This is a genomic window from Mesorhizobium sp. M0195 (genome assembly GCF_040322115.1).
Taxonomy (GTDB): Bacteria; Pseudomonadota; Alphaproteobacteria; order Rhizobiales; family Rhizobiaceae; genus Mesorhizobium.
This window is the reverse complement of sequence record NZ_JAMYSV010000026.1, coordinates 1-52528: the sequence shown is the minus strand read 5'-3', so window position 1 is coordinate 52528 and position 52528 is coordinate 1. Positions and strand designations below refer to the sequence as shown.

Annotated in this window: 44 protein-coding genes, 7 pseudogenes and 1 riboswitch; of the genes and pseudogenes, 29 read left to right on the top strand and 22 right to left on the bottom strand. The window is 59.4% G+C overall.

What is annotated here, in order from left to right; genetic code table 11:
- From NKJ12_RS28555 to NKJ12_RS28525, 7 genes and pseudogenes are all read left to right on the top strand, one after another.
- A pseudogene (locus NKJ12_RS28555) lies at positions 1-1201 on the top strand (fumarate hydratase); the annotation flags it as partial.
- 499 nt (positions 1202-1700) lie between these two features.
- The gene (locus tag NKJ12_RS28550; protein ID WP_352706692.1) at positions 1701-2198 is read left to right on the top strand and encodes an Lrp/AsnC family transcriptional regulator; all 498 of its coding nucleotides are present in this window, start codon (positions 1701-1703) and stop codon (positions 2196-2198) included.
- 163 nt (positions 2199-2361) lie between these two features.
- Complete coding sequence (locus NKJ12_RS28545; RefSeq protein WP_352706690.1) at positions 2362-3768, top strand: aminotransferase; 1407 nt, start codon at positions 2362-2364, stop codon at positions 3766-3768.
- Positions 3769-4406: 638 nt separating this feature from the next.
- Complete coding sequence (locus NKJ12_RS28540) at positions 4407-4988, top strand: LuxR family transcriptional regulator (RefSeq protein WP_352706688.1); 582 nt, start codon at positions 4407-4409, stop codon at positions 4986-4988.
- A 91-nt stretch (positions 4989-5079) separates the two neighbouring features.
- The gene (locus NKJ12_RS28535) at positions 5080-5706 is read left to right on the top strand and encodes an acyl-homoserine-lactone synthase (RefSeq protein ID WP_352706686.1); all 627 of its coding nucleotides are present in this window, start codon (positions 5080-5082) and stop codon (positions 5704-5706) included.
- 33 nt (positions 5707-5739) lie between these two features.
- Positions 5740-5997: a transcriptional regulator domain-containing protein gene (locus tag NKJ12_RS28530; protein WP_352706683.1), complete on the top strand. Its 258-nt coding sequence runs from the start codon at positions 5740-5742 to the stop codon at positions 5995-5997.
- Positions 5998-6055: 58 nt separating this feature from the next.
- Positions 6056-6550: a DUF2285 domain-containing protein gene (locus NKJ12_RS28525; RefSeq protein WP_352706681.1), complete on the top strand. Its 495-nt coding sequence runs from the start codon at positions 6056-6058 to the stop codon at positions 6548-6550.
- Between the two features lie 12 nt (positions 6551-6562).
- Here NKJ12_RS28525 and NKJ12_RS28520 read toward each other — a convergent pair whose 3' ends face one another.
- Positions 6563-6826: a DNA -binding domain-containing protein gene (locus NKJ12_RS28520; RefSeq protein WP_502905744.1), complete on the bottom strand. Its 264-nt coding sequence runs from the start codon at positions 6824-6826 to the stop codon at positions 6563-6565.
- 127 nt (positions 6827-6953) lie between these two features.
- Here NKJ12_RS28520 and NKJ12_RS28515 point away from each other — a divergent pair, with 127 nt between their 5' ends.
- The 3 genes from NKJ12_RS28515 (at position 6954) to NKJ12_RS28505 (ending at position 8253) form a co-directional block, all read left to right on the top strand.
- Positions 6954-7199 (top strand): helix-turn-helix domain-containing protein, encoded by a 246-nt coding sequence (locus NKJ12_RS28515; RefSeq protein WP_352694248.1) that lies wholly within the window; start codon positions 6954-6956, stop codon positions 7197-7199.
- A 246-nt stretch (positions 7200-7445) separates the two neighbouring features.
- Positions 7446-7649: a helix-turn-helix domain-containing protein gene (locus NKJ12_RS28510; RefSeq protein ID WP_502905747.1), complete on the top strand. Its 204-nt coding sequence runs from the start codon at positions 7446-7448 to the stop codon at positions 7647-7649.
- A 361-nt stretch (positions 7650-8010) separates the two neighbouring features.
- On the top strand, positions 8011-8253 hold the full coding sequence (locus NKJ12_RS28505) for an ArdC-like ssDNA-binding domain-containing protein (RefSeq protein ID WP_502905743.1): 243 nt from the start codon (positions 8011-8013) through the stop codon (positions 8251-8253).
- Positions 8254-8583: 330 nt separating this feature from the next.
- Here the strand turns inward: NKJ12_RS28505 and NKJ12_RS28500 are convergent, their stop codons facing one another.
- The 4 genes from NKJ12_RS28500 to NKJ12_RS28485 form a co-directional block, all read right to left on the bottom strand.
- Positions 8584-9279: an OmpW/AlkL family protein gene (locus tag NKJ12_RS28500; RefSeq protein WP_352706678.1), complete on the bottom strand. Its 696-nt coding sequence runs from the start codon at positions 9277-9279 to the stop codon at positions 8584-8586.
- Between the two features lie 174 nt (positions 9280-9453).
- A complete protein-coding gene (locus NKJ12_RS28495) occupies positions 9454-11544 on the bottom strand; it encodes a prolyl oligopeptidase family serine peptidase (protein WP_352706676.1) in 2091 nt (696 codons plus the stop codon).
- 1333 nt (positions 11545-12877) lie between these two features.
- Positions 12878-13396, bottom strand: a complete 519-nt coding sequence (locus NKJ12_RS28490; RefSeq protein ID WP_352706674.1) for a type II toxin-antitoxin system YhaV family toxin — start codon at positions 13394-13396, stop codon at positions 12878-12880.
- A complete protein-coding gene (locus tag NKJ12_RS28485; RefSeq protein WP_352706672.1) occupies positions 13393-13716 on the bottom strand; it encodes a type II toxin-antitoxin system PrlF family antitoxin in 324 nt (107 codons plus the stop codon). The genes NKJ12_RS28490 and NKJ12_RS28485 overlap by 4 nt, the downstream gene beginning before the upstream one ends.
- 173 nt (positions 13717-13889) lie before the next feature.
- On the opposite strand from NKJ12_RS28485, the gene NKJ12_RS28480 reads away from it, so the two are divergent.
- The gene (locus tag NKJ12_RS28480) at positions 13890-14042 is read left to right on the top strand and encodes a DNA -binding domain-containing protein (protein WP_352706670.1); all 153 of its coding nucleotides are present in this window, start codon (positions 13890-13892) and stop codon (positions 14040-14042) included.
- Positions 14043-14622: 580 nt separating this feature from the next.
- Here NKJ12_RS28480 and NKJ12_RS28475 read toward each other — a convergent pair.
- Positions 14623-14931: pseudogene (locus tag NKJ12_RS28475) on the bottom strand (IS110 family transposase); the annotation flags it as partial.
- An 858-nt stretch (positions 14932-15789) separates the two neighbouring features.
- Between NKJ12_RS28475 and NKJ12_RS28470 the strand changes: the two are divergent.
- The 3 genes and pseudogenes from NKJ12_RS28470 to NKJ12_RS32345 all read left to right on the top strand — a co-directional run.
- Positions 15790-16236, top strand: coding sequence for a hypothetical protein (locus NKJ12_RS28470; protein ID WP_352706668.1), 447 nt, complete (start codon positions 15790-15792; stop codon positions 16234-16236).
- 176 nt (positions 16237-16412) lie between these two features.
- A pseudogene (locus NKJ12_RS28465) lies at positions 16413-16538 on the top strand (IS3-like element ISMamg1 family transposase); the annotation flags it as partial.
- A gap of 824 nt (positions 16539-17362) precedes the next feature.
- A pseudogene (locus NKJ12_RS32345) lies at positions 17363-17480 on the top strand (ATP-binding cassette domain-containing protein); the annotation flags it as partial.
- Positions 17481-17502: 22 nt separating this feature from the next.
- Here the strand turns inward: NKJ12_RS32345 and NKJ12_RS28460 are convergent.
- Positions 17503-17805: a histidine phosphatase family protein gene (locus NKJ12_RS28460; RefSeq protein ID WP_352706666.1), complete on the bottom strand. Its 303-nt coding sequence runs from the start codon at positions 17803-17805 to the stop codon at positions 17503-17505.
- Between NKJ12_RS28460 and NKJ12_RS28455 the strand changes: the two genes are divergently transcribed.
- The 6 genes from NKJ12_RS28455 to NKJ12_RS28430 all read left to right on the top strand — a co-directional run bounded on the left by NKJ12_RS28455 (position 17780) and on the right by NKJ12_RS28430 (position 23947).
- Positions 17780-18160 carry a histidine phosphatase family protein gene (locus NKJ12_RS28455; protein WP_502905746.1) on the top strand — a complete coding sequence of 127 codons (381 nt, stop codon included), beginning with the start codon at positions 17780-17782 and terminating at the stop codon, positions 18158-18160. The two genes, NKJ12_RS28460 and NKJ12_RS28455, sit on opposite strands and share 26 nt — an antisense overlap.
- A gap of 7 nt (positions 18161-18167) precedes the next feature.
- Complete coding sequence (locus tag NKJ12_RS28450) at positions 18168-18359, top strand: hypothetical protein (RefSeq protein ID WP_352706663.1); 192 nt, start codon at positions 18168-18170, stop codon at positions 18357-18359.
- 203 nt (positions 18360-18562) lie between these two features.
- A complete protein-coding gene (locus tag NKJ12_RS28445) occupies positions 18563-19867 on the top strand; it encodes a lysine N(6)-hydroxylase/L-ornithine N(5)-oxygenase family protein (protein WP_352706660.1) in 1305 nt (434 codons plus the stop codon).
- A 505-nt stretch (positions 19868-20372) separates the two neighbouring features.
- Positions 20373-21152, top strand: a complete 780-nt coding sequence (locus NKJ12_RS28440; protein ID WP_352706659.1) for a phytanoyl-CoA dioxygenase family protein — start codon at positions 20373-20375, stop codon at positions 21150-21152.
- A gap of 161 nt (positions 21153-21313) precedes the next feature.
- Positions 21314-23491: a class I tRNA ligase family protein gene (locus tag NKJ12_RS28435; protein WP_352706657.1), complete on the top strand. Its 2178-nt coding sequence runs from the start codon at positions 21314-21316 to the stop codon at positions 23489-23491.
- A gap of 129 nt (positions 23492-23620) precedes the next feature.
- Positions 23621-23947 carry a hypothetical protein gene (locus NKJ12_RS28430; protein ID WP_352706655.1) on the top strand — a complete coding sequence of 109 codons (327 nt, stop codon included), beginning with the start codon at positions 23621-23623 and terminating at the stop codon, positions 23945-23947.
- Positions 23948-24318: 371 nt separating this feature from the next.
- Here NKJ12_RS28430 and NKJ12_RS28425 read toward each other — a convergent pair whose 3' ends face one another.
- From NKJ12_RS28425 to NKJ12_RS28415, 3 genes are all read right to left on the bottom strand, one after another.
- The gene (locus NKJ12_RS28425; protein ID WP_502905745.1) at positions 24319-25776 is read right to left on the bottom strand and encodes an NAD-dependent succinate-semialdehyde dehydrogenase; all 1458 of its coding nucleotides are present in this window, start codon (positions 25774-25776) and stop codon (positions 24319-24321) included.
- 553 nt (positions 25777-26329) lie between these two features.
- Complete coding sequence (locus NKJ12_RS28420; RefSeq protein WP_352706698.1) at positions 26330-27676, bottom strand: M16 family metallopeptidase; 1347 nt, start codon at positions 27674-27676, stop codon at positions 26330-26332.
- A gap of 1395 nt (positions 27677-29071) precedes the next feature.
- A complete protein-coding gene (locus NKJ12_RS28415; protein ID WP_352496304.1) occupies positions 29072-29320 on the bottom strand; it encodes a hypothetical protein in 249 nt (82 codons plus the stop codon).
- A 413-nt stretch (positions 29321-29733) separates the two neighbouring features.
- Here NKJ12_RS28415 and NKJ12_RS28410 point away from each other — a divergent pair, with 413 nt between their 5' ends.
- Entirely contained in the window at positions 29734-29946 is a 213-nt protein-coding gene (locus NKJ12_RS28410) for a cold-shock protein (RefSeq protein ID WP_023679670.1), read from the top strand.
- Positions 29947-30173: 227 nt separating this feature from the next.
- Here the strand turns inward: NKJ12_RS28410 and NKJ12_RS28405 are convergent, their stop codons facing one another.
- Positions 30174-30644, bottom strand: coding sequence for a Ros/MucR family transcriptional regulator (locus NKJ12_RS28405; RefSeq protein WP_023679671.1), 471 nt, complete (start codon positions 30642-30644; stop codon positions 30174-30176).
- Positions 30645-31199: 555 nt separating this feature from the next.
- On the opposite strand from NKJ12_RS28405, the gene NKJ12_RS28400 reads away from it, so the two are divergent.
- Together NKJ12_RS28400 and NKJ12_RS28395 are read left to right on the top strand one after the other, a co-directional pair.
- Complete coding sequence (locus NKJ12_RS28400; protein ID WP_352706652.1) at positions 31200-31502, top strand: DUF982 domain-containing protein; 303 nt, start codon at positions 31200-31202, stop codon at positions 31500-31502.
- Positions 31503-32310: 808 nt separating this feature from the next.
- Positions 32311-33366: a cytochrome-c peroxidase gene (locus NKJ12_RS28395; RefSeq protein ID WP_352706651.1), complete on the top strand. Its 1056-nt coding sequence runs from the start codon at positions 32311-32313 to the stop codon at positions 33364-33366.
- Between the two features lie 277 nt (positions 33367-33643).
- Here NKJ12_RS28395 and NKJ12_RS28390 read toward each other — a convergent pair whose 3' ends face one another.
- From NKJ12_RS28390 to pdxR, 3 genes and pseudogenes are all read right to left on the bottom strand, one after another.
- On the bottom strand, positions 33644-34165 hold the full coding sequence (locus tag NKJ12_RS28390) for a helix-turn-helix domain-containing protein (RefSeq protein ID WP_352706649.1): 522 nt from the start codon (positions 34163-34165) through the stop codon (positions 33644-33646).
- Positions 34166-35305: 1140 nt separating this feature from the next.
- Positions 35306-35383: pseudogene (locus NKJ12_RS28380) on the bottom strand (MOSC domain-containing protein); the annotation flags it as partial.
- A gap of 158 nt (positions 35384-35541) precedes the next feature.
- On the bottom strand, positions 35542-37047 hold the full coding sequence (gene pdxR / locus NKJ12_RS28375; RefSeq protein ID WP_352706697.1) for a MocR-like pyridoxine biosynthesis transcription factor PdxR: 1506 nt from the start codon (positions 37045-37047) through the stop codon (positions 35542-35544).
- Positions 37048-37121: 74 nt separating this feature from the next.
- Here pdxR and NKJ12_RS28370 point away from each other — a divergent pair, with 74 nt between their 5' ends.
- The 3 genes from NKJ12_RS28370 to NKJ12_RS28360 are packed head-to-tail and all read left to right on the top strand — an operon-like array spanning position 37122 to position 39513.
- Positions 37122-38354 carry a trans-sulfuration enzyme family protein gene (locus NKJ12_RS28370; RefSeq protein ID WP_352706648.1) on the top strand — a complete coding sequence of 411 codons (1233 nt, stop codon included), beginning with the start codon at positions 37122-37124 and terminating at the stop codon, positions 38352-38354.
- A 51-nt stretch (positions 38355-38405) separates the two neighbouring features.
- Complete coding sequence (locus NKJ12_RS28365; protein WP_352706645.1) at positions 38406-39308, top strand: dihydrodipicolinate synthase family protein; 903 nt, start codon at positions 38406-38408, stop codon at positions 39306-39308.
- Positions 39309-39342: 34 nt separating this feature from the next.
- Entirely contained in the window at positions 39343-39513 is a 171-nt protein-coding gene (locus tag NKJ12_RS28360; protein WP_352706644.1) for an FMN-binding negative transcriptional regulator, read from the top strand.
- A gap of 147 nt (positions 39514-39660) precedes the next feature.
- On the opposite strand, the gene metE is transcribed toward NKJ12_RS28360, so the two are convergent.
- Positions 39661-41997, bottom strand: a complete 2337-nt coding sequence (gene metE / locus NKJ12_RS28355; RefSeq protein WP_352706695.1) for a 5-methyltetrahydropteroyltriglutamate--homocysteine S-methyltransferase — start codon at positions 41995-41997, stop codon at positions 39661-39663.
- Between the two features lie 94 nt (positions 41998-42091).
- A riboswitch (cobalamin riboswitch) is annotated at positions 42092-42292 on the bottom strand.
- Between the two features lie 556 nt (positions 42293-42848).
- Here metE and NKJ12_RS28350 point away from each other — a divergent pair.
- Positions 42849-43103 (top strand): hypothetical protein, encoded by a 255-nt coding sequence (locus tag NKJ12_RS28350; protein ID WP_352468275.1) that lies wholly within the window; start codon positions 42849-42851, stop codon positions 43101-43103.
- Between the two features lie 317 nt (positions 43104-43420).
- Here NKJ12_RS28350 and NKJ12_RS28345 read toward each other — a convergent pair whose 3' ends face one another.
- Together NKJ12_RS28345 and NKJ12_RS28340 are read right to left on the bottom strand one after the other, a co-directional pair.
- Positions 43421-44254, bottom strand: a complete 834-nt coding sequence (locus NKJ12_RS28345; protein ID WP_352706643.1) for a helix-turn-helix transcriptional regulator — start codon at positions 44252-44254, stop codon at positions 43421-43423.
- Positions 44255-44338: 84 nt separating this feature from the next.
- Positions 44339-44569 (bottom strand): MFS transporter, encoded by a 231-nt coding sequence (locus tag NKJ12_RS28340; RefSeq protein WP_352706641.1) that lies wholly within the window; start codon positions 44567-44569, stop codon positions 44339-44341.
- Between the two features lie 290 nt (positions 44570-44859).
- On the opposite strand from NKJ12_RS28340, the gene NKJ12_RS28335 reads away from it, so the two are divergent.
- A complete protein-coding gene (locus NKJ12_RS28335) occupies positions 44860-45522 on the top strand; it encodes a transposase (RefSeq protein ID WP_352706639.1) in 663 nt (220 codons plus the stop codon).
- Positions 45523-45555: 33 nt separating this feature from the next.
- Here the strand turns inward: NKJ12_RS28335 and NKJ12_RS28330 are convergent, their stop codons facing one another.
- The 3 genes from NKJ12_RS28330 to glyA all read right to left on the bottom strand — a co-directional run bounded on the left by NKJ12_RS28330 (position 45556) and on the right by glyA (position 49225).
- Positions 45556-46548, bottom strand: coding sequence for an adenosine kinase (locus NKJ12_RS28330; RefSeq protein ID WP_352506999.1), 993 nt, complete (start codon positions 46546-46548; stop codon positions 45556-45558).
- 109 nt (positions 46549-46657) lie between these two features.
- Positions 46658-47833 carry a methionine adenosyltransferase gene (metK, locus tag NKJ12_RS28325; protein WP_352706637.1) on the bottom strand — a complete coding sequence of 392 codons (1176 nt, stop codon included), beginning with the start codon at positions 47831-47833 and terminating at the stop codon, positions 46658-46660.
- Positions 47834-47887: 54 nt separating this feature from the next.
- Positions 47888-49225 carry a serine hydroxymethyltransferase gene (glyA, locus tag NKJ12_RS28320; protein ID WP_352706634.1) on the bottom strand — a complete coding sequence of 446 codons (1338 nt, stop codon included), beginning with the start codon at positions 49223-49225 and terminating at the stop codon, positions 47888-47890.
- A gap of 1527 nt (positions 49226-50752) precedes the next feature.
- Here glyA and NKJ12_RS32340 point away from each other — a divergent pair.
- Positions 50753-50937: pseudogene (locus tag NKJ12_RS32340) on the top strand (winged helix DNA-binding protein); the annotation flags it as partial.
- Between the two features lie 15 nt (positions 50938-50952).
- Here NKJ12_RS32340 and tdh read toward each other — a convergent pair.
- Both tdh and NKJ12_RS28310 read right to left on the bottom strand, forming a co-directional pair.
- The gene (gene tdh / locus NKJ12_RS28315; protein WP_352706632.1) at positions 50953-51987 is read right to left on the bottom strand and encodes an L-threonine 3-dehydrogenase; all 1035 of its coding nucleotides are present in this window, start codon (positions 51985-51987) and stop codon (positions 50953-50955) included.
- Positions 51975-52163, bottom strand: a pseudogene (locus NKJ12_RS28310) (glycine C-acetyltransferase); the annotation flags it as partial. The gene tdh and the pseudogene NKJ12_RS28310, both read right to left, overlap by 13 nt.
- Positions 52164-52528: the final 365 nt, after the last annotated feature.

The window sequence follows — 52528 nt, the reverse complement described above, 5'->3', positions numbered from 1 at the left end:
ACCATCGATTGTCTCGGATCCGCTTGCCGGGCGGGTGAACACGCGTGACAACACGCCGGCAGTCGTCCACGTCGACCTCGTGCCCAGCAACCAGATTGAGATCACCATCGCAGCAAAAGGGGGCGGGTCCGAAAACAAGGCGCGTTTCACCACCCTTAACCCCAGCGCGTCCGTTGCCGACTGGGTGGTCGATACCGTTTCGACGCTGGGCAGCGGATGGTGCCCACCCGGCCTGATCTCGGTCGGCATCGGTGGCAGTGCCGAAAAGGCAATGCTGCTGGCCAAGGAGGCCATGAACGAACCGATTGACATGTCGGAACTGACCGCCAGGGGGCCGTCAAGCGCGGAGGAGGCACTGCGGGTTGAGCTTTATGAACGAATTAATGCGCTTGGCATCGGCGCTCAGGGCCTAGGCGGCCTGACGACAGTCGTTGATGTCAAGGTTGCAACATATCCTACCCACGCGGCGTCCAAGCCTGTGGCGCTCATTCCGCAATGCGCCGCCAACCGGCACCTGACGTTCACATTGGACGGCACAGGGCCGATCCAGCTCCAACCACCAAACCTTTCCGAATGGCCACAGATCGGAAATGAGGACTTGCACACTGCCGACGTCCGACGGGTCAATCTGAATGCGGTCACAAAGGAAGAGACGGCATCGTGGCGCTGCGGGGAAACGCTTCTTTTGTCCGGGAAGATGCTGACGGGCCGTGACGCCGCCCACCAGCGAATGGTCGATTTGATCGATGCCGGCAAGCCGCTCCCGGTCGATCTGCGGGGACGCGTGATCTACTACGTCGGACGCGTCCGCGCAGTGAGGGATGAGGTCGTCGGGCCGGCTGGCCCGACAACCTCCAGCCGCATGGACAGTTTTACTGAAAAGATGCTCGCCGAGGCCGGGCTATATGCAACGGTTGGCAAAGCGGAGAGGGGCCCGGCCGCCATCGAGTCGATTGTGAGACACAAAACGCCCTATCTCATCGCAGTGGGTGGCGCTGCGTACCTGATTCAAAATCGATCAAGGCGGCGCGGATCGTTGCCTTTGAAGACCTGGGCATGGAAGCCATTTATGAATTCGAGGTGCAGGACATGCCGGTGATCATGGCTGTCGATGTTGAGGGAAACTCCATTCACAATTCCGGGCCTCTTGAGTGGCGCAAGCGCATGGCGGCCGACCATCGCGCGCAACATCGGCGTTTGAGTCCGCCGGCTGCGCAAACCGGCCAGACTCCCGCGCCAGATTTTGGGCTGCAACGGTACCACAAGTGGCATTTTGTGGTTCAGCTCCTCGGCGAGCCAGATAAGAAAGGCCTTCAAGTCGCTCTCGATGCCAAATGCTCGGATGTAAACACTGCATCGACTGCCGTCTATACGATCGACGCCCGGGTGCGGTCGAGGGTGCCAATGAGGTCAAGCACCGGAGATACCAAAAAAATGCGCTATCTATTTACGACGAGGTCGCCGCCGACAGGCGATCACCCTCTCCAAATACGCCATCGCCCGGTTAGGGGAGGGACAATAGCTCAACTGTTCTACAGCGTTCTGCTTGGATCGTTCTCAATTCCCTGACTTCTACAACCCTCGCAGTGAAGCTTGCAGTCCGAGGACGAATGACGGCCACTGTGTTCGTTCGCTTCGATTAATGATGGAATTGGTTGGCACTAATTGCGCTGTCGACTACCGCTTGAGAGCAAAAGGTCATGAAATCGAAACCTGATCCTGTGCGACTGGACGCTTTGGATGTCCGGATTCTCTCAGAGATCCAGTCAGACGGTCGGATTTCGAAAAGCGAGCTCGCAAAGCGTGTTAACCTTTCGGCGTCGGCCTGTTCGGAGCGGCTCCGCGTGCTCCAAGCCGCGGGGATCATTGAGGGGTTCTACGCGCGACTAAGTCCAGCCCTCATGGGGGGCATCATCTCTATAATGGTTGAGGTGGTTCTGGATCGCCATCGTCTGGAGGACCAACGGCACTTCGAGACTGCGATCCAACAGATTCCGGAAATCCTTGACTGCTGGGCTATCGGGGGGCGGATCGACTATCTGATGCGCGTTTCATCACCTTCCATGGCTGCGTATCAGGATTTCATGGAGGAATTGCTGCAGGCAGGCTTGGGTATCGAGCAATACTACAGCCTTGTCGTGACGAAACCAGTGAAATCCAACTCACCGATTCCTCTGTCCACCCAGAGGCAACGGTAAACTCCCGAAGCCTTGGTTTTCACGGCTATTGGTGCCGATTCCGTGAATTCGTCGGCTAAGGACATGCATTTCCGCGAAACCCGAGGCAGGTTTGTCAGTATGCTGGTTTGCAACGGGCGGCTGGCCGAGTGTTCCCAGCCGAGGGATCGCGAGGAGAGGGACGATGCGTTTGAGCAATCTGGGAACCGAGCAACTGCGGGAGAAGGACCGAAGCTTCGTCTTTCATCCGTCTACGCACTTAGCCAAGCACAGCCGCGGCGAGACGCCAAACCGGATCATGGTCGGTGCAGAAGGCGTGTACATCTGGGATACGGAAGGCCGAAAGAGCCTTGACGGTTTCGGCGGGCTCTACTGCGTCAATATGGGATATGGATGCACGGAGATTGCCGAGGCTATCGCCCGGCAAGCGCACGAGCTGCCGTTCGCGCATGTCTATGCCAGCCAGGGCACGGAGCCGGTCGCGCTTTTGGCGGAGGCCGTGGTCGAATATTTCGGACAGGACATGCGACGGGTCTACTTCGGCCTTTCCGGCTCAGACGCCAACGAAACCAACATCAAGCTGGTCTGGTACTACAACAACATTCTCGGCCGCCCCGAAAGGAAGAAGATCATCTCGCGGCATCGCGGATATCACGGGTCCGGGCTGGTCACCGGAAGCATGACAGGGCTTCCCTTTTTTCACGATTTCTTCGATCTGCCTTTTAATTTGGTGCGCCATACGACGACGCCACACTACTATCGCCAGGCGCGCGACGGCGAAAATGAGGAGGCGTTCTCCAGGCGCTGTGCCAACGAACTTGAAGCCCTTATCCTCGCTGAAGGCCCACAGACCGTTGCGGCCTTCATTGGAGAGCCGGTACTTGGGACCGGTGGCATCGTTCCGCCTCCGAAGGGATACTGGGCTGCGATTCAGGGGGTGCTTGACAAGTACGACATCCTTCTTATTGCCGATGAGGTGGTCTGCGGCTTCGCGCGAACCGGTGAGAAATTCGGTTCCCACCTCTATGGCATGCGCCCGGATTTCGTAACCATCGCCAAGGGCTTGAGTTCCGCCTATCTGCCTATCTCCGGTTCGATTATCGGTGACCGGGTCTGGTCGGTCTTGGAACAAGGGACGGAAAAGCACGGGCCACTCGGCCATGGCTGGACATATTCGGGTCACACGCTTTGCGCGGCGGCCGCGCTTGCCAACATTAAATTGCTAAAGGAAAGAAATATCCTGGAACATGTTCGGGATGTCGGACCGTACTGGCATACCCGGATGAAGGCCGAGCTGGAGGGACATCCCATTGTCGGCGAGGTTCGCGGCGTCGGCATTCTATCCGCCGTGGAGCTGATGCGGGATCCGAAGGGCCGGGTGCCATTTGAACCCGGACTTCAAGTCGGCGTGCGCGCTGCCGCTGCTCTGTTTGAAAATGGCGTCATAGGCCGCGCTATGCCGCATGGCGATATCCTCGGCTTTGCCCCACCTCTGATCATTACCCGAAAAGAGATCGACATCATCGTCGACGCAACTGCGAAATCAGTCGATACGACCTATCGCGCGCTGAAGGCGGAGGGCGCGATATGATCTGACGTGACGGATGACGCCTCCCACTCGGATCGACCAGGATATCACCTCCGGGAGCCCCTGTGGCGTCATGAGCTGGCGCGCGCGACGCAAATCTCGAAACACAATACCGCCTTCGCGTCCGAGACCGCAACGTAGGCTGTTGCAGAATTGTAGAGGTGACGCTTTCAGAGACGACCGCCGATGTGCAAGCTTCCGTGAGGTTGAGCTACTCCATGGAGAGAGTCTTCAACCGCCCGCAAACAGACACCCCGACCGTAAGGAAGTGCCAACCCAAGGATGACAACTATCGCCTGCTAAGAGATGGCGTTGGAATGAGGTCTCGGTGTCGATAAGAGCAAAGTCGAAGCACATATCGCCCTCCCAAGGCGCACCGGCCCGGCACGGAGCTCAGTCTCCTGCCGGGCCTTCTTCCCTGAATGGCTGCGCTTTGGTCAACCCGTCTTGGCTCCGATATGTAGGGCCAGAAGCCATGGGCAAACTCACTGCAGTTTAGCTATGCAAGACGTTTTTCACAGATTTGTAGAGCAAATCGCAGACAGCGCTGACGCGACGGACCTGCGCAACGCTCTGGGCGAGATTGCCTCTTCGCTCGATTTGCCGCTTATCTTTTCCCTTCGCTTGGCAAGGGCCGCAAGGTGCGCCTGATATCCACCTATCCTCAATCCTGGACATCTCACTACCTTCACAGTCGGTATGAAAAGATTGACCCGGTTATCCATCAGGCGCGTGGTGGTCAGGAACCATTCAACTGGGATGCGCACGGTGCTGATCTCGAACTGTCGACGCAGCAGCGACAATTGATGGATGAGGCGACGCAATTTGGCATTCACTGCGGCTTCACGATCCCGATCCATGGCAGCACCGGTACGTTTGCAGCACTGACCTTCGCCTCGGATGAAAGGCGACCACTGTTCTTCCGCCTGATTGACCGATATGACCGCGTGCTGCAGCTCATCGCGGTCTTCTTCCATCTTCATGCCTGTCGCAAGTTGGCCGACGGCAGGATCGTGGATGGCGTTGCCCTATCGCGAAGGGAAATGGAGTGTCTGAAGTGGGCGGCTCGCGGAAAGACGGCGTGGGAGATCGGCCGCATCTTGGGAATCAGTCGGCACACCGCAGCCTATCATCGGGATAACGCCAGGATGAAGCTTGGCGTGAAGACGGTTATTCAGGCAGCCGTTCGGCTTGCACTATCCAGGCCATCTCTCTTCACCTGATCTCCGAAACCTGGGCACATACACAGGTTGTATCAACTCCGGCCCTTGCCTTCAATCGCAGGTGTTATCCATGCGAGGGAGAAAGGCCATCATGATGCAGTTGATCACGCCGGATTGTTACGCTGAGTTCAGCGACGAGCTCGAGCAGATGCACCGCTTGCGGTATCGCGTCTTCAGGGATCGACTTGATTGGGACGTTTCGTTCAGCGGCGGCTATGAGGTCGATCCGTTCGACGCGCTTCGTCCCCACTACCTCTTGCTGCGTTCGCCCACCGGGCGCATCGACGGTTGCGTGCGCCTGTTGCCGACCACCGGACCGACGATGCTGCGCGACAGCTTCTGCGCTCTCCTTGCAGACCGTTCGGCGCCGGAAGATCCGCGGGTTTGGGAAAGCAGCCGTTTTGCGCTTGATCTGCCGCCTTCCGCGCCGAAACAGGCGGGCATCGCTATTGGCACCTACGAGCTGTTTTCCGGGATGGTCGAGTTTGGGTTGTCACGTGGTCTGTGCAGTATCGTTACCGTAACGGATCTGCGCATAGAGCGGATCTTGCGTCGCGCCGGCTGGCCACTCGAACGGCTGTCCGATCCGCAAACAATAGGCAACACGCGCGCCGTTGCCGGATATCTCGACGTCTCAACAGAGAGTTTGGAAGCCCTCCGTCGCAATGGCGGGCTCAAGGGCCCGGTGCTGTGGACACCGGTCATGAAGATCGCCTGAGCCTTGAATCCAACCCTTCCTGGAAATGATGCAATGGACGAAACAAGACCTGGCCCTGCTTGGCCGGACAGGCAAGATGATGGTGCCTATGGCTATGTCGAGCAGCTCACCAGTCGAGGCTGGGCCTGGGAATTCCTCAGGCGCAATCCGGACTTCCAGAAGGATCTGGCGAACGCGTTACGCGGTGCCGAACGCACGAACGCCCGATCCGTGGACATTATCAGCCTGCCTTCGAACACTGTTGATCTCTCGCGGTGGGGCCTTCTGTTTTGCAAGCTCAAAAGGAACTGATGCGAGCGTCTTTTGGTGCCCCTGCCAATGTCCGCATGTTTTGCCGGTTGCTGCCGAAATGGCGGCGCGGCCGCGCGGGGTCGACTTGCTTGATCTCGCCCCGCGCTCCTGCCGCATCTCCATACTCGTCACGCGGGACGGGCATCAGCACGTACTTGTAGAGGACAGTGGCAGGAGCTTGCAGCTGGCTGCCTCCGGCGTCAGCATCCTCGAACCTGTGCGATTGACATCCTCCGTCCTCTGGTCGCCAGAGGAACTGAAGCAACGCCTAAACGCGCTGGAATGTCTGAACAGCCTCTGTTGGACCGGCAGGCTGCAACCAGGATTCTTTCCGACCGAGCCCCGTTGCTCGCGGTTGCGCCGAGTCTTGCGTGCGCTCGACGGCTCCATCGCTGGCGCATCACACCGCGAAATCGGCCTTGCTCTCTTCGGCAGAGCCCGCGTCGAGCAGGACTGGGCCCACCCCGGTGACCATCTTCGCGACAGCGTCCGCCGTGCAGTCAGACGCGGGCGCTCGCTTATGAACGGTGGTTATAAGCGTTTTCTTCTATAACGACTGTCACCATCAGGCCTTTTGGCCAGAGAACAGCTCTTTGTACCCCGCCACCACCAGCCAGTGGGCGCGCGCGAGATGGCTGCGAACCGCCCTTTGGGCGCGCGCTGGCTCTTGCACTGGATCGATGCCCAATATCGCCTGCGCCATCTCTTCTTCGCTCGCATTGTCGGCGCATGCGTCTATGAGCTTCAAATATGTCGTGAAGTGTTCATCGTCGTAAGCGGTCAGGCTTTCCGCCCATGGGACCTCGTCGGCAACAGCAGGTTGGAACAATCTGTCTACCATTTCATGTCTCGCCTAAGACCTATTCCGCGCCCGCGCACGGTACAATATCCTAAAATGGGATAATCCGAAACTGGGATTAGTCGGTGAGCCGGTTCCTTCTTGGCCGGTTCGTCTGATGCCGAAATCCCTTCGATCAGCTCGCCAGCGCCGGCTGCTAAAACGGCTGATTGCGGCGCGCAAAACCAAAGGGGTCACCCAGACCCAGCTTGCTGATATGCTGGGCCGCCCACAATCCTTCGTGGCCAAGTACGAGGGTGGTGAACGTCGGCTGGACGTAATTGAGTTTCTCGACCTTACCGAGGCTCTCGATATCGATCCTTGCGAGCTTCTGGCACAAATGCGTCGCTCTCGTGACCTGTAGATCGCGTTGCGCTTGGTTTGGGTGCCAAACTTCACGATTTACCTCCTTGAGTTTACGGCTCAGCGGGATTTGCCTCGCTAAAGTGATGCCGTGCAGCCGCTCCCCTTTGTTATCTCTGATTTTTGTAGAGAATCCTCCGTGGTGAAATCCTCGACAATAGGGTGGCTTCTCGTGCATGGAAATCCGAGAGGTCTTTGCCCGCAATCTGCGTAGGCATGGCCAAAAAAGAAATTGTCGTAAGAAGCGCTGGCCCATGAGGCTGGCGTCGACCGAGCATATGTCAGCGCACTTGAGCGGTCGGTCTATGGCGCCAGCATTGATACGGTGGCAAAACTCGCCAGAGTGCTCGGAATCGAGCCGGCCGATTTACTCGATAAATCTGGAAGCAGCGACGAAATCGCGGTTGATGAGACTCGACCAGAAGGTTTTCCAGGCATTTCATGCTGCTGACAGGAACGCCCGCGCGCCTTGGCGCGCACCAGGTGCTCGTGAACCGAGCCCGCTTTTCTTCGGCAAGTTCAGGCGGTCTCGGCCATTCCTTGGCGTGGGCACTCCTTCGGGCTGTGACGGCCGCCGCCCTTGCGGGCGGCGCGGTTTGTCTGTTGGCCTTTCCCGGTGGCGCGGGGTGGGCGGCACCCCCTTCTAGGCCCGCCGCGGCTTCCCGCAACCCTTCGCTTGCGCTCAGGGTCCTCCTCTTCGTTCCGGTCCTTCGGATGCGGTCCGCCTACCACGGCGGGCCTATCCGGTCGCGACTCGCCGCCCACCCCACTGCCGGGGAAAGGCGCGGCGATTGGTGAGCGGAGGATAAGACATGCGTGCAAACAGCAAGCGTTGTGCCAGCACAGAGGCTGGCGCAGGCAAGGGCGGGCGCCCGGCGCCAGCCTTTTATCAGGAGATCACCGACCGCTTCATTGCCGAACTGGAGCGCGGCACCGTGCCATGGGTCAAGCCATGGGGCAGGGCAAAGGCAGGCCTTTGCCTGCCGAGGAATGCTTCCGGGGCGCCAGCCACCGCTCCTGCAGCAAAAGGACAGCAGCTGTCGCAGCATGGCTGAACAAGGCATCTTGTCGGCGTCGAGGAGCTCCGTGCTCGCCTTACGCAGGCGCATAGCTCTGACATGACGTCCGGGAGACTGATGCCGGGCATTCCATCAACAATACCCAACAGCCATCCTGATCCGAAGGGCATCTAAGCACGTCCATTTCAGGCGTTAGTCGAGGCCGCATTGACCAGGGGTACCCTTCTTGGTCCGCTGGAGGAGGGCGGCCGCCTGTCGACAACGGCTTCTTCAAGTGTCGCCCGTGCAGGGACGACCGTAAAAAAGGGCGTGCGAGGCGCCCTTCATTTCCGATCGGCTATCAGCAGCCGCCTTCAGCTTTCGTTGTTAGAAGCGGTAGGTCACACCTGCGCCTATTAACCAGGGATCGAGCTCCGCCTTTCCCGTCAGCTTCGCGCCGTCGACCGTGACGTCGAAGTCTGGCTTGAGGAAAAGCTTCTTCACGTCGAAGTTGACGCCCCAGTGCTGATCCACCATGTAGTCGAATCCCACCTGCAGCGCGGTGCCGAACGTATTCTTAACCTTGAGAGCATCGGCACTGCCGGCACCTTGGTTATAGAAGATCGTGTAGTTCACGCCGGCGCCTACATAGGGCTTGAACGCGCCGAAATCGGTAAAATGATACTGCAATGTGAGCGTGGGCGGCAGCAGCCAAACCTTGCCGATATTGCCCAGCGCGCCGATCGCTCCTTGGCCCTCGATGTTGGCATAGGTGGTGCCGAGTATGAGCTCGGCGGCGATGTTGTCCGTGAAGAAATAGGAGATATCGAGTTCCGGGATCACGGTGTTCGAGTAGGAAAGACCGGAGCCTGACACTGCATTGACGTAGCCCGAATCCTCGGTGATGACCCCCAACCCACGCAGGCGGAGTTGCCAAGGACTTGGCTCTTGCGTGACCGAGGCTCCTGCCTGCGGGACGCTCGCGGCTTGCGCAAGGTCCGCCGCGACGGCCTGCTGTCCCATCACGATGAGGACAACGGCCGCTGTTACTCCCCGCGCCGCGCGCATTTGGTTTCTCGCCATGATATTCTCTCCTTGCTCTTCAGAAAATGTGGACCGAACTACGAAAAATCTTGATTGGCGGAGCGCTCATGCGCAATTTGCGTGGGAACGCGCACACATTATTCGCGCCGTGCTCGCGACCATTGACCTGTACCCACTGATTGAAACGTTGCTCTTTGTCTGGGTCCCGCTGACCTATCGAACGCCATCGGCTTGCCAGCCGATCGCACTGCGAAGGAAATTGGTGCCCAAGGCAATGAATGCGGCCCGCTCCCGATTGTTCTTGCCGTAGCCGTGCCCGCCCGCGCCGGGCTCATAGAAGTAAGCGGGATAGCCAAGAGCCTGCAGCTTTGCGGCCATCTTACGCGCGTGGCCCGGGTGGAGGCGGTCGTCCCGCTTCGTGGTGGCAAGCAGGATCGGCGGATAGGGCTGTCCCGGCGTCGCGACGTGATAAGCGGAGATTTCCTTTAGGAAAATCCATTCCTCCGGCTTGTCGGGATCGCCATATTCGTCAATCCAGCTCGCGCCCGCCAAAAGCTTGGTGTAGCGGCGCATGTCGACAAGCGGCATTTTGCAGAACAGCGCGCCGAAACGCTCAGGATAGCGGGTAAGCATGTTGGCGATCAGAAGGCCGCCATTTGAGCCGCCCTCGGCGGCAATCCGCCTCGGCAGCGTAATGCCCCTTCGCACGAGGTCGGCGGCAACGGCGGCGAAATCGTCATGGGCGAGACGCTTGCCCTCCCTGCGCCCGGCCTCGTGCCAACGGGTGCCGAACTCTCCGCCGCCCCGGATGTTCGCCACCACGCACGTGCCGCCGCGTTCGAGCCACAGCTTGCCGAGCGAGGAGTTGTAGTGGGGCAGGAGCGATATGCCGTACCCGCCGTAGGCGGTGAGGTGAACCGGGGCATCCCCGTTCCCGTTCGCCGGACCGACCTGCGTGTAGGGGATCATCTCCCCACCGGTCGAGACTGCCTCGTGGCGCGTGACCACCAGCCCGGATGCGTCGAAATTCTCCGGGTTGCGCTTCAGGATTACTGGAGCGCCGAGAGGCGCCGCGGCATTGAGGTCTAATAGGAGAAGCTTCCGCGGCTTGATCGGGTTCTGAGCCGAAACGAGGACCTCTCCGTTGGTCTCGAGATGTTCCGCATCGAGCGACCGAAGGTGAACAGTCCCTTCGGCGGGCACGGTGTCCAGCACTCGGCGCGTCCATTCCTCGCGGTCGGGGGTGAACATGTCGAAACGCGGAACGAGGTAGACGAGGTAGGAGATAATGAGCTTCCCGTTATTCCAGAAGAATGACTGCAGGGAGCGCCTGTCGCCTGGTTCAAAGAGGGTGGCAAAACTGCGCTCGCCGGCGATGAAGGAGGAAAGCGAGATACCGATCAGCGCGTCCGCGGCATGGGTCGTCCCTCCCACTGTCCACGGCTTGCCCGGCTTTACCGCCAGCCAGTTGCCGAAGCCGCTCCACGAAGCGTCCCGAGGAAGGTCGATCCGCATCTTCGGCCCGCTCCTGTCGCCAATTCGGCCGATCTTCTCAAAGAAGGTCGCCTGCTCAATGAACCAAAGGCGCTCGCTCTCGGCGGTGCGGTCCAGATGGCAGGACACGCCGAGGGATTCGGGACCGGTCTCGAAGATTACCGGCGCGGTGAGCGGATCCGCGCCACGTTTCCACAGCCGCACGGTGCGCGCGTAGCCGCAGCGGGTGGCCATGCCATCACCAAGCGCACTGGAAAGCAGAAGCGTGTCAGGATCGAGCCAATTTACCCCGCCCTTGGTCTCCGCGAGGTTGAAACCGTCGGCGACGAAGCTAACACACTCCAGATCGAATTCGCGATGCACGACCGCCTCGCTGCCGCCGCGCGAGAAGCGTAGAACGGCTCTTTCCCGTCTCTCTGGCTCGATCGACGCGCCCCCCCAGACCCAGTCCTCTCCGTCGCTAGCGGCGAGGGCGTCCACATCGAGCAGGAGCTCCCACTGGGGATCCGCCTTCATGTAGGCGGCAAAGGTGGTTCGGCGCCACAGTCCGCGCGGGTTGCGGGCATCTTGCCAGAAATTGTAGAGGTAGTGACCGTGGCGGGTGATCAAGGGAATCTTGTCAGGACGGTCGAAGATCGCTGTCAGGGCCGCGCGGTCCCGCTCGAATTGCGTTCCACCGAAGTGCTCCAGTGTCCTGGCCGACTGGCTGGCGGTCCAGTCAAGTGCCCGTTCGCCTTCTATATCTTCAAGCCAAAGATAAGGATCATCGTCGGGAGCATTCAGCGTTGGGCGGAAATCGAATGCGGTCATGTCCGTGCAACCTGAAGAATGAAAGCGCAAAGGCTTCCGTCCGCTCGGGAAAGCTCATTGTTTGCGGCGGCGAGCGCATGCTCGGCGAGCGTGATCATAGGATGAGTTCTTCTCAGTTGGTGCGACGCGGCAGTGCGTTTGCGCATAGGACTGCATGTGTCGTGCCAACCAGGAAAATCGTTTCAGAACAATGCGACCACTCTGATGGCGCTGTGTCTTATGTCCGGCATCGTCTTAGATCCGACAATGACTGCAACCGTAAGCGCCTGATCGATCTCGTGTGCGAGCTCGCAGCAAACTTGCATAACTCAAGCAGTGAAGCTCACACCGAAGTTGGTTTGGATATGCCGGTCTTCCTCACCGCAGCGGTCATGAACCTCAGGCGGTTGGGCGCCCACTCTCCTGTTCGATTTCGGCGGTATCGGCTCAGCCTGTTACCTTTGATCCGCCGCGGCGGGCCTGAGAATCCAAACCGACGCCGGCAATGCAGGCGCTATCGCGAAACTCGCGTGAAAACCCGGCTTCTTCAACGCCCTCCTGCAGGCTGAACTCGCGCCGTCAACGCTGAGGTCGGCAGACTCGCATCTCTCGGGCATTATGTTTGCGCATGATTGCCTGACCCCATCCTCGGGATCCACATGGGCCAGTGTCTGGAGGCCACTGAGGCCAGCGAGCAAGCGCGGGCAGTGTTTTGCGTACTGGTAAGTGGTGCGAGTTCTGCCTCCTAAGTCTTCACGCGACGTCGGGGGCGGGCAGGGCTCAATCCAACGGAAGGCATCCAGGAGCGGTAAGGGTGTTTGAGGTTTCGCGCGTCAGCAGAGGGTTTTCCAAGAACGACACGCAGTTTGGCACCTGCTGTGCGTGAGGATCCCGAGCCCGATCATCAGTGTTGCCGCTATGACCTTTGCCGTTGAGCGGCCCTCCAGCGTTTTCCGGGCGCGGAACGCTACGAACAAGGTCTTCAGGTCCTCGCAACCTGTTTTGCTATTTCCGATTGCCGCAAAACTCTCCTGCCAGCGCTGACGCTGTGGTGAATTGGTGTGCGTGCTGGAATGGGGCAGTGCGGGGCAAATCTGGCCTCGGAAATCGGCTGCATCCCAGGTTCAAGCGGCGCACAGCCGCGCTCCATCTCCATACTGGCCGCAGAGAAAGCTCGGCGTGAGCATCACTAGACAAGCCATTGCGCGTCTGGCCGGTTCGTTTTTCGGTTCACTGATGAGTCACCTGCAACTGCACAGGCTGCTATCTATAGCGTGAAGGTTCGTCTCCAATGGCGGGGAATTCCAGAACTGGCGGATTCGTGCAGTAGGCTTCGGTTGGTCTGAAGCCCTGCCTAGCCCTCAGTTGCCGCTTTGACTGCCGCCTCGAACCGTTCTGCCGCTGCCTTTGCCGTTTTTAACAGCACTCTGAAATCGTCGGGAGGATTGCCGCTATCCAGCATGCTTTTGAAGGTCGCGTAAGCATCTGTCTTGCTCCCGTAGGCACGCAAGCTGTCATTGTCGTTTACCCACGCGAGCACGATGATCTTGCTGGTGCTATCGAACCGGAAAAACAGACGATACTGCTGAAAAAACTTCGCACGGAACCAGTGCTTGCGGTCGCTGCCGAGCGTATCACCCTGCCGAAATTGCGCCCCCGCCGGGTCAGCCGGGATATCCTTGGTCACGAGTCTGGCGATCGCCGCCAGCTGCTTCGTGCAGTTCTTCTTCCGGTAGTTGACGGGGTCGCGCGCCTTGCGGGCCTCAACCTCCTCGATCAGACATTCAAGCTGATCGAGGAAGAGCGGCTGCGCGTAGATCGACCACCCGTTGATGACGAGGGGAGCCTTAAGTGGCCCGTCTTGCCTCGTCATTCGTCATCGGCAGACAGTGTTGCGTCGAGATCAACCTCGACATCCCCGACCAGCGCTTTTAGCCGATCATATAGCGCCCCGTCGAACGCCTTCAGCCGCTCGGGGTGAGCTTGAATATCCGCTTCGAGAAGATCGAGAAATGCCCCGAGCGCCGGATCGGCAGCCTCGTGCACCGCCTCAATATAGACCCGACCACTGGGTTCGGTATAATACCGGATTTGGTCGCCCTTCCCAAGCTGAAGTTGCTTTCGCACACCGCTTGGCACCGTCGTCTGATAGCGATCGGTGAGCTTCGAGACATCCTGAGCGAGCGCAACCATGTCAGCCTCCTGAGTCATTGGACCATCGCTCCGATAGGTAATGCAAATGCATTGCCTCGTCAAGGGCGGCTCATATCCTTAGCGCGCATTCAGCACATTGATTGGTTGCTGACCGGAGGGCCGGGCAAGGCTATTGCGACTCGGGTCGTCGTGAACCTTGCCCGGGAAAGATCTTGCAAAGTGTTCTCGCTGAAGCTCTGATCGGCCAACGGCGCGTCCACGCCGACTGGAGGGATCCGCGCGATCACCTGCGCGACCGTATCCGCCGCGCCGTCTCTCGCGGCCGTGCACTGATGAATGGCGGATACCGGCACTTCCTCGTCTGAAGAAGCTTGGTCGTCCGCAATCCTTGTGGCCAAATACGACGGTGGAGAGCGGCGTCTCGATGTCATTGAGTTTCTCGACGTAACTGCGGCGCTTGACGCCCATCCCTGCGAGATTCTGTCCAGCCTGCGGTCGTAGCGGGCGCCCGCGCGCCTGACGGCGCGCGCCGGGTGCTCGTGAACCAAGCCCGCTTTTTCTTCGACAGGCTCAGGCGGTTTCGGCCATTCGGCTTCGCCCCTGGCGCGGCTCGTCAGACGCGCGCAATTCTTCTCTGTAGCGCCTTTCCCGGCGGCGCGGGTGGGCGGCTCTCCTTCTAGGCCCGCCGCGGCAGCCCGCAACCCTTCGCGTGCCGCTCAGGGTCCTCCTCTTCGTTCCGGTCCTTCGGATGCGGTCCGCCTACCACGGCGGGCCTTTCCGGGTGGCGACTCGCCGCCCACCCCGCTCACATGGGGTTTTTTCGTCAAGGCCGTCTTCGCATATCACCTCAATGCGCGTTGTGATCCAGGGTCCGAGCCTGTCGTCATGGCGCGGTGATAACACCGGTCCAAACTCACATACGGTCGCTGCGCATCGGCAGCTGCACCTGCGTGACGTGGCGATGGATGCGGCATCGACAACATGGCTTTCGATGCCTCCACCCTCAAGAACCCGGTGGATCCAGAAGCCGTCCAAACCAGCTTCCTGGATTGTGATCACAGGCACTTCACGGCCCGTTCTGCGCCGAACCGTTGCCTTCAACTGCCCGACAAGGTCCAACAACCCGGCCGCATCGCCTGCCTTGACGGTGTGCTTTGATAACTTCTCTCCGTTGCAGGGAAGCAAGCTCGTCACCAACCAAGTCGAGCGGCTGAGCTCCAGAGACAGGAAGATGGCGCCCAGCGTCGTGTGGATCGCCTCGGCTGCACATTGGGTGTTTCATTATTCATGAATATGACCCCTGCAAGTTTTTCTTGAGCAATATGCCTGTCGAGGCGATTTGATCGCGGCTGCGGCCATCGCTTCGCGATGCGGTTTGATTATTGCCTACCCCCGCTCGCGGGGGTGGGCGACGCTCCTTTCTAGGCCCGCTGCGGCATGTCGCAATGCTCGCTCCCTCGCATCCTCCCCTTCGTTCCGGCCCATCGGGTGCGGCTTGCCTCGTTCAGCGGGCCTGGCCAGTCGCTTTCTGCCGCCCACCCCACTCACGGGGGCAGGCACGCGAGATTGGAATCGAGCGCTGCCTCAACGCCCATGGGATCTTCCGGGGAAAGCCGCGATTGGCGAGCGGAGGACAAAACGAGCAGGCAGGACAGAAGCGTACCGCCAGCGGGGAGGCAGGCAAGGGCGGGCGCTCGGGCGCCAGAAGCTCGGCGTGTGCACCAAAATCAGGCCGTTGCGCTGCTGGCCTCCTCACGGTGTTCTCTTTCTGAGAAACTGAATTCTTTGGTCCCCTGTGCATGTGCACAGGCTGTTTCGCGGACGCATTCGCCTCCAATGGCAGGGTCATTTCTGCCCGGAGGCCTTCATGATGCAGCTGAACGTACCCGATTGGTACGACGACTTTGCCGACGAACTGCACGCAATGCACCGTCTGCGGTACCGCGTTTTCGACTTGCCGCAGACAGATGACAAACCGCTCAGCGGCGGCGTAAGATCATTCATGGGTGTAGTCTCCGAAATGATTCGGATCGGCCTTAGCGACCAAATCCCAGGGCATTTCAATGGCTTGTGCTACATCCGCCACCCCCCTCATGAATTTCTCAGGCTTTCATGGACATCTTCGGTGACTTCAGTCTGTTCCCGGCACTGGCCCAGCTCTTGATAGCTAATTTTTCGTCCGAACCGTGGATGCCTTGGGTCTTTGTTGGATGCTACGCGTTGATCGCTTATTGCTTCATGCCTGACTTGCGGGAGCGATCATCTCGCAAGATTATCTTTTGGCAATTTGTGCTGCCCTTGATGTTCTCTGGCGCAATCATTAAAGGTCTACTGGATATGGGTGCCCCCAACACCCCCGTGCTCTTTGCTCTTGGCATCGCGCTCATGGGCGTTTTCTTAATGGGGAACATGATTGCCTTCATCGCACATGCAGTTCCTGTAGTCGTTACGGACGCAAACATCCGACATGCTGCAAAGACAAAGCCCTTTAGCTTCATCTTATTGCTATTAATATTATTTTGTGTGGTATGTCAGATTCTGACCCTGATTACTTCGTAAACGTCCTCTGCTGCTCCAGCAAGCCGGACGAGCAGGGCGGAGCGCGTACTTGCCAGTAGATGGCGAGCATGAATACTGATCGAAGAGCTTAACAGGCTCAGACTGAACCGCACCGGGTTTGCCGAAAGCCGTTTCTTCCAGCATGGCGTAGTAGCGTGCCTCGGCTTCGGCCGGCGGGATGGATGGAGGTATCCGACGTACGTCGCCTGAAGGCTCTGGAGGACGAGAACGCCCGGCTCAAGAAGCTCCTGGCCGAGCAGATCCTGGACAACGCGATTCTGAAGGATGTCGCCGCAAAAAAATGGTGACGCCCGATGCGAATCCGCGAGGGGAAGCAGCTTGCTGCCGCGCGCCATGCGGCGAGAGCTGCATGCTTTTTCGTCAGTTCGATGTTCTCGGCGCTCCGAAATCTCTTCGTCACCCCAGACGCGCCGCTCTCGCCACTCACATCATCGCATCCGCGCAATGGCGCGTTGGAAAGCTGTGACGGTCCTCCTGCCTCGCAGTTCGGCTGATAACGGCCTGCGAACATGCGCCGCCTCCTTCAGCACGTCGAGCAGCCCGAAATGAGGCCCGTCGGTTCGGGCAAAGGCTTGAACGGCTTATAGTTATCCGGTTATCGCCGCCACAAAAAACGAACCTTCTGCGGAATATTGGCATCGAGGAGAAACAGTTCTTGCTCCAGCTCCTTCCGGATGGAAGCATAGAAGCGGTAAATCACCGTGCATCTGTTGTCAGGTTCAGACCTGAATAGTACGCATCTCTCGCACGAATGTGACCGAGTGCATGTTCTGCAAGTTCAAGATGGCGTCGCATGGCAACACGATAGCATCGCCATGCAGAACTACCTCTCAGCCCTTGCTCTCGCTAACAAAAAGACCCGGCACCCAATCTGGAGGGATTGGGTGCCGGGTCTTCAAGGTCACATTCGATTGGGAAGGTGCAGTGACGCTTCTTGGCTACGCCCCGCATGATTAACGAGCGGTTAACTGCCGGCATATTCCTCAGCTCCTATTCCGGCGACGAGGGCGTCCAGATATTCGGGGTGACCGGGAATAACTGATAAGTCCCGGACAGTGTGTCGGTGTCGATTCAAGTGCCTGTTGCGTTCATGCTTTCATGGATGATCGAGCGCTGGCCCGGTGGCTTCCAGACCCATTTTGGGCGAGAACGGCGTACGCCTCTCCGGCGGCGAGAAGCAGCGCCTTGGGTTGGCTCGGGCTCTTTACCAGAATCCGGAGATTCACGCAGATGCGTGATGCTTCCTCACTTCGCGGGGAAGCTTAAGAAGCCGACCCCATCAATCGGTATCTTCATCCATGCCCCGATGACGAAACTAAGCGTGAAGCCATGGGTCACAATGATCTGAGTTGCGCACGGTCGATCCACAATCGCATTCACCCGAGGAAATACGCGGGTCGCTACCTCCCGGCGGGTTTCTGCGCCTTCAATCCCACAATGGTGATCTAGCCGATTGTCATCGGAGATGGGATTATAGCGAGCATCAAGCCAATCTTGCGGTTGTCCACCTGCCACGCCGTAGCTGATTTCGCGTGATGCGGAGGCCACGGCCGAACGTCTGGCGGCGTTGGTTGGTCAGAAACAGCTCGAAATCTACAGCTCCGACCTTCACCGAGCATCCCAAACGGCAGCCGCTATTGCCCGACGCTTCGGTCTGCATGCCCTCGATGGGAGAAGGCAAATCGCGATCTGTCGGGCAAGAGAAGTATCCTGGTTCAGAATCTGCCCGATTAGCTATTCGGAAAAAGGCGACATCGCCGGGCAAATTTGGCGCCGCCATGAGGCGTCCCCCTCAATGTCGGATTTCCGACAGGATCGCGAATCCGCCAACCCGTTGTTTAATAAAATTTTCCTTCTCTGGCACGGCTCATGCGCGGGATTCTGCGAACGCCATCAAAGATAGGTCGTCCATGATCATGCGCACCGAAAATGCCGTCGCCGCCGTGAAACCCGCGCTCTTGCCTGCCACCAAGCCGGCGAAAGGCCGGCGCGTCATGGTCGAGGCGGGCGACTCGGCCCGCTTCAAACACCTGATGGGCCTGGAAAGCGTCTCGCGTAACGGCGACGCGGTCATCGAGGCGGGCGGAAAGGATATACATTGATGCCCCCAACCCACGTCGCCGGCATGACCCGTCGATTGTCACCGCGCTGGAATGCTCGGGTCTACATTCGACAACCCGCAGGACAATTCTCGCAAATCCGGTCGGCACCGGGGATCGAAACGTCCGCGAGGGGGCCCCAATGGCTATGGCCGATATTCGCCGCTAACAAGCCGCCTAGTGGGAAGACTCTATAGGAGGAAGCAGTGGACTTATCTTGCGTTGGGATCGGTGCTGGCCCGTCCAATTTGAGCCTTGCGTGTCAGATACACGAGCAAGTTGGGCAAGGGGCACTGTTCCTGGATCGGCAGGTCGACTTCCGCTGGCATCCAGGCATCGCTTTCGATTCCTCAGAGCTCCAGGTGAGCCACTTCAAGGATTTGGTCACGCTGGTGAATCCGCGATCAGCCTACACTTTCGTAAACTACCTGTACGAGAACGGGCGTCTGTACCACTTCCTGAACGCACAGTTCGAGGCTGTGTTCAGAGCTGAGTTTGAGCAGTACCTGAACTGGGCCTTCCACAGGAACCCACTTGTCCGTGGCGGCGAGACGGTGCGCGAAATCCGCTTTGACGGCGCGTTTCGGGTGCGGACCGATAACGCGGTTCTCGGCGCCAGAAACGTCGTGGTTGGCATTGGTAAGCAGGCGCAAATCCCGCCTCAGTTTCAGGGCTGGACTGGACGCAACCTGTTCCACTCATCTGTTTTATTGCACGTCCATCCTGAGGTGCGGAGAAAGCATGTCTGCGTGGTTGGCGGAGGCCAGTCGGGAGCCGAGGTGATGTTGCACCTTGTCGGCCTGCCGAAAGAACGGCGGCCTGCCTCGATCACTTGGGTCTCGCAGCGTGAGAACTACCTGCCTCTCGACGACAGCCCGTTCACAAACGAGTTGTTCATGCCCTGCTTTTCGGATCGTTTCGCGGCGATGAGCGAGTCGCAGCGTAAGCTGCTCCTGCGGCGTTTCGTGCTTGCCTCGGACGGCATTTCGGAAAGCACGTTGCGCGCGATCTATCAGGCGCTGTACCGCCACGCATTTTTCGAGCCAAACCGATCCGACATCACACTGCGGCCGGGCTGCACCGTCTCGCACTGCATCAACGCCGGCGCGGGTCACAGGCTAACCCTGCAGCACGGCATGGTCGAGGTCGAAGAAGTCACGGCTGACATCGTCATCCTGGCCACCGGTTACGAGAACGCGGTGCCAGACTTCTTGGCACCCATCGCGCACCGGCTGGAGCAGATCGACAATGAATTAGCTATTCGCGAGGATTTTTCGGTGAGCTGGGATGGACCGCATGACAGACGCATCTTCGTACAAAACGCGAGCCTCGGGCAGCGCGGCCTGGCCGATCCGAACCTAAGCCTGCTGGCCTGGCGCGCGCGCCGCATCCTCGATAGCCTTCTTGGGCGCGCGCCATGCGCGAACCCCGAGCATCCTGGCTTCATCAGCCATACCTCGATCGAGAGCTGGCCCGACCCCGCAGCCGAAGAAATGGGCAGCGGGATATGACTCGTAGACTTTTGATCATCGGCGGTGGCATCCTAGGAATGATGTCCGCCTCCGCTGCGGCGAAGGCCGGAGGCTTCTCCGAAATCATCGTGACTGAACAAGCCCTTGGACCAAGCGGCGCATCGCATTATTCTGGGGGCGTGCATTTCCCCTACGGTTGTCAAGACCGTACCAGGTCGCTCACTCGAAAGAGCGCCGTGGTCTTGGCGGCCATGGCTGGGTCGGCGGTCAGCGGATGGTGCCGGCCTTTAGCGATGCGTGTCGTGGCTGGACCGGGTGAAGCGATTGATCCGGCCCAGTTTACAGAACCCCTGGACCCGGCTGAGCCTGACATAGGCAGTCTCGCGCCGAGCTTCTGCGGACAATATCCGCCGGAGCGGAACGCACTTAGCATCGCCGTCTCACATGACGTGAGTCCGTCTCCGTGGACCCGCAACTTGACCACGCCCGACTGCCCTAATTGGGATGTCCGACCAACCAGTCTTTCCAACAGGAGGCTTTTCGCATGTTGACTGATGCACAAAGAGAAAAGTGGCAGAAAGACGGATACGTCAGGCTCGAAAGGTTCTTCGCTCCAGCGGCTCAGAACGATATCTCTACTTTTGTCGAAGATATGTCACGCTGGGATGTCAGCGATGATAAATGGCTCATGTGGTTCGAGAAGACGACGGACAATCGAAAGATCATCTCCAAGATCGAGAATTTTCTCGACTTCCATGATCCATTGCGTCGTTTGCTCTTAGAAGATCAGCGCATAAAGTCAGCGGTCGATGATTTGCTTGGCGAAGATTCGCGCAGGCTCAAGGAGTTGCTGATTTTCCACTACCCCGACAGTGGCGGCTATCTCCCGCATCAGGACATTTATCACATTCCACACAATCTCCCCGACCGGATGGTCCATGCGGTGGTTGCCATAGGCATCGACGACTCCGACCCGGAAAACGGCGGGCTTTTCTTCAGCCCCGGCAACCACAAGAAGGGGGTGTTTCCCATGGATGCCGGTGGGGTGATCGATCCTCAAGTCGCCGAAATGTTCTCCTGGGAACCCGTAGTATGGAAGGCTGGCGACATCTTCATATTCGACGATTACGCACCGCACTACTCACGACCGAACAAAAGCAATCGTTCGCGGCGGACACTCTACTTGGTGTTCCAGCGTGCTTCAACCGGTGGACCGACCCGCGCTGAATATAACGTGCTTAAGCGCGCCCTTAACCCGCCCGAGGGCAAAGTGGCCGATCTCGACAAACTCAAGCCCCCAAATGGCATTTTCTATCGCGATTGAGCTCACGCAGCCAGGCGGAGGCATGCACAGGAAACTGATCGACCGCTCAAAAATGCGCGGAGAGTATGGCGTTCTGATTTGCGCGCTCGCGGAGCATCGACCGCAGCCCGTTACGACGCTTTGGCACGTGGATTGTGGAGGTGGTCGCAGGGCGGTCTTCTATGACGCCTACAGCCCGACTGGCGCCCCCCTCGTCGCCCGCCTGGCGGCCCAGAGCCGCATTATTCTGGCCGGGGCCGCCAACGGGTTGGGCTGCCGCTTCTCTGCGCAACTTGCACAAGAGGCTATTGCGTTGGCATCGGGAGATGCCACTGTTTCAACTGATTAGGTTTGTCATGCGGAAATCTACGCTTTCTCGAACGACGCTGTCGCGGGCGTTCGGTATCAACATGGCCACGCTTGGAACGGGAAGCGCCGGCACGGGGTTTTCGTTCGGTAGGGTGGCACCGGGCGTTACATCCGAGCCCCATCGGCACGACGAACTCGAGGCCTTCGTGATCCTGTCAGGATCGGGCAAGGTCAGGACCGACCTTGGGGAAATCCCGGTCGAGGCGGGCGATGTCGTTCTGTTCCACCCTTTTGAAGCGCATGTGCTGCGCAACGACGGAAACGAAGACCTAGATTTCGTCGATGTCTACTGGCGAGACGGCGAGGCCGCCCTTGATGCCGCTGCAAAGACCACGGCTCCACGCGGGCCGATCTTCGTCTTCTCCACGCCGCCAACGCCAAATGGCGATCTGCATCTGGGGCATCTTTCTGGCCCCTATTTCGGCGCCGACGTCTATACTCGTTTCCTGCGCATGAAAGGAGTCGAAGCATATCACCTCACTGGAAGCGATGATAACCAGAGCTACGTCACGATACGCGCCGATGCCGATCAATCGACGCCTGCAAACGTGGCGCGCTACTACGCCGACGAGATTCGCGCCACGCTTGCACTTCTCGATTGTGACGTCCACAGCTTCCAACCCACAATGGGCGATGACGGTTACGGCGCGTTTCAAGCCGCGTGTTTCCGCAGTCTTCTGAGCAGCACGGCGGTAGATCTGCGCCAGAGCCCTGCGCTTTTCGATGCTGTGACAGGCCACTATCTTTACGAGCCGAATGTTAGCGGCCTCTGCCCCGATTGCGGCGGCTCCGCCGGTGGCAATATCTGCGAGGAATGCGGCGCCCCAAACCTTTGCCACGACTTGGGTGCAGCCCGGTCACGGCAGTCTGCCGAGGCGCCGCTGGTCGGCTCCGTCCGCCGCCCGGAACTTGCCTTGGACCGATGCTACGACAATATCGACCGGCATCTAAGGGCGTCGGGCGTCCCGCTACGGATCTTGGATCTCTTTGCGCGCCTACGCCGACGCGGCAACTTTTCAGTGCCCATTACCCACCCCTCGGACTGGGGCCTGCCGGCCGAAGGGTTCCCGGGGCAAGTGATCTGGGTCTGGCCCGAAATGGCCTTCGGTTTTCTTTACAACATCCAGGCGCTCGGCCGCTTGCTGGGTCGCGACTGGAAGGCGGAGATGCCCGGCAACGACTGGCAGATTGTCCATTTCTTCGGCTTCGACAATTCGTTCTACCACGCGCTACTCTACCCCGCTCTTTACGCCGAGGTCTTCTCCCACTGGACGCCACGCATCCACTATCACGTCAACGAGTTCTACCTGCTCGACGGCAAAAAGTTCTCAACCAGCTGCCGCCATGCGGTCTGGGGCAAGGAGGTTCTGAGCCCAAAGACAGTCGACGTCGTGCGCCTCCATTTGGGCCTGACACGCCCGGAAGGTGAGCGGACGGATTTCACGCTGGACGCGCTGCGCCGCACCGAGAACGAGGTGTTCCAAGGGGTTTGGCTGAACTGGCTTGATGCGTTGAACCAGGAAACCAAGCAGGATTTTGCCGGCCGTGTACCCGATGCAGGCGACTGGAGCCCGGTCGACCGCGCCTTCTTTGCTCGGATAGAGATCTATCGCGCGGCGATGGAGCGCGCCTATTCGGACGAAGGCTTCTCGGTCAGGCGCGCGGCCGCTCAGGTCTGCGATTTCGTGCGCGATTGCGTGATCTACCGTCGGGCGCAAGACTATGCGGCGGCGCGACGTTTCTATCCCGCCCGCAATCGGACTTCGCTAGCCCTTCAGACGACGGCCGCTGCGATCCTAGCACCGACACTCGCTCCGCTGATGCCCCGATTCGCCAGAACTCTGGCGCGAGGCATCGATGGCGTCTCAGACGAAACATGGCCCCGGTCCGTCCAGCGCCTTGCGCCCGGGACGCGCTTTGATCTCGGACCCGTGTTGGTGTTCTACGCCAAATCCGGCAATCCTCATCTCGATGAGGACGAAGCACTATGAGCCCAAAGGTGCACCAGTGAGCTATCCCAATCTCGACCAGATCTGCGCGGCAATCAAAGCCGATGATGCCAAATATCTTTACTCGCTGTCACTGGCGACCGAAGCCGCTATCAGACGGTAGAGACCAGATTGGCGGACCTGAACCAACGCATCGTCGACACCCTGGCCCGCGCCTTCGAGGACCGCTCGGCCGATCGCTTCCCAGCCCTTGCTGTTTCGTGCCGCAAATGCCGTGTGGGCTCGACTGCCGACCAACCTCTTCGGCATCGCGGGATTTCCGTCCTCCAGCCGGTCAAGACTGTCATGCGGTTCGAGGCGCTTGGTCAACCTGGCGCGCCCTGGATCGTGCGCCGATCACCGGAAATGTCGAATGCGAATGCCTGCCTGATGGTATCTTCGATTCTGTCCGAGCCTGTACTGGTGCGGCAGTCGGCCGAAGAACAACTGAGCTACTGACAATCGGAAGGTAGCAGGTTCAAAATTCTGCCCCAGAAACCGGATATTGCGCACAACCAGCGTTCACGATCGCGATGGTGCACAAGCTTCCAACCATACCCGCGCAACGACAGCCCGTCGCCTGAAGATACTCGGCGAGGGCCGCCAAATCCCTCGCAAGCGTATCCTCCGTCACATGCACGCCGTCTTCGCCGACAATGCAGACGCTTGTCTCGTCGAGAGATAAGTCCAGCCAGGGTGTTCCTTCAGGATTGCGGGTTTGGTCGGGTACGAAGCCGCCCCTCAGTTCCCAATCGAGGAGCGATCCTACAATTCACATATTTGGAGATCGCTCGCTAGGTTACCGGCTGTGAACCCTGCAAGCCGAAAATTCAGATGCCGCCCATGCAGAGATATTTCATTTCGAGGTAGTCCTCGAGGCCATGGCGGGATCCCTCCCGCCCGATGCCGGACTGTTTTATCCCACCGAACGGCGCCGCTTCTGAAGACATCCGGCCGGTATTTACCCCGACCATTCCATATTCCAAGGCCTCGGCCACACGCCAGACACGCTTCAGGTTGGAGGCATAAAAGTAGGCCGCGAGGCCATAGATCGTGTCGTTGGCCTCACGCACGACCTGATCCGCATCTTTGAAGCGAATAATCGGTGCCAGCGGCCCGAATGTCTCTTCTTGCGCGACGGTCATCTCGCTGGAGACACCGGTCAGGACTGTCGGTTGGAAAAACGTGCCATTCGTGCCGATGCGTTTGCCCCCGCATCGAATTGCGCCGCCTTTGGCGACGGCATCGGCAATATGGGATTCGATCTTGGCCAAAGCGTGCTTGTCGATGAGCGGTCCGATGTCCACTCCGGGAGCGAAACCGTCACCAACTTGAAGTTGGCGAGCCCGTTGCACGAATTTCTCGACGAACTCGTCGTGAACGCCCGACTGGACGTAAAGGCGGTTCGCCGAAACGCAGGTCTGGCCGGCATTGCGGAACTTCGCCTGGATCGCACCGTCAACCGCGGCATCGATATCGGCATCATCGAAGACGATGAAAGGTGCATTGCCGCCGAGCTCAAGGCTGACTTTTTTGATCTGGTCCGAGCACTGGCGCATGAGAAGGCGCCCGATCTCAGTCGACCCGGTGAAGCTAATCTTGCGGACCTTGGGATTGGTACAAAGTTCGCGGCCGACCGCGTCACCTTCGGACGCATAGATCAGGTTGACGACGCCTTCGGGAAAGCCAGCCTGATGGGCGAGGGCGAACATTGCTCCCGCCACGAGCGGCGTCTGTTCAGCGGGCTTGAGGACGATCGTGCAGCCCGCCGCCAAGGCTGGCGAGATTTTGCGCGCCACCATCGAGGCCGGGAAATTCCATGGCGTTATCGTGCCAACAACTCCGATGGGCTGCTTGATTACCAGCATTCGGCGGTCCATCGATGGTGCGGAGATCGTCTCGCCATAGACGCGATTGGCCTCCTCGGCGTACCATTGCAAATACGCCGCAGCATGCGATATCTCCGACTTGGCTTCTGAAAGCGGCTTGCCCATCTCCGCGGTGAGAATCGCAGCGAGATCGTCGGCGTGGTCGATGATCAACTGATGCCATCGCCATAGAACGTCGCTGCGCTCACGTGCGGTCAACCCTGCCCATCCAGGCTGAGCGACATAGGCCTTGTCGATCGCAGCGCATGTCTCCTCGACACCCATGTCGGGTAGTTCTGCCAGCACTTCGCCAGTCGACGGGTTGAGGACCTCGAATGTCCGCTCGCTAGTCCGCGTGCCAAGTGCCGGCAGGCGATCAATGGGTCCAAACAGGTCAGGGGATCTCAGGTGACGGATCATCGGCAGGCACAGGGGCAATACCGGATTCCTCCTCAACGCAGCAGGTATATATAGCAGGTGCGGTGTGTACTCCGCGACGTCCGGGTTTCTTATAGGGCCTCGGCCAGACAGCTGGTAGACCACGGTACCCAACTGGAAAGGGAGAATACCTGAATACGCTAGAAGATGCCTCGCGGTTCTACTAGTCGAACGATTGAACAACGGACATCGGCTTCGCCAGCCGCGCGGAGTGGATGCTGGTGGCCTGCGCCTACAATCTGCGGACCACGAATCGGCGACTCTATCGACTCGAAGAGAGGCTGGCCTGAGGAGGAGCGCACCCCAATAATGACACCTGCACCGGCAAATGCCTGACAAGGCCCGCGAAAACCGCTCCTCGCGGCTTTAAACAGATCCCGTTTACCGGGCGAGCGCCCGCAAGATGAAAAAGAGGATGGAGAGAGACAGGGTGGCGAAGGCGCGCCAGGTCTTCCCTTCTCCACAAGGGGTGAAGGGAAGACCGGGCGGCGCATGCGCATGGGGATGGAGCTCATGATCAATTTCCCGCCTGTTGCTACGGCAAAAGATAGCCTGTGGTCGAATGGTCGAGCACCAGATAACGCGCGGCGACCGCCTTGACCTCTTCGGTGGTGACCTTGCGGACGCGGTCCGGCCTCTCGAGCACGTCCTTCACATTGCCACCGGTGGTGAGCGTTTTGCCATAAATGTTGGCGATTTGGTCCAGCTCGTCGTGCGCACAAATCACCGAGCGGATATAGCGGTCTTTGGCCTTGTCCAGCTCGTCGCTGGTGACGCCATACTTGGCGATCCGGGCGACTTCGGCAACGGCCGCCGCTTCGAGATCGACGAGCTTTGCATCGCCGCGCGGCGAGCCGGAGATGGTGAAATTGGTGTCGTCTAGCATGGTGCCCTGGAAGAAGGCGCCGGCCGCCGAGGCTATGCCTTGCTTGACGACAAGCTCCTGATAGAGCCGGCTGCGGTTGCCGCCGCCGAGGATCTCGGCCAGCAGGTCGAGCGCCTCGGCCTCGCCGGGCTCTGCCGTATGATAGGACGGCACCACCCATTGAGTGGAAAAGCTCGGCACCGAAACGCGCGCATCGGTCAGCGTCACTGTGCGCCTGGTGTTCTGCTCCGGCTCGACCGGGCGGTTGCGCGGGGGCAGGTCCGGCCCGCGCACAACCTTGCCATAGGTCTTCTCGGCCAGCGCCTTCACCGTCTCAGGCTCTACGTCGCCGGCCACCACCAGCACGGCATTGTTCGGTCGGTAGTATTTGTTGTAGATGGTGAATGCGTCGGTGCCGTTCAGCTTCTCCATCTCCTGCATCCAGCCGATGACCGGAATGCGGTAGGGCTGGTTCTGCCGCAACGTCGCGTTGACCTCCTCGTCCAGCAGAGCCTGCGGGTTCGTCTCTCTGCGCCAACGGCGCTCCTCCAGGATCACGTCGCGCTCGGTCTTGATATCATCGTCGTTGAGGATGAGGTTGAACATGCGATCGGCCTCGAAGCCCATCATCTCACCCAACGCCGAGGGCGCCACCGTCTCGAGGAAGGTGGTGTAGTCATAGGCCGTGAAGGCGTTATTGTAGCCGCCGATGGCTGAGACGGCTCGGTCGAACTCGCCGGCGGCGTGGTTGGTCGTCGCCTTGAACATCAGACGCTCGAGGAAATGGGCAATGCCGGATTTGCCCGGTGGCTCGTCGGCGCTGCCGATCTTGTACCAGACCATATGAGTGACGATCGGCGCGCGGTGATCGGGGATGACGACCACTTCCATGCCGTTGTCGAGCAGGAAATCCGTCACTTTGCAGTCGTCGGTGGCGGCCGGAGCCGGAGCGGTCGTCACCAGGGCCAGCGCGGTGGCAATGAATGCCTTGCGCAGCCAGGGGGACCGAAGTTTGATCGATGGCTCCGGTTGTGCTGGCTGGTCGAAAGGCAAGGTTCGAGGCAAAGTGATTTGTTCCTCATTTTGATGAAGGCGCTGCGTCCTCGTCTCCCCCCGTGGGAGGATCGGCGGGCAGCGCCGAGCCAGATGAGCAATGCTAGGCCTTACTCGAGCCTCGTCTTTGGATGAACCCAGGAGACCTGCGGCGGTATTTCTTGGTGATTTGATCATGGGGGGCGACTTCTCCTTGGTGCGTGACGCGTTTGCGGATGACTAGGCATGAACTGCGCCAGATCAGAAAACCGTTCGAGGCATGCGATAAATCGGGCGCTGCTATGTTGCGTATTCGACATCGTCGGACATTGGACAGGGCCGAACGCGACGCGCGCGCGGCTTGGGACGATATCTCCTTCGTTCGGAAGACGATTGGGCCCGCTGCCGGGGGAGCGGCATAGGATGCGCTTCGAATAGCCGCTGCACTGAGTGAGTGAGAATTTAGCTGTTGGTCGCCCCAGCGGAAGGCTGTCCTCGACAGGCACGCCAGGGTCGAGGCTGAACGGCAGAGGAGACAGGAGCGTGGCGGGTTCGAGCGCGTGGAGCCTTTTCGCGCGCGAAGACGGATCTCATCAAGGATCTGCAACAGTTAGGGAATGTTCGCGAGGCGCTGGAAACGAAGATCGTAGGACATCAGGCGAGAAAGAAGGATGCGTTGAGCGCTTTTGGCGGATGAGCTTGCCCGAAGTCGTTGCGCGTGATGAGTTGCTGCGGAACAGGGATCGTTTGCGTGGGGCCTTGGTCGAACTTGAGGAGAAAACAGATTCCGCCCAAGCGCCGGACACAGTTTCCCAGATGATCCGAAAGTCAAATGTTGACGGATTCACCAGCGAACCGGGCGGTCCTAGCGACGGCGTGTCGCTGGAGGCCAGCACTCGTTCGAGCGTCAGGACTCCAAGAGAACGGGACTTTGTCAGAGCCATCTGCGATCCCAAACTGAGACGTGCAAATATAGCAACGTCACGAAAAAGTTTTGCCGGCCGCCTACAAGCCACCGTCATTGATTTCAAACAGACCCGTTGTCGGAGGCTGATTACAGGTAACGTCCGTCAACATCGCAGGTTCGTCAAATGGGCTTTTGAGATTGTGGCCATCTTGAAATCCGATGACATCAAAATAGTCTTGGGCCGTCATCGCTTTGCTGTGCGGATCGGCCTATGTAGCGCGCGGCATAGGGCCGATCAGACTGATCCGCATAGCGGGTTCGCGTGTTTAAACCGCGATGCCCTTGCGGCAGGTAGGCATCGCAGCTTACCGTCTATTTTCAGCAGTCCGCATCTTCCGCCGGCCTCATGCGGCAAGATGGCCTGGCGCCTGCTGCAAAGGCCTCTCTAATCGGGGCGGCCTCTGAGCTTAAGGCTATCCAGTCAACAATAGCCTGATCCTGCTCATTCTGATGCGCGCCAACCGCCGCGCCGGATTGTGGAACCGCTCGTGGGTAGCTTCTACCACAAACAGAAAGGTCATCAAATCAAGTAGGAAGTCGTCGATCGCTTGGGCGATTGTTTCTGACTTACCCTTGAACTGATCCAGCAAAACGCGCGCCTTATCGATCGCATCCGCGCTGGCCGCATCGATTAGACCCTCGATCGTCTTGAAACAATCCAATGCGAAACTCCTTCAAGCGCTTGCCAAGGGGTTATGCACGAAGGTGGGCCCGTGAACCACCCAGCCGCTGACCTGGTGGCCCGACGAATAAGGCGTCACGCGGCGAGGGCGCTTAGTGCGCGATGTAGTTGGGTCGACGTCAGCGCATTCTACGAGCATCGGCAGGTCGTACGTCCCGTGATCGGTCTCCAAGGACCAGCCGTAGCACGTGGCGGGAGCGCTCGAAGATCGGGTGCTTTGGGCCATGCCAGAGCCTGCTGGCTGTAGGCGGTCGCGATGGAGTGCGCCAGTTGCCGCCGACCAATCAAGCCGGGCCTTGAAATTTTTCGTTCTGCTGCGCCTAAGTTTCGGCTATGAATCGGGCTGGCCCTAATGGCCTGCCCGCGTTGCAATTGTTAAAAAGGAATACGTATATGCCGACTGGAACGGTAAAGTGGTTCAACAGCACCAAGGGGTTTGGATTTATCCAGCCCGACAATGGCGGTCCGGATGTTTTCGTCCACATTTCCGCTGTCGAACGCGCGGGCCTCTCGACCCTCGCTGACGGCCAGAAGATCAACTATGAGATCGAGCAGGACCGCCGCACTGGCAAATCCTCCGCTGGCAGCCTCAGCAAAGCTGGTTGAAATTTTCTCCTGCGTCCTGGCAAGAGTGGGCGCGTAGGTCCGGAGGTCCTCACGGCCGCTCGATAGGAGCGAGCAAAAACTGAGGGCAGCAGATTGCTGCAGGCGTCGCGAATTCCTTATGAAACGCAGTTGTTTGAAAGGAAGGCGGGGTAGGCCCCGCCTTTTTATATGACGCGCAGATTAAGCCGATGGCTGCAACGCTCCAGACCGAATCTCGATTGCCGAAATCAAGCCGCGACCTTCTTGCGGGTTCGCTTCGTCGGCGCCGGCTCCGGTGCTTCCGGCGCTTTCGGTTTGCGGCCGAGCCCCATCGTCTTGGCCAATGAAGAGCGCGCCGCGGCGTAGTTCGGCGCGACCATGGGATAATCCGCCGGTAGGCCCCATTTGGCCCGATATCCATCCGGCGTCAGCCCATAGTGGGTCGACAGATGGCGCTTTAGCGATTTGAATTTCTTCCCGTCTTCAAGGGAGATGATGTAGTCCGGTGTCACCGACTTCCTGATCGGGACTGCAGGCGTAAGGGCAACCGGCTCTTTTGCAGAGACACCTTCCGCCGTCCCTTTCAGAGCCGCGTGCACTTGGCCGATGAGGGCAGGGAGATCCCCCACCGGGATCGGATTGTTGGAGACATAGGCTGAGACGACATCGGCCGTGAGCTCGATGAGGGTGTCGATGTTTTTTTCGGCTTCTTCTGTCATGAAACTCTCCAGGCGGCGTGAAACACAGTCGGCGAAGCGTCGCTTCATAGTGGCGGTCGCCGCTGAAAGCAACAAAGGTCTCGACAGGATTATTGCGATGTTCGTCCAGCGAGATCTACGGCGCGGTATCCCGCCGTCGTGACCGTTGATCGGTCCGTTGTTGGCGAGCTGCCGCGGTGCTTGCGCATTTTCAGGCGCGTCTCGGCCGTAAGCTTTGCGCCGAAATGACCAGTAATCTCGAAACGAAGCGGGCTATTTCTGTTTCGCCATCCTCTCTTTGGCTGTGAAATCGGTGGCAGAGCAGTGGCCGCTTCCTGATGGCGCGTGGAGGAACTATCAAGCGTTGATTCGCAATGGTCGAAACGATGTAGATTCATCCGGTGAGCCGCTCTCGCAGCAGGATATTAGGGTGGCCCGCTGGTAAACCGAGGACATCACGCCGCTGCTTTGCTATTGAACCGCTATCGCTGTGACAACACATTCCGCAATGGTGGGCGGGTGTAGAGGAGGCGCCTGTTCACGCAAACTAGCGGTTCAGCAGGTCGGGAGGAACGAATGAGCTCAGGGACTTTCAGCAGCCCACTTTCCGTAAGGCGGGCAGCGCACATCGTGCAAGAGATTGCCAGTCCTGCGGATGCTATCGATTTTCTCAACGAATGGCCAGAAGATGGCAGAGACCGGATCTACGAAGCCGCTCTCACGGCGTGCTTTGATGCATACAACGGACGAATACCTGCGAGCGCAGCGCGCAAGACTTTTTTCCGCTTTGGGGAACAGGTCGCCATATTGGAAGATGCAACCTCCGCGATGCAATGGCTCGCTGCCTGCATGTCGGGCAGTGGAAAAGCGCAAGTATAGGCGTCGCAGTCGTATCTGAAGCCGGAGCGGGAACGCCGACGAGGTTATTGTATCGAGATTTCGCCGGCATCTGGAGCGTACTATAGCGAACAAACAATATTTTGCGCGCTATGGCGACGTTAATCATCTTGTTGTAAACCAGCTTCTCGCGACAGGACTGCAACGCTTCTGGTGTGAAAATCACTGCGTGGGACTTGGTTCTCTCGAATTCATGACGGTAAATTGCCCTGTAATTATAGCAAAGCAGTTGGCCCATTGAAGCTGATAAACGAAGCCAAAATTGTGCTCCGTCGTCTGCCAATATTCGCTCGATGGAGGCTATAGGCCTCACAAGCCAATCAAAACAGCTACTCGGGCGCCCTTTGAAATTCGTGTAATTTTGCTCACCCGAAACGGCCCTCTACAGTCGAAATAAGATCGTCCCGCAAAGGTGCTACAAGACACTATCGCGGATCGATTTGGGGCCACGTCGATCTGGCGAAGGCAGGCGGAAGTCGAGCAGGACCTGCTGCGGAACAGATAACCGGCCCCAAACCGAATCGGACAGGTGGCCCCGATTTCTTCATAGTTGAAGGCGCAGAGAGAACCGAAGCACGGCTCCGGGCTCCGGCGCCGCCGCTTGCCGAGCAGCAATCCTCCGCCTCCCTGAAATCCAATCGAGAAGAGCGTTCAATTCCGGGACGGTCCAAGCTCTGCCGCGAAAACAGGTGTCAGACCACCCGGTCCTCTCCCGCAACTGATCTAGCGCAGGGCGTTCATGAGCCGCATATCCCAGAGTGGCTGCGTGCACGACGCAGCGAGATCATTTATGAAAATCCTATTCAGTACGATGGCTGTCCCCTTGCTGACAGCCATCGCTTTTGCTGCGGATTCGATCCCCGCAGACCTCAGAGAAACGGCACTGGCCACTTTCAAGGCTTTGCCACCCACCACGCCGGTAGTCGCTAACAACCCGATCACACCGGAGAAGATCGCCCTCGGCAAGGCACTGTTCTTCGATCCACGCGTCTCGGCGTCAGGCGTCTTGTCGTGCAACTCGTGCCACAACTTGGCCACCGGTGGCGACGACAATCATGAAACCTCGATCGGCCATGGTTGGCAGAAGGGACAGCGCAACGCGCCGACTGTACTGAACGCTGTCTTCAACATCGCCCAGTTCTGGGATGGTCGTGCCGCAGACCTGAAGGCTCAGGCGAAGGGACCGGTCCAAGCCGGCATCGAAATGGCCAATACACCGGGCCAAGTCATCGCCACGCTCAAGTCCATGCCGCAATATGTCGAGTGGTTCGATGCAGCTTTTCCGGCTGAAGCCGATCGGGTCACCTTCGACAACTTCGCCAAGGCAATCGAAGCCTTCGAGGCGACACTGGTCACGCCGGCCCCCTTCGACGGCTTCCTGAATGGTGATGAGCTTGCCATGACTTCCGAACAGAAACAGGGCCTGGCGCTTTTCATGGACAAAGGCTGCTCGTCCTGCCATGCCGGCATCAACGTTGGTGGGGAAGCCTATTACCCATTCGGCCTCGTGGAACAGCCCAGCGCCGAGGTCCTGCCGGAAAAAGACATGGGCCGATTTGCGGTCACCAATGCAGCCGACGATTCCTATGTTTTCCGCGTGGCGCCGCTGCGCAACGTTGCACTCACCGCGCCATACTTTCATTCGGGCAAGGTTTGGGATCTGAAACAGGCCGTTGCCATCATGGGAACCACCCAGCTTGGCGTGGTACTGGCGGACGAAGAAGTCGACCTGCTTGTTGCCTTCCTCAACTCGCTAACCGGAAAGGCACCCGAGGTCGCCTATCCCATCTTACCCGCCGAAACGGCGACAACACCCCGGCCTATAACGCAGATCTTAGGAAAATAAACGGCCAGCTGACTGCGGAACATCGCAATTGACAATGATTGCGACTTTTACTGGACGAGACGAGTCGCGACGTCCATGAGAACGCAAATGGCTCGTTTCCAAAGTGCAGACACTGCTTCCGTCACCAGCTCGTTGCGGTGGAATCATGTTTGGGATCTGGCGTGCGACATGCCAAGGAAGGCGTCTGACGCATGAGGCTCGCGCGCTGTCGATACCGCGCGGCGGCCGGCCATCGCGCTGGCGGCCGAATTGCCGCGCGCCGAAGTGATCGGCCCCCTTAGGGCGAAGGGGCAGCCACTCCGTCCTCCATGTCCAGCGATTCTTCGACTGCTTCCGGATTCCGGGCGATGGTCCAAAGGAGAGTATTCGCCGCTGCATCCGGTTTCGAGCGACCTTGCTCCCAATTTCGAAGCGTTGCCAGATCGAGGCCATACCTCACGGAGAATGCCTCCTGAGAGAGCTTCGTGCGACCCCGGACTTCGCGAACACTTATCGGCCGCGGCGCATGAACCTTCGCGATCACGCCTGCGGACGACAGTTCATTCTTCAGTGCCAATAGGTCGTCGACGCAAGGAACCGTCACGAACGCCTTGCCGTGATCGACCATCTCCGTGAGTATCGCGTGGGCCGTCCTGAGCGGCAGCTGTCTCTTAACGAGAATCCGGGCGGCCTCAGGAGTATTCGCGCCGTGAAGAAAACTGAGACTCAGTCGGACGGGAGAGCCTGACGACACCGGGACGACGTCCCGGGTTCGCACCCGTTGTCCGTACCGCTCCATGAATTTCGATTTAGTCGACATTAAGCTTCTCCGCGATCACTCGACCGAGCTTGCGCAATTTGGACCATCCCCACTGGAAGCATCGCGATAAAAGTACGCCAAACAACGCTAAGGGAGAACAAGCAGTGATCTGATTTCGTTCGACGCTCGTTTTCGAGAGCCGTTCTGGGTCGTTCGCAATCAACTGTGTAGGCCAGCGGAGCGAGCAAGGAGCGCCAGATCCGGACAGGGCTGAGTGGTGTGTTTCTCCGAAAGGTGGGCCATGCCCTAAGGGACACGAGATGTAGTGGACTCGTCGATCCGCGCGGTTTCGATTCGCGCACCCGGGCACAACGCTTGGATAAGTCCCATCAAATGCTCTCCGGTGCCCGTCATCTGTATAGCTGACATTGGGCCGAGGGCTTCCAGCACGAGCCACATGGCGCGGGTATCGACCGTGACCCATGGTGCGCCGCCCCTGCCGCCAGTTCCAGCGGCGGCACGTGACACCGGCATCATCGCACCAGATGACTTCGCCCGGTTCGGGATGCTCGGTTACCATTTCACCTTGCTCGATCGTGTCGAATGGCTCCGCTCCCTTCGCAATTAAAAGTCTCGGGACCCCTGGTAGAGATCGAGATCTTCCCCGCCAATCGGCATCAACCAGTGGGGAAATCCGCGGGAGAGAGCCATCTTTCCGCACCCGCTTGAGAAGCGCGGCGGCCGAGCACGGCGTTCGATTGGCCTTTGTGCCGAAAGCCTCGTAGGCAACGGCCCACGCCGCAAGACGCGCGTCCCTTTGGGCGTCATCGCGAAGCGCCGCCTGTTCCGCCGCCGCAATCGTGTCGTTCAACGCCTGTGCATCCGGCACGTCGATTCCAGCGTTCCGCACCACAATGCTGATCAGATGAAAATCCCGGTAGCGGGCCTAGATCTCGGGGCAATCAATGGCGTGAAAGACATGGGATGCTCTTTTCTCATGGGGAGGTTTGCGCTGCGCGGGTGGTTCGGGAAATGTTTCAAGAAAGGTGCTTGTCGAGCGTCCAGATCTTCTGGCGTCGCCATGGTGCATGCCGCACCATGCACTGGATAATTCCATCATTCGGCGGTGGACAAGGCCTGATAGAGATCGTCGATTATGTCTTGCGGGTGCTCGAGCCCACCTCGGCCGGCAACAAGCTACGCCTCCTCCAGATCCTCCATTTCATAGGAGGCAGCGGGCGCGATATGGATGTGAAGCAGCTTTCCTTGCCGGGTCATGCATCGCTTTCGGAAATTCGTCTCGCACGAAAATCTGCCGCCAAACTGGCCTGATCAACAGCATGGTATGGCGTTTTCCCAGTCCAGTTGGCTTTGCAACGAAACGCGGTTCAGCCCAAGGGTCGGTTTCCTCGCCAGCACGCCGCGTCCCCGCCGTTTTAGCCACCGTGTCCCGGCAACGCGTCTTGTACCTGCCTGACAACCGCTCGCAGGACCTCAACGCCCTTCTCGATCTGCCGAATGCTCAAGGCGGCATAGCCCATTACAAGCCCCATGCGATCGATGTGGCCTTCGTCCGACTGCCGCTCGTAAAGGGGCGAGATCAGGTGTAGCCCCAGGCCCGCGCCTCGGGCGGCTTCGACCAGGGTCGTTTCCCGCGATCGCGGGAGTTCGTCGAACCAAACGACGACGTGCAGACCGGCCTCTGCTCCCTGGACAGCGATGCGATCTCCGAAGCTGCGCCGCAAGGCGCCCAACAACGTCCCCCGACGCTCGCCGTTCAGCCTGCGCACACGCCGCACATGGCTTTCGTAGCCGCCACTCTCGATCAAACAGGCCAGAGCCTCCTGTTCAGCCACCGGCGAATGCCGGTCCGCGAATTGTTTGGCGGTAGCGAAGACCTCCTGCAATTCCGCCGGGACGACGAGGTAGCCGATACGCAGCATCGGCGAGAGCGTTTTGGAGATCGTGCCGAGGTAGATGACAGCCCCGTGGTCCTCAAGACTGTGCAGCGGAGGGACCGGATTGATGTCGTAGCGATATTCGCTGTCGTAGTCGTCCTCGATCACATAGGCGTTGTTGTGCCGCGCCCATTCCAGAAGCTGATGGCGGCGCGCGATCGGCATGACGCCGCCCAGCGGAAACTGATGCGATGGCGTGACATAGGCCAGTCGCGCCCCGATCCCCGCCAGCAACTCCGTCTTCATCCCGTCCTCGTCGACGGTGACGGGGATGGGCAAGGCACCCGTACTGGCAAAGACCTGACGCGCCATCCTGTAGCACGGGTCCTCGATGACGAAGCGGTCGGCACGATCGAGAAGCAGGCGAGCGCACAGATCGAGGCCCTGCTGCGAACCGTTGATGATGATGATCTGCTCGAGGTCGCAGCTCAGGGTTCGGGCGCGCCAGAGATAGCCCTGGAGCGCCTGGCGCAGCCGGCGCGAGCCGCGAGGGTCGTCATAGGCAAGACGCAACGGGCGCTGCCCCATCGCCTCGTTCATCGCACGTTTCCAGACCAATGCGGGGAAGTCTGACGTCGCCAGGTCGCCATAGCGGAAATCGACCTTCAGCCCAGTCGGCAGATAATCCGGCCAGGGCGGCGTAACGCGCAGTCGTTCGCCATAGGCGGACAGATGAACCGGGCCGACTCGTTTCGCGACAGTGCGGCTCGTCTCAGGACCGATCAGCGAGGATGCAACGCGAGGTCGTGCGCCTTGACGGACTTCGATAAAGCCTTCCGCGGTCAGTTGGTCATAGGCGACCGTCACCGTCGTTCGCGAAACCCCAAGGTCATTTGCCAGGCCGCGGGAGGACGGCAGCTGACTACCGGTTTCATAGACGCCGCCGAGGATCTGCTCGCGAAGAGCCTCGTAGATCTGGCGTGCACCCATCGCGTGCGTGCGACCTGCAGAACCGGCACTTGAAGACTGGACCATTTCATTCATCGCCAACTGGATATTTCACATTGGCCAGTTTGCCGTCAATCTTTCGGAAACCCAAGCAAGATCTTAGAGGCCGAATGACCCGCTCCTATCAATCGGAAACCGATGCTCTCACGCGGTCGCTCAACGACACCGGTCCCGGATTCGCCACTCGGGCGATCCATCATGGCTACGATCCCGCCGGCTTTTCCAATGCCGTTCAGCCGCCAGTCTTCTTGACCTCGACCTATGGATTCGAAAGCGTGGCAGCGAACGAGGCCGCCGCCGCGCTTGGCGGAAGGCTCTATGCGCGCGAATACAATCCGACGACGGAGATCCTCGAACAACGGCTCGCCAATCTGGAAGGAGCCGAGGCAGGTCTGGTCGTTGCCTCGGGGATGGCGGCTTTCGGCACACTGATCTTGTCGCTCCTGTCCCAAGGCGATGAACTCATCGTCCACAGGACACTTTATGCGAACACGCTTGCCATGGTCGAACAGGCGGTCCCCCGCTTCGGCATCAAGGTCGTCGCGGTCGACCTGTCCGATCCTCACAATCTCGATGCCGCGATCACCGAGCGGACCCGGCTTGTTTTCTTCGAGACGCCGGTGAATCCGCTGAGCCGCATCCTAGACATCGCTGCCATTGCCGAGCGCGCCCACGCGCGCGGTGTAAAGGTTGCAGTCGACAGCACCTTCGCCTCCCCCGCGCTCCAGCGGCCGCTCGAACATGGGGCCGACCTCGTGCTCCACTCGCTGACCAAATACATCAATGGGCACGGCGATGCCCTTGGCGGGGCGATTCTCGGCGACGCGCAAACGCTCCGCACGCTGCACGAAACGGGCCTGCGCTACATCACCGGCGCAGCGCTCTCGCCCATGTCAGCTTTCCTGATCCTGCGCGGTCTGAAGACGCTGACGCTGCGCATGGAACGCCACAGCGCCACTGCCCTTGCGGTGGCTCGGGCGCTCGAAGCGCACCCGGCGGTGGCATGGGTGAGTTATCCCTTCCTCGACTCGCACCCTGATCAGGTGACGGCGCGAAAACAGATGTCCAACGGATCGGGCATGTTGGCCTTTGGCCTCCACGCTGGATACGAAGGAGCGCGCCGGATGATGGACCGGCTCAACCTGATCACTCGCGCCGTCAGCCTCGGCGATGCCGACAGTCTCATCTATCACCCAGCAAGCCTGACCCGTGCCCGGCAGCCGATCCGCAAGGATGCGCATCTGGCCGATGGAGTGGGCGAGGACCTCATGCGTCTCTCGGTGGGTCTTGAAGACGCCGACGACCTAGTCGCGGACCTGCGGCGGGCTCTGGACGCCTTGTGATGACCTGTCGTCCGGCAGTCCTGCGCTGACGCACAAACCTGGAGCCTTGCCATGGCATTCCTGAGCGGTCTTTCCGCGTTTCCCATCACGCCCGCCGATCGTGACGGCCGCGTCGATACCGTTGCTCTGCGCAGGCTGATTGCTCGGCTTGGCGCCGCTCAGGTCGATTCCATCGGTCTTCTCGGCAGCACCGGCACATACATGTATCTGACGCGCGAGGAACGGCGGCGGGCGCTCGCCGAGACCTTGGACGAAATCGCCGGGCGAATGCCGGTCGTGGTGGGTGTGGGCGCGCTGCGCACCGATGAAGCCGTGGGGCTCGCGCAAGACGCCCAGGCCCTTGGAGCTGCTGCGGGTTTGCTTGCCGCCGCCTCCTACACCCCGCTCACTGATGACGAGGTGTTCGAACATTTCTCCACGGTGGCGCGCGAAAGTGGCCTTCCGATCGTCATCTACGACAATCCAGGAACGACGCATTTCCGTTTCACCCCAGCACTCGTCAGCCGCCTGGCAAAGGTGCGGGGGATCGTCGCTATCAAGAATCCGACAGACAAGGGCGATGCGATCAAGAGCCATCTGGCCGACCAGAGGCGCACTATGCCGGAAGGGTTCTCGATCGGCTACAGCGGCGACTGGAACGCCGCAGAGGCCATGATCGCCGGCGCCAACACATGGTACAGCGTCCTCGCCGGCATCCTGCCCGAGGTCTGCGTGAAGATCGTCACGGCGGCGCAACAGGGCGATCCGGCCGAAGCGCGACGGATCGATGCCACGCTTGCGCCGCTCTGGAGCCTCTTCAAGGAGTTCTCGAGCCTTCGCGTCGTCTATGCACTTGCCGATTTGCTCGACATTTGCCGTGCCGACCCCCCGCGTCCCATCCTGCCTCTGCCCTCAGCAGCGAAGCGCCAGATCGCCGCCGCGTTGGAACGCTTGCCATCGGATGTCAACCGGTGAACAGCGAACCCGGCGGCCAGTGAAGGAACCTGTCATGTATGTACCCGCGCATTTCGATGAACCGAGCCGAGAAGTCCTCTACGAACTGATCGAGAACAGTGCACTTGGCATGCTGATAACCCATGGCCGGAGCGGTCTCGACGCCAATCACATCCCCTTCGAACTCGACACGTCACAGGGAGAAAACGGTACCCTTTACTCCTGAGCGATTAATAGACGTGCCGAAGGAAAGTGCACATTCTCGCTCGAGTGACTTATTTCAAAGGATGTGATCGCGTTTTGGCACATTCACGGCCGACATGCGGCAGCCGGTCACTCACCAACAACCGGGAAACCCTCCGGCCTACACTTTCTACCGGAGCGCACGTGCTGCATCGACCATGTTCATGAGGGCAGGGCGGACCTCCTCCCATTTGCGTGTTTTGAGGCCACAGTCCGGGTTTACCCACAGTTGGGAATCCGACAGTCGCTCGCGGGCAAGCATGACGAGATCCGAAATCTCCCCGACTTCCGGGACACGTGGTGAGTGAATGTCGTAGACTCCGGGCCCGATTTCGTTCGGATATTTGGAGCTCGTGAAGGCGTCCAGCAGTTCCATTTTCGAGCGCGACGTCTCAATCGAAATGACATCCGCATCCATTTCAGCGATCGCGTCGATGATCTCGTTGAACTCCGAATAGCACATGTGGGTATGGATTTGAGTCGCGTCCTTTACACCCGTTGAAGCGATCCGGAAGCATTCGACAGCCCAGTCGAGATAGTCGTTCCAATCAGACTGGCGCAGTGGCAATCCTTCGCGAAACGCGGCCTCATCGATCTGGATCATCCTTGCGCCGGACCATTCGAGATCCGTCACTTCGTCGCGGATGGCGAGCGCGATCTGGCGGCATGCTTCGGAGCGCGGTACGTCGTCGCGAACAAAAGACCAGTTGAGAATGGTCACTGGGCCTGTGAGCATTCCCTTCACAGGGTTTTCCGTAAGCGACTGGGCGAATTGCCACCAGCGCAGCGTCATCGGATTGCGCCTCGATACGTCGCCGAAGATGATGGGGGGGCGCACGTAACGCGACCCATAGCTCTGCACCCAGGCATGCTGGGTGAAGGCGAAGCCGGACAGCTGCTCGCCGAAATACTGTACCATGTCGTTTCGTTCGAACTCACCGTGCACCAGCACGTCCAGCCCGATCTCTTCCTGCCAGCGAATTGCAGCCTCGATCTCCTTCTTCAGGAAGGTCTCGTAGTCGACATAGCTCAGCTGGCCCTTCGCATGAGCGGCCCGCGCCCTGCGTACCTGCGGCGTCTGCGGGAAGGACCCGATGGTCGTCGTCGGGAACGGCGGCAGCCCGAGCGTGCCGGCCTGGACTCTGGAGCGCTCGGCAAAAGCGCTCTCTCGTCGCTTCATGCTGTCGTCAATGCTGGCGATCCGTCCCTCAACAAGCGGGTCATGGATCTTCGTGGATGTCACGCGAGTGGCGGCAGCCTCGGCAGACGCTTTCAACGCGCCTGCCACCGCATCCCTGCCTTGGGACAGGGCCCGGGCAAGCAACACCAACTCGTCGGTCTTCTGGGCCGCGAAGGCGAGCCACGACCTGATGTCCGCGTCGAGTTCCGTCTCCATGCGGAGGTCGATCGGCACATGCAGCATCGAGCAAGAAGGCGCGATCTCGACGCGGTCCAAGGGCCAGCCGGCGACGATCGGTTTGATGCGGTCGAGAATGGCGGGCAGGTTCGCACGCCAGACGTTGCGGCCATCGATCAAGCCAAGCGAGAGCACCAGATCCTTCGGTGCGAGCCGACCCACCGTTTCCAGCTGCTCGGGAGCGCGCACGAGATCAATATGCAGCCCGGCCAGGGGCAGAGAAACCGCGGTTTCGAGATTGTCTCCCAGCGGCCCGAAATAGGTAGCCAGCATGATCTTCAACTCGGGCGCGGCTTTCGACAGCTGGCCATAGGCGAATTCGAACGCAGCTCGTTCGTTCGGGTTCAGATCGAGGACAAGCGCTGGCTCATCGATCTGCACCCAGTCGGCTCCAGACAGCTTCAGCCTCTGCAGGAGTTGCTCGTAGACGGGCAGCAGCCGCGGCAGGAGCGCGATGGGATCGAATCCTTCGGCAGGCGATTTCGCCAGCTTGAGGAAGGTGATCGGTCCAAGGATGACTGGGCGTGTGTGAACGCCGAGAGCTTTAGCCTCGATGAAGTAATCGACCGGTTTCGTCGACGAGAGGGCGAACGTCTGATCATCGTTGAGTTCCGGCACAATGTAGTGATAGTTGGTGTCAAACCACTTGGTCATTTCCATCGCGGTTACATCAGACCGATGAGCCGCCTGCTGGTGACCAGCGTGTCGACAATCCTCCGTCTGACCCTGGTTGCCCCGCCCCATTGCGAAGTAGATGTCAAGTGGAACCTCGCCGCTATTCCAGCCGTAACGGGATGGAACGGCGCCGACCATGGCTGCGGTGTCGAGCACATGGTCGTAGAGCGAGAAGTCGTTCGACGGGATTTTCGACACGCCGCGATCGTGCTGCTCCTCCCAGCTAGCGGCACGGAGCGCCTTCGCGGTCGTGAGAAGGTCGGCAGCGGACGATTTTCCGGACCAGTAGCTTTCAAGCGCGAATTTCAGTTCTCGCCGACGACCGAAGCGGGGCACGCCGAGCGTTGCTACAGGAATTTGCTGAGAGACAGTCATGCCAGACCCCGATGGTTGGGGCGTCGGTGCAAGGAAGGCGCTAGCAGGCCGGCACGAACGCCAGGCTGCAGCGGCCACCGAGACACCCCGCCCGTGGACGTAATTCGCCGTGGCAGGTCTCCTGGCTCGCGGGGTCATAGCCTCTACCCGTCTTCCCAAGGCTATTCGCCTCAGTGACATGAGTGGGGTTGGCTCGCCGCTAACAGTTGCGGGGGCAGCGCCGGCATCGCACCGGCTTCCCTCTTAGCTCCGCTGCGGCAGCGCCGTACGGAGAACCACGACGCGGGAGACAATTACAGCAGTTCGCTTCTTTGTCAAACGCCGCATAAAGAAATGTTTATGTCGTTATGTTAAATTTCCGTTGGCATGTTCCAAAGGTCGCCTCGAAAGCGAAAACTGTGGAAGCCTTGAGCGGCCGGTAAATCAAAGCAATGACGCACGGCGCCCTTGTCCAGGAGGATAGGAGTTCGTCGGCTGCCGGCAGCAAACATACCGGCAAGCGCCGTGGTGCTGCTTAGCGCATCATGCGAACCACCTCGGCGTCGAACTTCGGCTCCGAGGTTCCGACCGCTTCGTTGGTGATCTGCTCGCGACCGTATTCGGCTCAATGGCGAGGCTGTTGCCCATGTGGAAGCTGTTGGCCGTGATGCCCTCGGTGATATGACACAACGATTTCGGGGGGAGCACACCGAGGCCAGGCGCAGCGGCGTGTTGCGAAGTGATCGAGGCCAATGTCTCGAACTGCTTGTTCGCAGCCCACCGGCTCAAGGTAACCCGGCTCAAACCACCGGGCCAGCTCAAGTCCTGTCCAAATGAGGCCTGAGCGGCAAATCGTCGTGCACGCGCACGGTTTGGCGTTCGATCTTGTGATGCGTCTTGGGCGGACAATCGCCACGGTGCAGCGCGCAGAAGCGGTCCCCAATTGGGAAGCCGAGGGCGGTGAGGGCAAGCCAGCGCCACAGGCGGAAGGGGACTTGGACCTGTTTGCCCTGCTGGACCACAAGTTCGCGACACAGGGCCTCAAGGAGAAGACCAAGAGTGATTATGCGCGGGACCTCGCCAAATTCATCAAAAGCAGCGGGCAGTCAAAGTTCGGCGCCGATTGACATGGAGATAGCCATCGCGGCCGACCGCCCAGGCGGACCGCAAGCCGGAATACAACCGGGTGCAGGCGGCCAAGCTCGTCCACAAGATGGCGTCGGGCACACACCGGCGATGGGAGAGCGGACCGTGGAGTGCAGGAACTTCACGCCTATCCACGCTCCCGTGGACGTGTCCTGCGGCACATCGGCAGCGATATTGAGGAGGCAGTTGAGCTTCTGGTCGAGCACTCTTACCTGCCATTACCTACGCTTAACGTCATCTCGTACTGAAAACGCACCACGCAAGGTCGAGATGTAACATGCGCCCTTCGTGGATGGTTCTAAGCTTCCTCGGGCGCGGTCAATCTGTGATAACGGTCGCTTGGAACCTCCATCACCGCGACGCGATCAAGGTTGGCATATCGCGCTCGGTAGTAACCTTCTTCCTCCACTTCGGCGAAACTACACTGGGGAACGTCAAAGGTCGCAGCTTCCAATCCGAAGAAAGTCGTAGCGGTTTCTTCATCCAAGAAGTTCCACTCATCTTCTCCGTCGTCATATGTGACGCGAACATAGGAGGCCATGCGCGCGGCTTCCTGATCACCCATCTCTGCGATGATGGCATCGCATTCTTTCTTCAGCTTTCCTGAAACCTCACCCTTATCCCAGTCATCCAAAGCCCGATAGATTTCTGGATGATAATACTCTGGCATCTCCTCTACATCGTCACCGATAAGCTCAATGGTGCGGACATATTGCGGATTTATCAAGAGTATTTTGTTGTCAAGGCTCCAACAATACAGCCATGGCCTGCTTGTGTTATTTCTACGCAGATTATGAAGTTCCTTCAACTGACGTAAAATCGATTCACGCGCCTTTTCATCGATAGGATATTGGCGGCTGCCAACAGTCGTCTTGATTCTGAGCGTGCCGTATCGCGTTTCGGCATCGGCAATTGCAAACGGGCTCGTGCGCCACTCCTCGACATCAATCTTCCAGCCCAGCAGCTCCTCGACCGTGCATTTCAACGTGAGACAAAGGTCCTTGATCTGCTCGACGTTCAACTGCGTTTTGCCTGTTTCCCAACGGGCCACAGTCTGTTGCGTCGTTGCCATCTGCTCTGCCAAATCTTTTTGAGTCATGCCCAGTCGAACCCTAAGCTCTTTCATGTTCATAACTCACCTCGCGTGTTCAACACACGCATTGTGGATGAATTAATCTAACACGTCAAGCGTGTTCAAAAATCGCAGCATGTGTTTTTAGGGCGTCTTCGAGGCTCCGGCAGCCGTTCGTGACCACTTGCGCAAGACACAGGGCTGGTACACAGCACGAATGGGGCGATCAAAAATTACTGCTGCGATGCTCGTCATCAGCCAAGCTGCCGCCGCACCTTCCACTAGGGTGCCAAGGTTCGAAATGAGTGCAGACGACCATAGCGAACGGAAGGTCTTGTGCTCAAAAGGAACGAGTGAAGATGTTCTCTTCGCCATTGTGGGAAGCTTCGGGATCGACCGCGGGGCTGGATTTGTTTCGCCTCACTCAACCATGGCCTCGCCGTACAAGCCAAGCTGCCACAGTGGCGCGCCTGCTAACCCAGAAAACTTGGCGGCCTTACAGGCATGCGCAGGACGCGCGAAGCCGCTCAAATCCCCCCAGATGGGTCAGCCATCGAAGACCGGCATCACTTGCCCGTTGAGCGGCTATACGATAGTGCTCCGCGCTAAGCAGGAAGCGCCAAAAATTCGAGCGGCGACTTCATTCTTCTATTCAGGAAGGAACTATGAGGCGGCAGACGCGACCATTCACCGTGGAAGTCAAACAAAAGCGCAATTATCAAAAAGCCGCACGTTCCATCTGGGGCAATTTCGACATCGCCGCGGCGATGGCCGAGACAGCAAAGGAAGTCGAGCCGTTAAATCGTCAGCTTGTTGACTCTACTGTCGTGGCCCCTGATGCTGAACCTTTGGACAAACCGCGAGTGGAACATTTCATGGCCAATCCCCTGGAAACCGAGTCAGCAGTAGTTCATAGCGAACCGGCAGACAAAGCGGGAACGCCAAAACCGAAGACGAGAGCGCGGCGGTCGAGGAAGCCAGGAGCTGAGGCGAGCGCCGGCGCCAAGCCGATATCCGCGACCACTGAAGCACCGCCGTCAGCGCGAACAGGCCGAAAGAGCTACTCCGCGAAGGATCGTGCCCAAAAGCTGGCGCAGATCGAGACCTCGATCGGCGGCGGCGCTACTCTCAAGAGCGCGGTGAAGCAAGCCGGCATCTCGGAACAGACATATTATCTTTGGAAGAAGGCGGCGGCGCCTGCGGCGGACAGTGACGGGCTGAAGGATCTCGTCGCGCTCGAGGAAGAAAACAAGCGGCTAAAGAGCCTGCTTGCCGATCGTCTCCGCAAGGAGAATGCGGAACTGAAGAAAAGGCTTGGGCTGGATTAAGGAGGGTGGGCAGCTGGTTCTTGGCTCGCCGCGCTACAGCAACCCCGCCTGTTCGGCCTCGCGGCGCAGATTCTGCCTTGGCCTTGGGCCGATCTGCTGGATGACCAGTCCGGCGGCCAGCGAGCCGAGGTCGCCGCACTGCTTCAGGCTGCGGCCTTGCGTGTAGCCATAGAGGAAACCGGCGGCATAGAGGTCGCCGGCGCCTGTCGTGTCGACCAGCTCGCGGATCCTGGTCGCCTCGATGGTGACGGTCTCGTCGCCGCGCACGATCACCGAGCCCTTTTCCGAGCGGGTGACGGCGGCGATCTTGCAATCCTTGCGGATCTGCGCCAGCGCCTCGTCGAAGGACGCGGTCTGGTAGAGCGACTTGATCTCGTGGCTGTTGGCAAAGACGATGTCGACGGTGCCGGAGCGCATCAGATCGAGGAACTCGTCGCGGTAGCGGTCGACGCAGAACGAGTCCGACAGGGTCATCGACACTTCGCGCCCGGCGGCGTGGGCGAGTTTCGCCGTCTGCCGGATCGCTTCCTTGGCGCGCGGCGGGTCCCACAGATAGCCCTCGAAATAGGTGACGGCGGCGCCCGACGCCTTGTCGGCCTCGACGTCCTCCGGGCCGAGCTCGACGCAAGCGCCGAGATAGGTGTTCATCGAGCGCTCGCCGTCCGGCGTGACGAAGATCATCGAGCGCGCCGTCGGCGGTTCGCCGTTGAGCGGCTTTGTGTCGAAGGCGACGCCCTGGGCATGGATGTCATGCGCGTAGATTTCGCCGAGCGCGTCGTTGGAGACCTTGCCGAAGAAGGCGGCGCGGCCGCCGAAGGAGGCAACGCCCGCCGCCGTGTTGCCGGCGCTGCCGCCCGAGGCTTCGATGGCCGGGCCCATGCGGCTGTAGAGCAGTTCGGCGCGCCTCGTGTCGATCAAATTCATCGCGCCTTTGATGATGCCGTTGGTCTCCAGGAACGCCTCGTCGCACTGGGCGATGATGTCGACGATGGCATTTCCGATACAAAGCACGTCATAGTCCGGCATCAATTCATGTCTCCGCCAACGAGCCACCGGCTTTCTGCGATGCCGGCCGGGCGCGGGTCTGGCCAGTGGGAATGGGCTTTCCGCTTGCCAATCCGTTCGGCGCCGGCCCTCACGGGGCGGCGAGTCCTGCCTCGCGCCGCAATTCCTCGGCCCTGTCTGTCTTCTCCCAGGTGAAATCAGGCTCTTCACGGCCGAAATGGCCATAGGTCGCGGTGTTGCGGTATATAGGGCGTAAGAGATCAAGCATCTTGATAATGCCCTTCGGTCTGAGATCGAATAACTCAAGAATGAGGCGCTCGATCCTTCTTTCCTCAACCCTCGCTGTCCCGAACGTGTTGACCATGACAGAAACCGGACTGGCCACGCCGATTGCGTAAGCAAGCTGCAGCTCGCAGACGTCCGCAAGTCCGCTAGCGACGATATTCTTCGCGACATACCGGGCCGCGTAGGCAGCCGAGCGGTCAACCTTGGACGGGTCCTTGCCCGAAAAGGCGCCGCCGCCGTGACGCCCCATCCCGCCGTAGGAATCGACGATGATCTTGCGTCCAGTGAGGCCGCAGTCGCCACGCGGCCCACCGACCACGAACCGCCCCGTTGGATTGACCAGAATTCTGATGCCTTCCGTCTCCAAGTGGGTCGGCAGGACAGGCTTTATGATTTCCTCAATGACGCCCTCGCGGACCGTCTCTTGCGAGACCTGCTCGTCATGTTGGGTCGATACGACGATGGTATCCAGGGCGACCGGGCGCAACCCCTCATAGCGCACTGAGACTTGGGATTTCATGTCAGGACGCAACCAGCCAAGCTGTCGTGCTTTCCGGACATCTGCCTGTCGTTTCGTCAAGCGATGAGCGAGCTGGATCGGCAAAGGCATCAGAGTATCGGTTTCGCGGCAGGCGTAGCCGAACATGAGGCCCTGATCTCCCGCTCCCTGTTGGAGGTCCTGCCCTCGTCCCTCGTCAACGCCTTGGCTGATGTCGGGCGACTGCTCGGTGAGAGCATGAACGACGGAGCAACGCCGGCCGTCAAAGCCGACGGCCTCATCGTCGTATCCAATATCGAGAATCGTATCGCGCGCAACTTGGCTATAATCCACCTGCGCATCGCTGGTAATCTCGCCAGCCAGAACGACCATCCCTGATTTTACCAACGCTTCACAGGCGACACGCGCCTTGGGATCGGTGCGGAGGATGGCATCGAGGATGGCATCCGAGATGTTGTCGGCCAACTTATCCGGGTGTCCCGCGCCAACCGATTCGGAAGAGAACACGAACTGCCTAGCCATGAAATGCCTCGCTTCGGGTGTTGGAGTTGTATGGGACATTTTGCTTAGCCCACCTTACCTGTCGGTGATGCCCGGGACCTCGAACGCAGCGCACAAGTCGGCAACGTCTCTTCGCACGCAGGCATGGAGATCCTCGTCGTCTGGCCGCCGAAGGACGGAGTCAATGAAGCCAGCAATTTGCACCATTTCCACATCGCGCATGCCCATTGACGTCACTGCTGGCGCCCCCAGGCGAATTCCGCTTGTGACCGCCGGATCCCGCGGGTCGCCAGGCACCATATTAAAGTTTGTGATGATGCCTGCCTTTGCTAGTCGCTCGGCATAGGCCTTGCCCGATAGCGGTCGATCGCGCAGATCAAGGATCAGCATGTGATTGTCCGTCCCCCCGGTAACCAGGTCATAACCTCGCTCGAGCAGTGCCTGGGCCAGAGCCTTGGCATTCTTGACGGTCTGTTGGCCGTAGCTTCGGAAGGACGGGTTCGCGGCTTCGTGCAAGGCAACAGCTAGCGCAGCGATGACATTCATGTGGGGCCCACCCTGCAGGTGAGGGAAGACCGCCCGATCTATTCGTCTGGCGAGATTGTATTTGCTCTTTGGATGATACAGGGCCTGATAGCGATCTTCGTTCCTGGACAAAATGAAACCACCGCGGGGACCGCGGATCGACTTGTGTGACGTGCTGCTGACCACGTCGCAATGGCGCACGGGATTCGGGTGCGCTCCCGCGGCAATCAGGCCAACGATGTGCGCGATGTCGGCTACGAGATAGGAGTTCGCTTCCAGGGCGATTTCTGCCATTGCCGCGTAGTCAAAGACACGCGGGTAAGCAGTTCCGCCGACCCAAATGAGCCGCGGCCGTTCGCGCTTGGCTGTCTCGCGCAAGCGGTCATAGTCAATCTGCTGTGTCTTTTCATCTAGTCCATAGGGGACGCGTTGATAGTCAGTTCCGGAAAAGTTGATGGCCCAACCATGAGTCAGATGGCCACCTTCCGGAAGGGGCAAGCCCATGACTTTGTCACCGGGGCTCAAAAGCGCACGATAGACAGCCTGGTTGGCCGGCGAGCCGGAATAAGGCTGGACGTTGGCATGCTCGCTGCCAAATAGTGTCTTCAAGCGCTCAATGGCTAGGTTCTCAAGCTCATCAACGATCTCGTTTCCGGCATAGTAGCGCGCACCGGGGTACCCCTCGGCGTACTTGTTCGTGAAAATCGAGCCGTTCGCTTCCAGCACGGCCGAGGACGCAAAGTTCTCAGATGCGATGAGTTTGAGGGTCGTCCGCTCCTGCCGCTCCTGTCTCAGAAGCAGCTCGTGAACGCGGCAATCAACTGCGGCCAAGGAAGACCGCCCGTAGGTGTCGGGCTGCGCGATGGCGCCGTCGGCGGAATTGTCCATGGTAGCTTCGCGCTCCAATTGGATTGATCTATTTCACGGTCAAGCATGCGGTCCCCTTGGGCCGCGTGTCTCGTACCGCTTCGAGCCGCTGCAGGTCCCGTTTATGATAGCCCTCGCCTTGGGGCAGGAGATCGACCAATAATTGAGCCAGCCCACCGTCGTTGCCTCCTGCTTTGAGATGGTACGAGCGCCACGGGGGTTGTTCATTGCAGCAAAGAAAGTCGGCTCTGGCGAGCAGCCCGACGTGTCGCACCACCCGCTCGCGACGCACGCCCAGAATCTCCGCTAGCTCGCAGACAGTTAGGTCCGCATGCGCGCAAAGGCCCAGGATTCGAAGGCGATCAATATGCGCCACCGTGCGTAGGCGACTGACCAGTGTCATCATTGGTCAGGATCAAGCCACATGGAAAACCTGGGCACTCGTCCTACTGAATTTGTCATTTCGCGTTCTCCACAGATGTTGCAGCTTTCGAACCAAATTATATGGCTGGTTGCCCACCGACATGACAATCACGGTGGCCGTGAAGATACTGTTGAGCCGAAAATGCTGTGTTCGAACAACCAAGATGGGCGCTCTTCTTGCCATTGCCTTAGCCGAAATTGCTCGCAGTTCGGCGGGTCGGAGAAAAGCGGCGCCACGTTTTTGACCCCACTGATCTCAGACGTTGCAATAAGCCTACCATTCACAGCGAACTGGAGTTGCTAAGAGTCTATGAATTTGCTTGAAGGATCTGTTGCAACGTTTGCCCAACCCGCTCTTGCTCCCGGCACACATCGCTCATGCCTTCGCCGTCCAAAAGACGGGCCACGAAGCGTAGCCGTTCCTCCATCACCGACACTCTCTCCACGGCATCAACAGCTCCGGCCAAAAAGCGGCGACCGCGATGAGCTGGCTATTCAACGGTTGCCAGTTGGAGCGAACGGGTTCGGCAGTCGAATGCGCGTAGCACATTGTTCCCTTTATGAGATCGAACGCCGTGCAGCTGGGGATCTGATGCAAAGCTGAACTCGCCTGGCTACAATTTCGACCCTTACAACTGACTTCATGCGCAAAGGAAGCACGTCTGCGATTGGCTTGGTGGCGAGCAAACAAATGACGAAAAAAGAGTAGTGCAACGTGCATTTTGGAAAATAGCCTGGATCACGGCCGATGCCAAAGGCAGCCAGTTCGATACAAAATCCCCTTTGATATTCTCCGAAACGCTTATGCCCGGCTGTCCAGCCGCAACCGAATACGCGGCATCGATAGCGAAAGTTTGCGCGCTAGCCATCAGTTCAGTATCAGGACCGACGACCGTAAACCAGCGCTGGCGGTGCGATCCCGCCGTGCGGGGCACAGAAACATTCGTCCGCAGAGTGGTAATATTTTCCAGTATCCGCCTCGACGATCAATCGCTCGTGCAGTCGCCGCAGCAGCGCGTCGCGCGGTCATGCTCCGCCTGCGAACATGATAAAGACGATGGCGCATTCGCGTTTCCGGAGCAGTCGAATTTCCGAGAAGGTCGCATGCTTCTCCGTCTCGGCTGACTCACGCGAAAACCCGATGAAAGAGACCCCGCATCGAGCACCTGACGCTGACTGGAGCGGGCCTTGCCGCCTATCGCGAGATGGTGCCGCTGCCAAAGGCGTTCGAGCGGGAATTGCTGGCAAAACTCAGCGCTGGTGAGCGCACCGCGATCACAAATGGATTGAGTGCGCTCAAGGAGGCCCTGGGCAGGATTAGGCGCTTACCAGTCCATCACCACCTTGCTCGAATTGCCGCTGCGCATCGCGTCGAACCCGGTCTGGAAGTCGTCGATGCCGATGCGGTGGGTGATCAAGCCGCTGACATCGAGAGGACCCTGCACCAGCGCAATCATCTTGTACCAGGTCTCGAACATCTCGCGGCCGTAGATGCCCTTCAGATGCAGCATCTTGAAGATGACCTTGTTCCAGTCGATCTCGAAGCCGGTCGGCGCGATGCCGAGAATGGCGATCTTGCCGCCATTGTTCATGGTATCGATCATGTCGCGGAATGCCGGTGCGGCACCGGACATTTCGAGGCCGACGTCAAAACCCTCGGTCATGCCGAGCGCCGGCATGATATCGCGCAGCTTTTCTTTCGAGGCGTCAACGACATGCTGGACGCCGAGCTTTTTTGCCAGTGCCAGGCGCACCGGGTTGATGTCGGTGATGACCACTTTTCGCGCGCCGACGCATTGCGCCACCAATGCGCCCATGATGCCGATCGGCCCGGCGCCGGTGACCAGAACGTCCTCGCCGAGGAGGTCGAAAGATAGTGCGGTGTGAACCGCATTGCCCAGGGGATCGAAGATCGCGGCGATCTCGTCCGGCACGTCGTCGGGGATCGGCACGACATTGTGCTGCGGGATAGCCAGATATTCGCCGAAGGCGCCGGGGCGATTGACGCCGACGCCGAGCGTGTTACGGCAAAGATGCCCCCTGCCCGCGCGGCAGTTGCGGCAATGGCCGCAGACGATATGGCCTTCGCCGGAGACACGCTGGCCAACCTTGTATTCGGTCACCGCCGCGCCGAAATCGGCGACCGTACCAACGAATTCATGCCCGGTCACCATCGGCACCGGCACGGTCTTTTGCGCCCACTGGTCCCAATTGTAGATGTGGACGTCGGTGCCGCAGATCGCCGTCTTCCGGATCTTGATCAGCACGTCGTTGGGGCCGATTTCCGGCACCGGCACCTCTTCCATCCAGATGCCCGGCTCGGCCTTGGCCTTGACCAGCGCCTTCATCATGTTCGACATTCTTTTGTCCCTTGAATCTCTTGATCCGAATGATCCGAAATCGCTTTTCTGTTCCGGCCGTTCAGGAAGATCACACCGAGTTCGCGCCCGATGGCGCCGAACGCCTCGACCGCACGGTCGATATCGGCGCTGGAATGAGCGGCCGACATTTGCGTGCGGATGCGCGTCTGGCCCTTTGAGCCTCGCTTATGCTCTGGAGCTTGTTCTCTCGCGCCCGAATTTCCGCGGGGATGGCTGAACGGAGGCGATCCATTTGCGGATTTTCAAGTTCGTCGGGCCCGCACCCCCACAAACGCTCAACAAGTTGAACACGTCCTGACCCGACTGGGACTTCAAGTACGGACCTGAACCTGGCCGGGTGCTTCTGGATGGCAGGGTCCGTCAAGCTGCGGAGGCCATGAGGGAAATGAAAGAGCTACAGATCAAAAACACATAATCGAGCGATGAATATCGCCTGAACATTCCGAACAGCAACAGTTCGTTGGTGACATTGATGTCGACACGGACCTTGGCGGCCACCGATTCGTAGTTGCTGTCGTAA

Coding starts and splice junctions, on each gene's coding strand:
- NKJ12_RS28550 (WP_352706692.1), top strand. CDS start 1,701: ATGAAATCGAAACCTGATCCTGTGCGACTGGACGCTTTGGATGTCCGG.
- NKJ12_RS28545 (WP_352706690.1), top strand. CDS start 2,362: ATGCGTTTGAGCAATCTGGGAACCGAGCAACTGCGGGAGAAGGACCGA.
- NKJ12_RS28535 (WP_352706686.1), top strand. CDS start 5,080: ATGATGCAGTTGATCACGCCGGATTGTTACGCTGAGTTCAGCGACGAG.
- NKJ12_RS28530 (WP_352706683.1), top strand. CDS start 5,740: ATGGACGAAACAAGACCTGGCCCTGCTTGGCCGGACAGGCAAGATGAT.
- NKJ12_RS28525 (WP_352706681.1), top strand. CDS start 6,056: ATGGCGGCGCGGCCGCGCGGGGTCGACTTGCTTGATCTCGCCCCGCGC.
- NKJ12_RS28515 (WP_352694248.1), top strand. CDS start 6,954: ATGCCGAAATCCCTTCGATCAGCTCGCCAGCGCCGGCTGCTAAAACGG.
- NKJ12_RS28505 (WP_502905743.1), top strand. CDS start 8,011: ATGCGTGCAAACAGCAAGCGTTGTGCCAGCACAGAGGCTGGCGCAGGC.
- NKJ12_RS28500 (WP_352706678.1), bottom strand. CDS start 9,279: ATGGCGAGAAACCAAATGCGCGCGGCGCGGGGAGTAACAGCGGCCGTT.
- NKJ12_RS28495 (WP_352706676.1), bottom strand. CDS start 11,544: ATGACCGCATTCGATTTCCGCCCAACGCTGAATGCTCCCGACGATGAT.
- NKJ12_RS28490 (WP_352706674.1), bottom strand. CDS start 13,396: ATGACGAGGCAAGACGGGCCACTTAAGGCTCCCCTCGTCATCAACGGG.
- NKJ12_RS28485 (WP_352706672.1), bottom strand. CDS start 13,716: ATGGTTGCGCTCGCTCAGGATGTCTCGAAGCTCACCGATCGCTATCAG.
- NKJ12_RS28470 (WP_352706668.1), top strand. CDS start 15,790: ATGGACATCTTCGGTGACTTCAGTCTGTTCCCGGCACTGGCCCAGCTC.
- NKJ12_RS28450 (WP_352706663.1), top strand. CDS start 18,168: ATGATCATGCGCACCGAAAATGCCGTCGCCGCCGTGAAACCCGCGCTC.
- NKJ12_RS28440 (WP_352706659.1), top strand. CDS start 20,373: ATGTTGACTGATGCACAAAGAGAAAAGTGGCAGAAAGACGGATACGTC.
- NKJ12_RS28435 (WP_352706657.1), top strand. CDS start 21,314: ATGACGCCTACAGCCCGACTGGCGCCCCCCTCGTCGCCCGCCTGGCGG.
- NKJ12_RS28425 (WP_502905745.1), bottom strand. CDS start 25,776: ATGATCCGTCACCTGAGATCCCCTGACCTGTTTGGACCCATTGATCGC.
- NKJ12_RS28410 (WP_023679670.1), top strand. CDS start 29,734: ATGCCGACTGGAACGGTAAAGTGGTTCAACAGCACCAAGGGGTTTGGA.
- NKJ12_RS28405 (WP_023679671.1), bottom strand. CDS start 30,644: ATGACAGAAGAAGCCGAAAAAAACATCGACACCCTCATCGAGCTCACG.
- NKJ12_RS28400 (WP_352706652.1), top strand. CDS start 31,200: ATGAGCTCAGGGACTTTCAGCAGCCCACTTTCCGTAAGGCGGGCAGCG.
- NKJ12_RS28395 (WP_352706651.1), top strand. CDS start 32,311: ATGAAAATCCTATTCAGTACGATGGCTGTCCCCTTGCTGACAGCCATC.
- NKJ12_RS28390 (WP_352706649.1), bottom strand. CDS start 34,165: ATGTCGACTAAATCGAAATTCATGGAGCGGTACGGACAACGGGTGCGA.
- pdxR (WP_352706697.1), bottom strand. CDS start 37,047: ATGAATGAAATGGTCCAGTCTTCAAGTGCCGGTTCTGCAGGTCGCACG.
- NKJ12_RS28370 (WP_352706648.1), top strand. CDS start 37,122: ATGACCCGCTCCTATCAATCGGAAACCGATGCTCTCACGCGGTCGCTC.
- NKJ12_RS28365 (WP_352706645.1), top strand. CDS start 38,406: ATGGCATTCCTGAGCGGTCTTTCCGCGTTTCCCATCACGCCCGCCGAT.
- NKJ12_RS28360 (WP_352706644.1), top strand. CDS start 39,343: ATGTATGTACCCGCGCATTTCGATGAACCGAGCCGAGAAGTCCTCTAC.
- metE (WP_352706695.1), bottom strand. CDS start 41,997: ATGACTGTCTCTCAGCAAATTCCTGTAGCAACGCTCGGCGTGCCCCGC.
- NKJ12_RS28345 (WP_352706643.1), bottom strand. CDS start 44,254: ATGAACATGAAAGAGCTTAGGGTTCGACTGGGCATGACTCAAAAAGAT.
- NKJ12_RS28340 (WP_352706641.1), bottom strand. CDS start 44,569: ATGGCGAAGAGAACATCTTCACTCGTTCCTTTTGAGCACAAGACCTTC.
- NKJ12_RS28335 (WP_352706639.1), top strand. CDS start 44,860: ATGAGGCGGCAGACGCGACCATTCACCGTGGAAGTCAAACAAAAGCGC.
- NKJ12_RS28330 (WP_352506999.1), bottom strand. CDS start 46,548: ATGCCGGACTATGACGTGCTTTGTATCGGAAATGCCATCGTCGACATC.
- metK (WP_352706637.1), bottom strand. CDS start 47,833: ATGGCTAGGCAGTTCGTGTTCTCTTCCGAATCGGTTGGCGCGGGACAC.
- glyA (WP_352706634.1), bottom strand. CDS start 49,225: ATGGACAATTCCGCCGACGGCGCCATCGCGCAGCCCGACACCTACGGG.
- tdh (WP_352706632.1), bottom strand. CDS start 51,987: ATGTCGAACATGATGAAGGCGCTGGTCAAGGCCAAGGCCGAGCCGGGC.